Here is a 57,671-nt window from a genome sequence, read left to right as displayed (position 1 = left end):
TCGTCCGGCCGGCTGGGGGTGCTCATCGCCGTGCCGGTGATGGTCGCCGTCGTCGTGGCGGTCGCGGTGGTGCTCCTGCGTGAGGAGCCGGCGCCGCTCGTGCCGCCGCCCGCCCCGGCCTCGGTCCCCGCGGCCGCGCCGCCCGCCACGCTTGTCCTCGACGCGCCGGTGGACCAGGGGACCGCCGTCGAGCTGACCTGGCACGCCGACGGCGCGCGGTTGCAGTTCGCCGTGGTCGTCGCGGCCGAGGGCGCCGCGGCGACGACCCGCTTCACCGGCCAGGACCGCACGCTGCGGGAGCCGGTGACCCCGGGCCTCAAGTACTGCTTCCTCGTCCAGGCCACCGACGGCGTCCGCACGTTCCAGAGCGCGTCCCGCCCGATCCGCGGCGCGACCTGCAACCGCTGATCAACCCCGGCTGAACAGGGTGCGGGGATCCAGCGCCGCCCGGAACCGCGAGCCCAGGCTCCCGCCCAGACCGGCGCGGACGTCGGCGACCGCGCGCCACGCCGCCGCGGGCTCCTCGCCGACCGGCCGGCCGGTCCACAGTGCACTGTCCACAAGTGACGCCAGCGTGCGGAGCGGGGCCGGGTCCGGGACGAGCCCGGCGTAGTCCCGCACGGTCATCCCGTCGGTCACCGGGAACCGGTGGTCGCGCAGCCGGTCGCGGACCTCTTCGTACGCGCCGAGCACGCTCCCGGCGCCGGGCCGCCGCCGTCGTCGATGAGCCCGTACGGCCTTCGCGCCGGGCACCCCCGCGAGCACGAGCACGACCAGCGCCCCCAGCACGGTCAAGATCGTCCCGAGCGGGAACCGGACCCGCGACGAGCCGTCCGCGGCCGGCCCGGACCCGCCCGGGGCGGGAGGAGCGACCGGCGGGTCCCGCAGCTGTGCGGACGGTGCCAGCGACGCCCGCGCCTTCGCGGCGAGAGCGGACGCACCCGACGGCGCGCCGCTGCCGGCCGCGCCGCCGCCGGGGTCCAGCGGCACCCAGCCGACGCCGGCCACCGCGACCTCCGGCCAGGCCAGGACGTCGCCGTTCCGGACCGTGTACCCGCCGCCGGCGTCGCGGCCCGGCGGCGGCCGGTAGCCGACGACCACGCGGGACGGGATGCCGACGCTGCGCGCGAGGACGACGTAGGCCGTGGCGAACTGTTCGCTCGTGCCGCGCTTGGTGTCCAGCAGGAACTCGCGCAGCTGGGGCCAGCCGTGGCCGGTCGGCAGCTCCGGGCCGGTCGCGCGGCGGTAGTTCTCGCGGAAGAACCGCTCGAGCACGAGTGCGCTCTCCAGCGTCGGGCGCAGGCCCCGCACCGCGGTGGTGGCGAGCTCGGTGACGCCGGGCGGGATCGTGCCCAGGCTGCCGAGGCCGCCGGGCGCGGCCGGGTCCACCCGGGAGCCGGCCGCGGCGTCCGGGGCCCACCAGCTCAACGTGTAGTCCACGGCCCGGCCGGGTGCCTCGGCGAGGAGCGAGCCCTGGTGCTCTTCGACGCGCGGCGCGGTGCCGACCACGGCGGCCGGCGCGGCCTGGCTGGGCAGCCACGGGCCCTGGCCGGCACGCACGGAGAGCGTAGCGGTCTCGCGGTGCACCGGTACGGAGAGCGAACCGGGCGGCGCCAGCTCCCGCCCGAGGCTGCGGTAATCGTCACCGGAGTGCCACTCGACGCCGTCGAAGTCGTCGAGGACGGCGACCGGCCACCGGTCGGTGTTCGCCGGGCCGTGCACGTCGAAGACCGGCTCTGCGGGCCGGGCCAGCCGCGCCGGGATCTCGTCGAGCGGGCTTGCGGTCCGGACGGCGACCGCGGCCGGGCGCCGGTCCTGCAGCGACGGCGCCGGCTGCGACGGCAGGAGCGCGGCGAGCGCCGCGGCCACCAGCGCCGTGGCGCCGAGCGGGACGGCGGCGGCGAGCGCCCGGCCGGAAAGCCGGCCGCTTCCGGCGGGCAGCAGCGCGGCCGCCACGCAGGCGCCGTAGGCGAGCGCCGCGAGCAGCGCCGTCCAGCCGGCGGCCGCGGAGAACAGCTGGCTGAGCACCACGACCACGGCGCTCGGCGCCAGCGCCACGAGCGGCCGGCGCAGCCGGGTCAGCAGCTCTACCCCGGCCGTCCCGGCGAGCACGACGAGCAGCGGCACGAACAGCAGCAGTCCCGGCTCGGCCCGGGCCGGCCAGGTCGAGCTCAGCGTCTCCCGCCACGACCCGGTCGCGCCCGCGAGGAGCGCGCGCAGAGTGTCCACAGTGGGCAGTCCGGCGAGCGTGGTCCGGAAGAGCACGGTCTCGATGACGGCCAGCAGGCCCGCGACGGCGAGCAGCACCGCTTGCCAGGTGCGCAGCTCCGGGCGCCGATGACACACTTCGGCCACCAGCGCCAGCACGGCGACCGGCGCCAGTACCGGGAGCAGCAGCTCCGGCAGCCCGAACACGGGCTGGAACAACAGGCCCGCGACGGCGGTGGCGGCGAGCACGGCCAGGCGCGGGATCACGCGACCTCGTTCCACCGCGCGACCGCCTCGGCCGCGGTGCCGGCGCGCAGCACGAGCAACCCGGGGACCGAACGCGCGGTGCCGCCGGCCACGCCGAGCTCGAGCACGAACATCGCGGCGAACGCCGGTCGTAGCGCGGCCAGCGCGCCGGGGTCCGCGGCCGCGGTGACGACGGCGAGGCAACCGCCCCGGGAAGCGCCCCGCAGCAGCGAAACCGGCACCGGGCCCGCGTCCGGCGCGTCCGGCCCGAGCTCGCTCAGCTCGTCGAGCAAAACCCGCAGGGCTTCGCTCCCACCGGCGAAGGTCCGGTCCACGCCGCCGGTGGTGACCAGCCGGTTGTGCCGCCCCGCTTGCCCGGCCGCGACCAGCAGCGACGCCGTGAGGTCGACGGCTTCCTCGAACGCGGCGGGCGGGAACACCCCGCGCCGCGTGTCGAGCAGCAGCGTGAACCGGGGCTGCTCGGGGTCGGCGTAGTCGCGCACCATCAGCTGCCCGGTCCGCGCCGAGGCCTTCCAGTGGAGGTGCCGGACCTCGTCCCCGGGCTGGTAGGGGCGCACTTCGAGCAGGTCGGTCGAGCCGCGCAGCGCCTGGTCGGTGACGACGCCTTCGTGGTGGTGGCGCGGGTACCCGGCGGCGGGTGCCTTGGCCGGGTACCGGCGCGGGTGCACCCACAGCGTCGCGGTGTCCCCGGCGGGCAGCTCGTTGACGGCCAGTCCCAGCGGGTCGGCGCGGTGCAGCCGCAGCGGGCCGACCTCCTGCCGGCCGCGGACCGACGTCGGCAGCTCGTACTGCAGGGTCCGCGTCACCCCGGGCAGCGACGGCGGCACCCGGACCGTGCGGGTGAAGCGGCCCGCGCGGTCGGTGGCGAAGAAGCCGGGTTGCCGACCGCGGGACGTCGCGACCAGCCGCGCGAGCGCCGGTTCGCCGCGCGTGACCCGGTCGGGGTGGACCGACCGCGTCACCTCGACCCGCACGCGCCGGAAGGTGAAGAGCGCGGCGGCCGCCAGGGTGCCCAGGCCTGCTGCGCCGAGCCCGCGCAGCAGGTCGAAGCCGAACCATTCCCCGGCCGAGAAGGCGAGGACGGACAGGAGCAGGACGGTCCAGCCGCGCGTGGTCGGTCGTGCGTTCACCGCGTGGTGGTCAGCGGTCCGGGCGCCGGGACCGAGTCCAGCACTTCGCGGACGACGTCGGTGCCGGCCCGGCCGCCGAGCTCGGCCTCGGCCGTGAGGACCAGGCGGTGAGCGAGCACCGGCACTGCGACGTCCTTGATGTCGTCGGGGGTCACGTATGCGCGGTCGCCGGTGGCGGCGAACCCCTGCGCCGCCCGCACGAGCGCGATGCTGCCGCGCGGGCTGGCCCCGAACCGGACGGCCGGGTGCTCCCGCGTCGCCGCCGCCAGGCGGGCGGCGTATTCGCAGACGCCCCGGTCGACGTGCACCGTGCGGACCTCCGCGATCGCCGCGGCGACCGTGGCCACGTCCACGACGGCCGGCAGGTCGGCCGGGCTCACCCCGGCGGTGCTGCTCATGATCACGAGGACCTCGGTGGCGAGGTCCGGGTAGCCGACGGTCAGCCGCATCAGGAACCGGTCGAGCTGGGCCTCGGGCAGCCGGTAGGTGCCCGCCATCTCGATCGGGTTCTGCGTGGCCACGACCAGGAACGGCCGGGGCACCTCGTGGCTCACCGCGTCGACGGTGACGCGCTGTTCGGCCATCACCTCGAGCAGGGCCGACTGCGTCTTCGGCGTGCCGCGGTTGATCTCGTCGGCGACGACGATGTTCGCGAACACCCCGCCCGGGTGGAAGACGAAGTCCTCGTCCCGCTGCCGGTACACGGTCACCCCGGTGATGTCGCCGGGGAGCAGGTCCGGCGTGAACTGGATGCGGTGCCACGAACCGCCGATGCTCCGGGCGAGGCAGTGCGCGAGCGTTGTCTTGCCGACGCCGGGGACGTCCTCGAGGAGGAGGTGGCCTTCGGCGAAGAGGGCGGCGACGGTGAGGCGCACGATTTCGGTCTTCCCGCGCACGACCCGGCCGATGTTCTCGGCGAGCGCGCGGTAGACCTCGGCTGCGGAGGTGCTCACGAGACTGCTTTCCAGGTGATGGTGTTGGACTTGACGTCGTCGACGGTGACCCAGATCCGGCGGCCGACGCCGTAGTAGTAGAAGTAGTCCGCGGTGAGGGCGCCGGACGCGTCGGTCTTCCGCCGTTGCCCGTCGTTGGTGTACCCGGGGTCGCTGGAGTGCGGCATCAGCAGGTATGTCGTGTTCGGCGCGAAGCCGGTCAGCCGGATGTGCATCCACCCGCAGTCCGGGATGTCCTCCGGCTCACCGCAGTTGCGGTCCTCCCCGGTCGGGCGGGCGCCCTGCGACAGCGTGATCGCGGGGGTCGGCGCGGCCCGGGTGACCGTGGTCGACGCGGCGGCCCCGCGGCCGGCTTCGTTCTCCGCCACCACTTGCACGGTGTAGGCGGCCCCGGCGGTCAGCGTCGGGATCGTGGCTGTGCGGGCGGTGCCGGCGGTGTCGACCGCACCGGCGCCCGAGCCGTCCGCGCGGGACCACGACACGTGGTAGGCGGTCACTGCGGCGCCGTTGGCCGCGGCGGCCGACCACTGGACACGGGCCCCGGAGCCGGAGACCGTCGCGCGGAGGCCGGGTGGCGCGCCGGGCGGGGTGGCCGGCTGGGCGGTGACCGGGGGCGGCGGCGGGGTGCTCCGCGCCGTCGCGGGCGGGGCCGCCGGTTTCGTGGGCTTGGCCGGTTCGGTCCGGGTGCCCGGCGACGGGACCCGTGGCGGCGGCTGGTTTGCGGTCGGCCGATCGGGAGGCGGCTGGTCGGCGGGCGGCACCGGCGCGACCGGCCGGTCCGCACCCGGGTCTTCGCCGACCGCGACGTCCCCGACCGAGCCGTCGGGATCGACCACGACGACGTGCTTCCCGCTGTCGCCGTCGACGTAGAGCCGGTCGTCCTGGCCGCGGCTGATGCGCGTGTCACCCGGCTCGGGCGGGATCGCCCGCACGCTGCGGCCGCCGCCGTCCGGGCCGTAGGTGCGCAGGGTGTGGCTGTGCCGGTCGAGCAGCGCGACGGCGTCGCCGGTGGTGGCCGGTGTCGCGTAGTCGCCCGGCGGGACGGCGATCGTGACCGGCGGCGCGGCCGGGCGGTCGCGGGTCAGGCCCGCGGTGTCGACGAGGTGCAGGCGGCTGCCCACCGGGTCGAAGAGCGCGATGCGGCCCGCGGTGTCCGCGCCGGCCACCCGGGCCGACGGCGAAACGTCGACGCCCAGGCCGACCGCGGGCTCGAGGCCGCCGGCGCCGACCAGGCTGAAGGTGCGCGCGGTGGTGTCGACGTAGATCGCTTTTTCCCCCAGCAGGGTGAGCCCACCGGAGTGACCGGCCGGCGCGGCCGCCGGGCAGGCGAGCCGGTCCGCGCCCTTGTCCAGGTCGCAGATCGCGCCGTCGGCGGGCCGGTTCACCCACACCCGGCCGCCGCGCGCGGCGACCGGCTCACCGAGCGGACCGCCGGCCGGGACGACCGTCATCGCCGGGCCGAGCCGCACGACGGTGCCCGCGTCCCGGTAGACGAGGTAGGGCCCACCGTCCACTTCGAACACGACGGGACGCTCACCGGTGACCGGCGCCGGGACCCCGCCGGTCACCGCGAGATCGGACTTGCCGAACTCCGTGATCCTCGACGGCCCGACGACGTAGGCGCTGGAATCCCCCTGGGCCACCGGAGAACCCGGCGCCAGGTCCGGCACGGCGGCTTTCGCGTCGACCGTCCGGCCCGCGCCGTTGACGTGCGCGACCAGCCCCGAGGCCGCGTTCACGACCCAGTGCCCCGCCGGGGTGAACGACAGCCCGGCGCCCGGGCTGCCGGCTCCGGTCAGCGCGAGCGTGACGGCCACGGCGCCGCCGGCCGCGACGAGCGCGACGGGCAGCCGCGATCGCAGCCGTCGTCCGGCGACCCGCCCCCTGGCTCCCTCACCCACCCGGGCAGATTAGTCGATCGCGGTACTCCGGTGGTCCATCCGGAGTACATCGGACTCAGGCTTCCGGCGCCCCGGTCGGCAGCACCAGCTCGAAGATCGCGCCGCCTTCCCGGGCGTTGTAGACGCGCAGCTCGCCGCCGTGGGCCTGGGCGACCCAGCGGACGATCGACAGGCCGAGCCCGCTCGAGGAGCCTTCGCCGGAGAACTGGTCGAACGCGGCCTGCGCGCGTCCGGCGTCGACCCCGGGACCGTGGTCGGCCACCGTGACGCGGCCGCCGGCGACCGTGATGTGCACGATCGCGAGCGTGCCGGGTTCGTGGCCGTAGCGCAGGGCGTTGTCGAGCAGGTTCGCCACCGCCCGCTGCACGAGGACCGGGTCGGCCTCGACCTCGGTGGGCGCGGCCGTGAGCGTGACCTGGGCGTCGCCGGCCGGGGTTTCGCGGACGACGGCCGCGACGAGCTCGTCGAGCCGGACCCGCCGCAGGTCGAACTGGTCCGCGCCCGCGGACAGCCGCGCGCGGACCAGCAGGCCGTCGATGATCGCGCCCATCCGCCCGGCCAGCCGCACGGTGCGGGGCAGCAGATCCGCGCTGCGGGCGGGGTTGCGCAGCGCGGTCTCGGCCAGCGCCCGCAGCGCGGCTACCGGCGTGCGCAGGTCGTGCGCGGTCTCAGCGATCAGGATCTCCTGCTGGCGCAGGGCGTTGCCGGCCGGCCGCAGGGCCCGCCCGGCCGCGAAGTACCCGGCCGCGCCGGCGACCCCGACGAGGACGGCGCAGGCGCCGGCGAGCAGCAGCGCGCGCTGGTCGTGGGCGGCCTCCGACGGCCCGGCGTCGACGGCGGCGACCACCGCGCCGGTGAAGCGGCCGCCGGGCTCGCGGAACGGCTCCGCGTGGACGCGGACCGGGTTCCCACTGACGTCGGCCGTCGCGGTGAGCGGGGCGCCGGCCGCGGCGGCCTGCCGGGCCAGCTCGGTCAACGCTGGTTCACCGACGGCCACGCAGGTCCGCGCCGACCGGAACGGCGCGAAGCCGCCGTCCGCGGCGGGCAGCACGGCGAACTGCGGGCATTCACCGGTCAGCGGGTCGCGCGCCGCGTCGACGGTCACCGTCGCGTTGTCGTAGTGGACCAGCCGGGTCACGGTCGAGGTGACGCGCTGCAGCTGCGCGTCGAGCGCGAGGTCGCGCTGCCGCCCGTCGTCGCGGACCAGGAGCCAGCAGAAGAGGATCAGGCCGACCGCGTTGAACCCGGCGAACACCCAGACCAGCAGCCACCGGACGCGGCCGAGCCGGCTCGCCGAGGAGGCGCTCATCCGGGCAGCCCCAGGCGGTAGCCGCGACCGCGGACGGCGTGGACCAGCTCGGGCGGGCCGAGCTTCCGCCGGATCCGGCGGACGACGACGTCGACGACGTTGGACATGGGGTCGGTGCTGCCGTCCCAGCAGTGCTCGATCAGGTCCGAGCGGCTGACGGCGGCGCCGGGGTGCGCCATCAGGAACTCCAGGACCGAGAACTCGCGGGCGCCCAGCGCCAGCGGGGTCCCACCGCGGACGGCCTCGTGGCGGACGGTGTCGAGCGTCAGGTCGCCGACGCGCAGCACGCCGGGGCGCGGGGCCGGCCGCCGGCACAGCACCGAGACGCGCGCGCGCAGCTCGGCCACGGAGAACGGCTTGCCGAGGTAGTCGTCGGCGCCGTGTTCGAACCCCGCGACGCGGTCGGCGACGTCGGCGCGGCCGGTCAGGAAGACCACCGGGACGGTCCAGCCGGCCTCGCGGCGCTGCCGCACATACCCGATCGAGTCGCCGTCCGGCAGCACGCGGTCGAACACGACGCACGCGTGCGGGCGGGCGGCGAGGGCGGCGTCCGCGGTCGTGATGTCGGCGGCTTCGCCGACGTCGAAACCGGCGGCGCGCAGGTCGGTCACGACGGCCGCGCGCAGGTCGTCGTCGTCCTCCACCACGAGCACCCGGGTCATCGGGTCCCCCACCCCCTCCTCGTTCCGGCCGATCATGTCATCGAAACGTCATGGAGGGCGGAGCAAGGTGGTTCCCGGAGGCCGCGAGGGGCGGCCGGGGGCAGGAGGAACGGTGCTCTTCCAGGTGCTGGGGCCGGTGGCGGCCCGCGACGCGGACGGCCAGGCGATCGAGCTCGGCCCGGGCAAGCCCGAGCTCGTGCTGGCGAGCCTGCTGCTGCGCGCGGGCGACTGGGTGTCGGTGGACGAGCTCGTCGACACGACCTGGGCCGGGCGCCGCCCGCCGCCGTCCGCCGAAGCCAACCTGAAGACCTACATCTGGCGCCTGCGGCGGGTGCTCCCGGCGCCGGACGGCGGCAGCCGCATCGAGCACCGGCCGGGCGCCTACCGGATCCGCGTCGCGGAGTGCGAGCTGGACGCGCGGCTCGCCGCGGACCTGGCCGTCCGCGCGGGGGACGCGCTCGCCGCCGGCGACCATGCGAGTGCCGCCGCGCTGGCCACCGAGGGGCTCGCGCTGTGGCGCGGGCGGCCGTTCGAGGGGGCGACCGGGCGAGCGACGGCCGTCGCGGCCGCGCGGCTGACCGAGCTCGGCTGGTCGCTGCGGGAGACGCGGGCCCGGGCCTGGCTGGCCGCCGGCCGGCACGGTGACGCGGTCGCGGCCCTGCGCACGCTGACGGCGGAAGACCCGCTGCGCGAGGGAACCTGGGCGCTGCTGGTGGAAGCGCTCGCGTCGGCCGGACGGCGCGGGGAGGCGCTGGCGGCCTTCAGCGACGCCCGCCGGGCTCTCGTCGCGGAGCTCGGCGTCGACCCGGGCCCGGTGCTGCTGGCGGCGCACGAGCGTGCGCTGGCCGGCCCGTCGCCGGTTCCCTTCGGCCCCCGCCGCGAGCTGCCGCGGGACGTGCCCGGGTTCACCGGACGCGAGGCGGAGCTGCGGGACGCGAGCGAGGTGCTGGCCGCGCCGGTGCGCGTCGCCTTGGTCGAAGGCATGCCGCGGGTCGGGAAGTCCGCGTTCGTCGTGGCTTTGGCCCACCGGCTGGCCGGGCAGTTCCCGGACGGCCAGTTCCACGTCGACCTGCGTCATGGCGCCGCGACCCCGGCCGAGGTGCTGGACCGGCTGCTGCGCGCGACCGGCGTCGGCGCAGTGCCCGCGGACCTCGGGGAGAGCGCGGCGCTCTGGCGGTCCCGGATCGCCGGGCGGCGGATCCTGCTCGTGCTGGACGACGCGGCGGGAGAGGCGCAGGTCGCGCCGCTGCTGCCCGCCGGGTCCACCGCGCTGACCCTGATCACGACGCGGACCGGGGACTGGCACGTCCCCGGCGCGCGCCGGCTGCGGCTGGCGCCCCTGCCGGACCCGGCCGCCGAGGACCTGCTGCGCGCCGGCGCCGGCGACGACCGGCTCGATGCCGACCCCGCGACGCTGCGCGCGTTGCTCGACCTTTGCGGCGGCCTGCCCGGGCTGGTGCGGGCCGCCGCCGACCGGCTCGCCGCGCGCCCCCATTGGCGGCCCTCGGACGTCCTCGCCTGGCTCGACGGCGAAATCGGGCAGGGCACCGGGTGCGCGGCCGCGCTCGCCTCGAGCGTCCGGCGGCTGCCGGTCGCCGAACGGAGGGTGTTCGCGCTCTGCTCGAAGGGGCAGGTCGACCCGCTGCGCGTGTCGCGGCGGCTCCGGATCGGCGCGCCCGAGGCGCGGCGGCTGCTGGAACGGCTCGTCGACTGCAACCTGGTCACCGCACGCGTCGCCGGCCGGTACACCGTCCACCCGGTGCTGCGCCGGCTGGCGGCCGGGCCACCGGGCGCCCATGTCGCGTGACCGCGTTATCGTTCCCTTTGTGCGAGTGCTGGTGGTCGAGGACGACGAGGACATCCGCGTCGCCGTCGAGTTCACCTTGCGCGACGCGGGTTTTGCGGTCGACGCGGCCGCCGATCTCGCGTCGGCTGACGAGCTGCTCTTCGTCAACTCCTACGACTGCGCGGTGTTCGACCGGATGCTCCCGGACGGCGATTCGCTGCCGTTCGTGCGCGAGCGCCGGGCCGGCAGCTGGACCGTGCCCGTGCTGTTCCTCACCGCGCACGACAGCGTCGCCGACCGCGTCGCGGGCCTGACCGAAGGCGACGACTACCTCGGAAAGCCGTTCGCCGTCGCGGAACTGGTCGCGCGGGTGCGGAACCTTTGCCGCCGGACCGGCGCGGAGACCGCGCTCCCGCTGCGCCACGGCGACCTCGAGCTCGACCCCGGCCGCCACGAAGTGCGCCGCGGCGGCCGCCTGGTTTCCTTGACGGCCAAGGAGTTCGCCGTCCTGCACCGGTTGCTGACGGCCGGGGGCGCGGTGGTGTCCCGGGAGGAGCTCGTCGCGGTCGCGTGGGACGAGCTGGTCGCGCCGTCCTCCAACGTGGTCGACGCGGTGGTCGTCCGGCTGCGCCGGAAACTCGGGCCGCCCCCGGTAGTGCACGCCCGCCGCGGCGCGGGGTTCCTGCTCGCCGAAGCCTGATGTACTTGCGCTGTACCGGTGTTGGACGTGCCCGGGCGACGATCTCCCGTGGAAGCAACGGCTCGATTTCCGGGAGCAGACGATGAGCAAAGCGAACAGGGTGGGCCGGGCCGCGGTGTACGGGATCGCCGGGCTGGCCACCGCGGCGATCGGGGCCACGGCGGCCAACGCGTTCGTCACCGACAGCGGTCCGGCGCCCGCACCGGTCGCGCAGCCCGGCACCCCACCGGCGGTCAAGACGGCTCCGGCGCCGGCGGTGAAGCCGTCGACCGGGAAGACCGCGACGACGCCGAAGACCGCGACAGCGCCTAAGGCGGCGACGGTGCCCAAGGCCGTCAGCCCGGCGAAGGTGGCAACGCCGGCGAAGAAGATCCGCGTGGCAACCCCCGCGGGACACCGGCCGACGGCCGCGCCGCACCGGGTGGTCAAGGCCGCCACGGCCCAGGCGAAGCCCGAGCGCAAGCGGTTCGTGGTCCAAGCGGCGGCCAAGCCGGTTGTCCCGGCCGCCGTGGCCGGTCCGGCGGAGAGGATCCTGGCGCACGCTGAGCAGCACGTCACGGCGGCCGAGCAGGAGCTCGCGAAGATCAAGGACGACCTGGCACAGCTGAGGAAGAACCTGCGGCCGGCCACCCACCACAAGCACGACGCGCCGCACGAACAGGCCGGACACAAGAAGGCCGCGAAGCACGAGAAGGCCGCTCCCGCGCGGACGGTGCGCAAGCAGGTCGTCCCGCCGCAGCGGCCGGTGCGGGACATCGGCCCGTGCAAGACGGTCCGGACGTCTTCGCAGGGCGTGGGCGCGTCCAGCGCTTCGTCGGCCGTCGTGTGCGGCAACGGCACGGTCCGGGTGGGCTGACACGTGGGCGTCAGCATCGCCGAGCGGCCGAGGTTGTCGCTCCGCGCCGCCCGGGCGCGAGCCGGCCTGTACCGGTCGCCGCGGCTGCCGCGGTACATCGTCGTGCCGGAGTCCGTCTGGCTCGGGCAACGGGCGGTCCCGGAGGCCGACGACGAGCGCGTCGAGACCGCGCCGGTGGAGGAGTACTACTACCGGCACCCGGAGCGCCCGCCGATGAGCCTGGGCACGGTGAGCACCTTCGGCGGGGTCGTCGGGGCGATCGGGGCCGGGCTGCTGCCGGGGATGCTGATCGCCGGGCCGGGCGGCCTGGTCGCGGGGGTCGCGGCCGGCCTGTTCGGCGGCCTGATGGGCCGCGAGCTGGCGGGCGAGCTGCACGAGCGCCGCGCTGGTTGATGGGCCGGATGCCGCCGGACCGGCAACGGTTCCGGCGGCATCTTCCGGCGGTTCCGTTGCCGGTCCGGCCCCCGAGTTGCCGGTCGCCGCGCTCGAGTTGCTGGTCACCGCACTTAAGTCGTGAGCCAAGAGAGTTACTTACAGGTAATCGTCCTTCCTCGTGGGAGCTGCACCTGCTGTGCTACTTCGGTCGGCTCTGTCACAGAGGAGTGACCATGGCTGTTCGCACCCGTAAGTTCCTGCGTCCACTACTGCGGTTGAGCACGGCCCTGGGGGCCGTCGTCCTGTCCACCCTCGGCGTCACGGGCCTCGCCCAGGCCGCCGGGACCGTCTACGCCGCGCTCGGCGACTCCTACTCCTCCGGGACCGGAGCCGGGAGCTACGGCAGCTCCGGGAGCTGCTACCGCAGCTCCAACGCGTATGGGCAGCTCTGGGCCAACGCCCACAGCGGCACATCGTTCGCCTTCCTCGCCTGCTCGGGAGCGAAGACCGGCGACGTGATCAACCAGGCCAACTCGATTCCCGCGGGGGCGACGCTGGTCACCGTCACCGTCGGGGGCAACGACGCCGGGTTCACCGACGTCATCACCACCTGCACGCTGGGCAGCGACTCGGACTGCGTCAACCGGGTCAACACGGCGAAGACCTACGTCAACAACACCCTGCCGGGGCTGCTCACCAACACCTACAACGCGATCAAGGCGAAGGCGCCGGGGGCGCGTCTCGTCGTCCTGTCCTACCCGCGCTTCTACACCGTGCCCGGCTCCTGCTGGGTCGGGCTCAGCGACACCAAGCGCTCGGCGATCAACTCCGGCGCGGACACCCTGGCGTCGGTGCTCCAGCAGCGCGCTTCGGCGGCCGGGGCGACGTTCGTCGACGTCCGGCCGTCCTTCGCCGGCCACAACATCTGCTCGTCGGCGGACGACTACCTGCACAGCCTCACCTGGCCGGTGGTCGAGTCCTACCACCCGACGCCGGCCGGGCAGTCGGGCGGCTACTACGCCCCGCTGCGCGCGGCGATCGGCTGAACCTCACGTCCTGAAGGGCCTCCTCGCGGCCGGCATGTCCGCGAGGGGGCCCTTTGCCGCAATCCGGCGACTGGACACCCACGTTAGCGGTCGCTAACATCGGACCGGAGGTTAACGACCGCTAACTTCGAGGGAGCCCATGGACACGCCGGCACTGGGGACGTCTGCAGCCCCGGACAGCGAGGCTTACGCCCGCAATGCGACATCGCACGCGGAGCTGGTCGAGGACCTCCGCAAACGTTTGGCAGCCACCCGCCTGGGCGGCCCCGAGAAGTCGCGCACCCGGCACGTCGAGCGCGGCAAGCTGCTCCCGCGCGACCGCGTCGACACGCTGCTGGACCCGGGTTCGCCGTTCCTCGAGCTCTCGCCGCTGGCAGCGAACGGACTGTATGACGACGAAGCGCCGTCCGCGGGCATCATCACCGGGGTCGGGCGCGTCTCCGGCCGAGAATGCGTGGTCGTCGCGAACGACGCCACCGTCAAGGGCGGCACGTACTACCCGATGACGGTGAAGAAGCACCTGCGCGCGCAGGAGGTCGCGCTGCACAACAACCTGCCGTGCGTCTACCTGGTGGACTCCGGCGGCGCGTTCCTGCCCAGGCAGGACGAGGTCTTCCCGGATCGTGAACACTTCGGCCGGATCTTCTACAACCAGGCGACGATGTCCGCGCGCGGCATCCCGCAAATCGCCGCGGTGCTGGGCTCCTGCACCGCGGGCGGCGCGTACGTCCCGGCGATGAGCGACGAGGCCGTGATCGTCCGGAACCAGGGCACGATCTTCCTCGGCGGCCCGCCGCTGGTGAAGGCCGCGACCGGCGAGGTCGTCACGGCCGAAGAGCTCGGCGGCGGCGACGTCCACTCGCGCCAGTCCGGCGTCACCGACCACCTGGCCGACGACGACGCGCACGCGCTGCGGATCGTCCGCTCGATCGTCTCGACGCTCGGGCCGCGCACCCCACGCCCGTGGGACGTCCTGCCGACCGAAGCGCCGGCCGTCGACCCCGCGGAGCTGTACGGCGTCGTCCCGACCGACCCGCGCACGCCGTACGACGTGCGCGAGGTGATCGCGCGGATCGTCGACGGCAGCCGCTTCGGCGAGTTCAAGAAGGAGTACGGCTCGACGCTGGTCACCGGGTTCGCGCGGATCCACGGCCACCCGGTCGGCATCGTCGCGAACAACGGCGTCCTGTTCGCCGAGTCCGCGATGAAGGGCGCGCACTTCATCGAGCTGTGCGACAAGCGCTCGATCCCGCTGCTGTTCCTGCAGAACATCACCGGCTTCATGGTCGGCAAGGCGTACGAGGCCGGCGGCATCGCGAAGCACGGCGCGAAGATGGTCACCGCCGTCGCCTGTGCGCGGGTGCCGAAGTTGACGGTCGTTGTCGGCGGCTCGTTCGGCGCCGGGAACTACTCGATGTGCGGCCGGGCGTACTCGCCGCGGTTCCTCTGGATGTGGCCGAACGCGCGGATCTCCGTGATGGGCGGCGAGCAGGCGGCGTCGGTCCTCTCGACGGTCCGGCGCGACTCGATCGAGGCGCGCGGCGGCGAGTGGTCCACCGAGGACGAAGAGGCCTTCAAGGACCCGATCCGCGAGCAGTACGAGGCCCAGGGGAGCCCGTACTACTCCACCGCGCGGCTGTGGGACGACGGCGTGATCGACCCGGTGGACACCCGCACGGTGCTGGGTCTCGCGCTCTCCACCGCGGCCAACGCGCCGCTGTCCGATGTCAACTACGGCGTCTTCCGGATGTGAGCATGTTCGACTCAGTGTTGGTCGCCAACCGCGGCGAGATCGCGGTCCGGGTCATCCGCACGCTGCGGGCCCTCGGCATCCGCGCGGTCGCCGTCTACAGTGACGCGGACGCCGACGCCCGGCACGTCCGCGAGGCGGACACGGCGTTGCGCATCGGGCCCGCGGAGGCCGCCCGCAGCTACCTTTCGATCCCGGCCATCGTGGACGCCGCGGTGTCTTCCGGCGCGCAGGCCGTGCACCCGGGATACGGCTTCCTGGCGGAGAACGCCGAGTTCGCGCGGGCCTGCGAAGCCGCCGGGCTCGTGTTCATCGGGCCGCCGGTCGGCGCGATCGACGCCATGGGCGACAAGATCCGCGCCAAGGCGACGGTGTCGAAGGCCGGGGTCCCGGTCGTGCCCGGCGCGTCCGATGTGGACGGCGACATCGCCGCCGCCGCGGCCGGTGTCGGCTATCCGCTGCTGATCAAGCCGTCCGCCGGCGGTGGCGGCAAGGGCATGCGGCTGGTCCACGCTCCCGAGGAGCTGGACGCCGCCATCGAGTCGGCCCGGCGGGAGGCGAAGAGCTCCTTCGGGGACGACACGTTGCTGATCGAGCGGTTCGTCACGACCCCGCGGCACATCGAGATCCAGGTCATGGCCGACACCTACGGCCACGTCGTACACCTCGGCGAGCGCGAGTGCAGCCTGCAGCGGCGGCACCAGAAGATCATCGAGGAAGCGCCGTCGGTGCTGCTGGACGAGGCCACGCGCACGAAGATGGGCACAGCGGCGGCCGAAGCCGCGCGCTCGGTCGGGTACGTCGGCGCGGGCACGGTCGAGTTCATCATGTCGGCGCACGACCCGGACGAGTTCTTCTTCATGGAGATGAACACCCGGCTGCAGGTCGAGCACCCCGTCACGGAACTGGTCACCGGCCTCGACCTGGTCGAGTGGCAGGTCCGGGTGGCCGCCGGCGAGCACCTCTCCGTCGCGCAGGAGGACGTCGTCCTCAAGGGACACGCCGTCGAGGCCCGGGTGTACGCCGAGGATCCGGCGCGCGGGTTCATCCCGACCGGCGGGACGGTGCTGGCGGTGCACGAGCCGTCCGGCGACGGCGTCCGCGTCGACTCGTGGATGACGCGCGGCGCGGTGATCGGCTCGAACTACGACCCGATGCTCGCCAAGGTCATCGCTTGGGGCCCGGACCGCGCGGCGGCGCTGCACCGGCTCGACCGGGCGCTGGCCGACACGGCGTTGCTGGGCGTCGGCACCAACACGGCGTTCCTGCGCGGGTTGCTGGCTGACGAGGACGTCCGTGCCGGACGTCTCGACACCGAGCTCGTCGATCGCCGATTGTCCACTTTGGTCTCTTCGGACGTCCCGGCCGAGTTCTTCGTCGCCGCCGCGCTGGACCGGCTGCTGGAGCTGCAGCCGTCAGGGTCCGTTGTGGACCCGTGGGACATCCCGGACGGCTGGCGGATGGGCGGTTCCGGCGGGGTCACGTTCCGGCTGAAGTCCGGCCAGGCCACAGCCGTGGTCCGGGTGCAGGGCACGCCGTCGGCCGCGGTCGTCCAGGTCGACGACACGGCGCCGGTGGAGGTCTCCGCGCGTCGCGAGGGTGACGTCCTGGAGGTCCGGCAGGCCGGTGGGTTCCACCGCTACCGCCAGGCCTGCGGTCCGGACCGGACGGTCTGGCTCGCCCGCGACGGACTGAGCTTTCCCTTCGGGGAGCAGGAGTTCGTGCTCTCGGCGCGGGGTGAGGCCGCGGGCGCCGGGCCGGTCACCAGCCCGATGCCGGGCACGGTGCTCGTCGTCAAGGTGGCCGCGGGTGACGTCGTGAAGGCCGGGACGCCGTTGCTGGTGGTCGAAGCGATGAAGATGGAGCACACGGTCACCGCGCCGATCGACGGCGTGGTCAGCGAACTTTCCGTCCGGGCCGGCCAACAGGTCGCGCTGGACGAAACCCTTGCCGTAGTGACGCCCCAAGAGGAGCAGCAGTGATCGACTTCCGCCTGGACGAGGAGTACGAGTCCCTCCGCAAGACGGTCGAGGACTTCGCGCACGCCGAGGTCGCGCCCGTGATCGGCGAGCTGTACGAGAAAGAAGCGTTCCCGTACGAGATCGTCGCGAAGATGGGCGAGATGGGCCTGTTCGGCCTGCCGTTCCCCGAGGAGTTCGGCGGCATGGGCGGTGACTACTTCGCGCTGTGCCTGGCGCTGGAGGAGCTCGCCCGGGTCGACTCGTCGGTCGCGATCACCCTGGAGGCCGGGGTTTCGCTCGGCGCGATGCCGATCTTCCGCTTCGGAACGCAGGAGCAGAAGGAAAAGTGGCTGCCGTCGCTGTGCGAGGGCACGGCGCTGGGCGGGTTCGGCCTGACGGAACCGGGTGGCGGCTCGGACGCGGGCGCGACCCGCACGCGTGCCGCGATGGACGGCGACGAGTGGGTTGTCAACGGCAGCAAGGCGTTCATCACGAACTCGGGCACCGACATCACGAAGCTGGTCACGGTCACCGCCGTCACGGACGTGATGGAGAACGGCCGCAAGGAGATCTCGGCGATCCTCATCCCGTCCGGCACCCCGGGCTTCGAGGTCGCGCCGAAGTACTCCAAGGTCGGCTGGAACTGCTCCGACACGCACGAACTGTCCTTTTCGGACGTCCGCGTCCCGGTCGAGAACCTGGTCGGCGTGCGGGGCCGCGGGTACGCCCAGTTCCTGTCCATCTTGGACGAGGGCCGCGTCGCGATCGCCGCGCTGTCGGTCGGCCTGGCGCAGGGTTGTGTGGACGAGTGCCTGCAGTACGTGAAGGACCGCGTGGCGTTCGGCAAGCGGATCGGCGAGTACCAGGCGATCCAGTTCAAGATCGCCGACATGGAGGTCCGCACGCACACCGCGCGCCTGGCCTACTACCAGGCGGCGTCCAAGATGCTGCGCGGCGAGCCGTTCAAGAAGGAGGCGTCGATCGCGAAGCTGGTGGCGTCCAACGCGGCGATGGACAACGCGCGCGACGCGACCCAGATCTTCGGCGGCTACGGGTTCATGAACGAGTACCCGGTGAGCCGCTTCTACCGCGACGCGAAGATCCTCGAGATCGGCGAGGGCACGAGCGAGGTCCAGAAGATGCTGATCTCGCGCCACCTCGGAGTCGCCTGAAAGCGGCCCGCGCGTGCCCGCCGTCCGGTAGACAAGGGGCATGGACAACACCGTCATCCGATCGGGTGACTCTGGGGACGTCGGCACGTTGCTGCGCTTCTTCGACGAAGCCGTCGAATGGCTGGTCGCCCGGGGCAGCGCCGGGCAGTGGGGCACCGAGCCGTGGAGCGGTGTCCCGAAGCGCGTCGAGCGGGTCACGGGCATGGCCGCCGACCCCGGCCTGCGGATCGCGATGGTCGACGGCGAGCCCGCCGGCGCGCTGATCGTGTCCGAAGAGCGCGACCCGCACGTGCCCGCTGTGGACGAGCGTGAGCTGTACGTCCGGTTCCTGATCACGTCGCGGCGGTTCACGGGCCGGCGCGTCGGCGCGCGCCTCATCGAGTACGCGCTCGACGAGGCGCGGCGGCGCGGCATCGACCTCGTGCGGGTCGACTGCTGGGCGGGCGGCGACGGCGCCCTGCAGCGCTACTACGAGGGCCAGGGCTTCAAACCGACCGTCCGGTTTTCCGTGGACGAGTGGGTCGGCCAGGTGCTGGAGCAACGCGTCGGGTAGCGCGATCGGGTTTCGCGAGCGACACTGTTGGCGCGGTGCCAACAGACGAAGGAGTCGCCATGGCCGAGACGCTCGCGGACAAGGTCGTCGTCATCACCGGCGGCGGGCAGGGGATCGGCGCGGCGACCGCGTCGGCGCTGGCTCGCCTGGGCGCGCGGGTGGTGATCGGCGACCTCGACCAGGTCCGGGCCGAGAAAACCGCCGGAGAGCTGGGCGCCGAGGCGCTGCCGCTGGACGTCACCGACACCCGCGGCTTCACGGAGTTCCTCGACGAGGTCGAGCGCCGCCACGGCCGCATCGACGTGCTGGTCAACAACGCCGGGATCATGCCGCTGGGCCTGCTCGAAGAGGAGAGCGACGCGACGACCCGGCGTCAGCTCGAGATCAACCTGCACGCGGTCATCCACGGCACGCGCGAGGCGGCGAAGCGGATGCGGCCACGGCGCAGCGGGCACATCGTCAACGTCGCGTCGTTCGCGGGCAAAGCGGGCTTTCCGGGCGCGGCGACGTACTGCGCGACCAAGCATGCCGTGGTCGGGCTGTCCGAAGCGGTGCACCTGGAGCTGCACGGCACCGGCGTGCACGTCTCGTGCGTGATGCCCGCGATCGTCCGGACGGAGCTCGCGAGCGGCCTCGGCGAGGCGAAGCTGTTCAAGTCGGTGCGCGCGGAAGACGTCGCCGACGCCATCGTGGCGACGCTGCGGAAGCCCCGGTTCGACGTCTTCGTGCCCCGCTCGTTGGGTCCTATGGGCAAACTCACGGGACTGCTCCCGCGGCGAGCCGCCGAAGCGCTCGCGCGAGCCCTGAAGGCGGACCGACTTTTGGCTTCAGCGGCCCATTCCCCGGCTCGCGCGGACTACGAGGCGCGCGCCGCGGAGAGCGCTCCCGGGACGGCCCCGGAGTAACTCGGACGGCCTAGCGTCTGTCCGAATTGGACGGGGCGGGTGTTGAGTCCACCGGCCAGACCCGGCAAGATTGGCCGGAAGTGCCCGGGGGACGTCGCAGGAGGCTCGAGAAAATGGTTTCACCGCCCGCACGGCTGGCCGCCGCGGCGTCGAACGTGGTCGGCAAGGTGCTGCACGGCGGCGTTGCCGACCTGCGCCCGATGCCGCGGGTGCTGATCGACCAGGGCCCCAACCGCTCGGTGTACCGGATGACGCACAGCGGCGGCACGGTGTCCGGGCCGCCGGTGCTGCTGGTGCCGCCGTTGGCCGCGCCGGCGATCTGCTTCGACCTGCGTCGCGGCTGCAGCCTGATCGAGCACCTGGTCGAGGACGGGCGCAACGCCTACCTCGTCGACTACGGCATGGTCGCCTTCTCCGACCGGCGCCTGGGCATCGAGCACTGGATCGACGAGGTGCTGCCGCGCGCGATCCGCAAGGTCAGCGCGGACAACGGCGGGCAGGCCGTGCACCTGGTGTCGTGGTCGCTCGGCGGGATCTTCTCGCTGCTGGTGAACGCCGACCAGCCGGACCTCCCGATCGCGTCGATCACCGCGATCGGCTCGCCGGTGGACTTCACGGCGATCCCGATCGTCGCGCCGTTCCGCCCGCTGGTGGACCTCACGGGCGGCCACCTGCTGACGCCGATCTACCGGGCGTTCGGCGGTGCACCGTCCTATTTGGTCAGCCGCGTGTTCCGCGCGACGGGCATCAGCAAGGAGATCACGAAGCCGATCGCGATCCTCTCGCACCTGGACGACCGCGACTACCTCGCCCAGATCGAGGCGGTCGACCACTTCATGAGCAACATGTACGCCTACCCGGGCCGCACGTTCGGCCAGCTGTACCACCGGTTGTTCCGCACGAACGACCTGGCGGAGGGCAAGGTGGACCTCAACGGCCGCATCATCTCGCTGTCGTCGGTCCGCGTGCCGACACTGGTGGTGGCGGGCGAGAACGACACGATCGCGCCCCGGCCGTCGGTGGAGCGGGTCATGGAGCTGCTGGACAAGGCGCCCGAGGTCCGGTTCAAGACGGCTCCGGGCGGTCACCTGGGTGTCCTGACCGGTCGCAAGGCCCGCGGCACGACGTGGCGCTACCTGGACGAATTCCTCGATGACCGGATCTCAGCCGACTAGGTCGATCTCGAACGGCTCCGCCGCGCTGTAGCGGACGTCGGCCCACACCGCGCCGGGCAGCTCGTAGCGGCGGTGCGACGTCAGCTTCGCGTCGTAGCCCGCTCTCTGCGCGGGGTCGTGGCCGATGCCCGTGTGGTCCGAGCCCCACGCCAAGATGCCCGGTACCCACATCGGCCGCGCGGTGCCGTCGCCGCCCAGCCGCGGCCGGACGACCACCGCCGCTCCGGCGCCGCCGGAGAGGAAGACACGGACGATGTGCTCACCGTTGTCCGGCGGAGTGACGGTGATGCGCTCCAGGATCTCGACCTCCGCGCGTCCGACGGGCCCGGCGCCCGACGGGTTGGCGGCCCGCTCGCGGAGCCATGCGGTGTCGATGCCGACGGGGTCGATCTTGCGGCCGGGCGGAACGCAGACGTCCTTGTGACCGGCGTAGCGCTCGACGCCGCGGGACATGTACCGCAGCAGCGCGCCGACCAGCCTCGGATAGGCGTCCAGCTGCGCTTCGGTCCAGACGCCGGCGCCCGCGGACTCCGCTTCGATGCCGAGGAACTCGTCGTTGAGGTCGTAGAACCCGAGCCAGCGCGACGCACCGGCGTGGTACGCGCACCCGGCGGCGACAACGTAGATCGTCCCGCTGCGGCCGAGCCCGAGGTTGCACAACGGCCCGGCGAGATCGGGGCGGCCGTGGGTGACGATGCCGAGCGAGGGGTAGTCCCCGGGCGCGGAATCGGCGGTGGCGGTGTGGTGCCCGACCACCCCTTCGACGACGCGCATCCCGCCGTGCCCGCGCGTCTGCCACCCGGCGACCTCGACCACGGGATAGCCGGTGCTGCGAGCGGCGTCGACGAGCCACGGGACGTACAGGGCTCAGCCCTCCAGCGCGTCGTAGGCGCCGGCGTCCGCTTCGGGCGCGTCATGTGCGGCGATCCGGGCCGCGAGCGCGGCGCGGGCTTCTTCGAGATTCTTGGGCTGCTGCCGATCGGCGTCCCAGCCTTCGGCGTCCCACTCTGCGGGCGTCTTGATCGGAGTGACGTCGCCGGGCTCGTACACCATGGCGACCTGGGTCTCGACGGGTTCGGTCACGATCGGCCTCCGGACCGCGAGAGTACTGGAGGCCGACCGCCCACCGCTCATTTCAGTTCGGCGCTGGACTTCCCGAGAATGCGCCTCGCGACGATCAACTGCTGAATCTGCTGCGTCCCCTCGAAAATGTCGAGGATCTTCGCGTCCCGCGCCCACTTCTCGAGCAGCGACTCTTCGCCGTAGGCGCCGGTCAACTCGACGCACTTCAGCGCGATCTCCACCACCGAGCGGCCCGCCTTGGCCTTCGCCATCGACGCCTGCAGCGAGTTCGGCTTGCGGTTGTCCGCCATCCACGCGGACTCCAGCGTCAGCAGGTACGCCGACTCGTAGTCGGCCTCCAGGCGGAGGAACTCGGCCGCCGCCGCGTGCTGGGTGTTCGCCGGGCGGTCGTAGTCGATCGTGACGCCGGCTTCGGACAGGATGCGCCGCGTCTCCTCCAGCGCCGCCCGGGCCACGCCGATCGCCATTGCCGCCACTAGGGGGCGCGTGTTGTCGAACGTCTGCATCACGCCGGCAAAACCCTTGGCGGTGTCGATCTCCGGTGTGCCCAGCAGGTTCTCCGCCGGGACGCGGCAGTTCTCGAAACGCAGCACCGCCGTGTCGGAGGCGCGGATGCCGAGCTTGTGCTCGACGCGCACCACCTCGAACCCCGGCGTGCCCTTCTCCACCACGAACGACTTGATCGCCGCGCGGCCCTTGGTCTTGTCGAGCGTCGCCCACACGACCACCGCGTCGGCGCGCTCGCCGGAGGTCACGAAGATCTTCTCGCCGTTCAGGACGTAGTGGTCGCCGTCGAGGCGGGCCGTCGTGCCGACCGCCGCCGAGTCCGAGCCGAACGCGGGCTCGGTGATCGCCATCGCCGCCCACATGCCGGAGAAGCGCTCGAGCTGCTCGTCCGTCGCGACCGAGCCGATCGCCGCGTTGCCGAGCCCCTGGCGCGGCATCGACAGCAGCAGGCCGACGTCACCCCAGCACATCTCGATCGTGCCGAGGACGACGTTCAGGTTCGCGCCGTTGCGGTTGCCCTTTTCCTTGTCAGGACCGGACCGTCGCACGCCCGCCGCGCCCGCGCCGCCCTCGCCTGAGGAGTTGAGCCCGTCCAGCAGCGCCGCGAACATGTCCAGCTCGGCCGGGTAGGTGTGCTCCGCGCGGTCGTACTTGCGCGAGATCGGCCGGAACACCTCGGCCGCGGCCTGGTACGCCTGGTTGACCAGGGCACCGGCCTTCTTGGGAGCTTCCAGGTTGATCATCGTTAACGCCTTTCGCGAAAGCCTAGAGAAGGACGGCGCCTTCCATGACGCCGATGGCCCGCAGGTCCCGGTACCAGCGCTCGACCGGGTGCTCCTTCACGAAGCCGTGCCCGCCGAGCAGCTGCACGCCCGCGCTGCCGATCTGCATGCCCTTGTCCACGGCGAGCTTGCGTGCCAGCGCGACCTCCCGCGCGTAGGACTTGCCCTGCTCGGCCCGCGCGGCGGCGCGCAGCGTGACCAGCCGCAAACCTTCCAGTTCGATCGCGATGTCGGCGACCGAGAACGCCACCGCCTGCCGGTGGCTGATCGGCTCGCCGAACGCGACGCGCTCGTTGACGTAGGGCACGACGTAGTCGAGGACGGCCTTCGCGGTGCCGGCGGCCAGCGCCGCCCAGCCCAGCCGCGACAGCCGGACGAGGTCGGTGAAGACGTCGAGCTTGCCGCCGCCGAGCAGCGCGCCCGCGGGCAGCGACACCTTCTCCAGGTGCAGCTTGCCGGTTGCGGCGCCGCGCAGGCCCATCGCCGGCTCGGACTCGATCGTCACCCCGGCGTTCGAAGACTCGACGAGGAACAGCGCCGGTCCGCGGCCTTCGAGGTCGGCCGAGACGATGAACAGCTCGGCCTGCGCCGCGCGCGGGACCAGCGACTTCACGCCGTCGAGCTGGTAGCCCTTCGGCGTGCGACGCGCCTTCGTCGCGGGCTTGAACGGGTCGTACAGCGCTCGCTGCTCCTGCAGCGCGAGCGCCGCGGCGGGCACGTTCTCGCCGACGAACGCGGGCAGGTAGTCGGCCTGCTGCTGCTCGTCACCCCAGCTGACCAGCGCGGTGCTGACCGCGGACGGCGCGAGCACCGCCACGGCCAGGCCGAGGTCCCCGTGCGCGAGCGCTTCCGCGACAAGCGCGTTGGTGACGACGGAGCGTTCGGTGCCGACCCCGCCGAGCTCCTCGGGGATGCCGACCAGGCTGATGCCCAGCTCGGCGGCCCGGCTCAGCAGCCCTTCGGGCGCCTCGAGCTTGGCGTCGGCGTCCGCCGCGGCCGGGCGCAGCTGCTCGGCGGCGAACTCCGTCACCGTCTCGACGATGAGCTGCTGGTCCTCACTCGGCGTGAGGTCGAACAGCCCGGTGTCGGCGGCCGGCGTGAGCCGGGCGGGCTTGCCCAGCTTCTGCACCGACTTGAACGACCGGGTCGCCGCGCCGGCGACGCGGAAGCCGTTGCGCGTCCCCGCGGTGACCAGGCCTTCGATGGGCTTGCGCAGCCCCGCCCGGTCGACGACCCTGCTCCCGGCCAGCCGGGTCAGCGCGGAAAGGCCCCAGCCCATCGCGTCCCGTTTCCTTGGCGCAGCCATGTGGCCCTCCATCCCGTTACCTACTCGTGAGTAGGTTAACGCGGTATCGGGCTGCGCGCCAGTGTGGGCTCACTTACGAGTGGTCGGCGTGCACCTGCTTGCGCCATTCCGCGAACTGAAGCCGTTCGAAGGTGATGAGCCCGAGCACCACCGCGGCGACGATCAGCAGCAGCACCGCGGCCGGCACGTGTTCGAGCAGCGGCGTCGCCGCGACGAGCAGGACGCCGACGACCAGCCGCTGGTGGTTCCAGCTGCCGAGGTTGCGCTTGCGGAGGGCGCTCAGCGCGATCAGGTAGAGCGCGAGCCCGCCGGTGAGCGTCCAGATCGGCACGCCGTGGAGCGCTTCGCCGGGGGTGTGGTGCTCGGTGTCGGCGATGTAGAGGAAGGACTTCTTCAGGCCGAGGGCGACGAGCACGATCCCGGCGATCAGCGGCAGGTGCAGGAAGGTGTAGGAGTCCGTGGCGAGCTTCGCCCGTTCGACGCCGGTCGCCCGCGTCAGCCGGTGCTCGGAGACGCGCGCGACGACGTCGAAGTAGGTCCACCACATCCCGGCGGCCAGCGCGAGCCCGCACACCGCGGCCCCGGTGACCAGCCACGACATCGGCAGCGCCCCGATCCCGATCCCGATCGCGACGATCGACTCCCCGAGCGCGATGATCACGATCAGCCCGAACCGCTCGGCGAAGTGCGCGGGCGAGTTCAGCCGCCAGCCTTCGGGCCCGGCGAAGTAGACGTTGAGGTAGTCGGCCAGCAACGCGACGCCCCACAGCGCGAGCTGCCACGGCCCGCTCAGGAAGGCGGCGATCCCCAGCAGGACAACGCTCGGCAGCAGCCCGACGAACATCCGCAGCAGCACCTTGCGCAACCCGGGATCGTGCTTCGCGGCGCCGAGGTAGGCGACGAGGTGCAACAGCCGCACGAGCGCGTAGCAGACAACGAAGAGCGCGGGCGCGTACAGCCCACCGGGGAAGTCGACGAAGGCTTCGGGGATGGTGAGCGAGACGAGGAACATCACGGCCATCGCCCCGAACATCGCCAGCCGCGCGATCCCGTGGTCGACGTGGATGGTGGTCCCGAGCCAGGCATAGGAGCACCAGCACCACCACAGGACGGCGAGCATGGTCACCCCCTGCCCGACCCCGAGCGGGCTCAGGTGGTCGGCCATCAGCTGGGTGGTCTGGGTGATGGCGTAGACGAAGACCAGGTCGAAGAAGAGCTCGATGGTCGAGACGCGGTGGTCCTCATCCGCGCTCACCAGGTGCAGTCGTCTCGTGGGCACGCCGAATTATGGACGAAACAAGGACAAGGAGCCCCGCTTTCCCGGTAACGCTGCCCGCGAACATGGCCGGGCGTGCATGCGTCTGGGACAATGGGACCGGGACGTGGGGAGGTGTCGTGCCGTCAGCTGCGCTGCACCGGACGATCATGGCCGTGGACATCGCGGGCTACAACGATCCGCGGAGGACCGTTGCCCACCGGCGCGCGATGAACGACGGGTTCTGGCGGATCATGCGCACGTCGTTCGCCGACGCGGGCGTCCCGTGGGACGTCTGCTTCATGGAGAACACCGGCGACGGCGCGATGATCCAGCTGCCGGCCGAGGTGGCGAAAGCCGACCTGGTCGGCTTGCTGCCGGATCGCCTGCTCGCGGAGTTGCGCCGCTACAACGAGATCCACGCCGACCCCGCCACCATGCGCCTGCGCGTGGCGCTCCACGCGGGCGAGGTCTACCAGACGAGCAACGGCACGGTCAGCGACGCGACGAGCTTCACGTTCCGGCTGCTCGAAGCGCCGGTGGTGAAGGAGGCGCTGGCGAAGTCGAGTGGGCCGCTGGCACTGGTCGTCTCCGAGACGATCTTCCGTGACGTGGTCTGCGCGGACCCGGCCGCCGACGCCGGCTCATACCGCCGCGTCTCCGTGGCGGTGAAGGAGACGAAGGCCGACGCCTGGCTGCGTCTGCCGGGTGTGACGGTGAACGGGTTCGCCGGACTGGTGCCCAAGGGCGACTTCCCGGCGCTGGTCAAGGCGCTGCTCGCCGTACCTTGCGTGCGGAACGTCGAAGGCCGCCGGCTGGTGCTGGAACTGCTCCCACGGCGAGAGATCGCCGAGATCGTGCCGTACCACTCCGAAGACCGGTTGCACGTCATCGCGCTGGCTCGCACCTGCCAGCGGTTCGACGGCGGGTTGCCGGACCTGCTCACCGCGGTGCGCACCCTGGAACCCGACTCGCCGCAGGTGCGCGAACTCGCCAAGATCATCGAGAGCCTGCCCGCCGGACCCGGATGATCGTTGTCCAGGATTTGCCCTTTTGCCGGGCCGGTGAATAGGTAAACTCACGATCTTCGGGGCGCTTCGCGGGGGCGGGAGGTGGTTCGTCAGGTGTCTTCGCGGCGACGCCGGGTCAATCTGGCGGCACGGAAAGCGCTGGTGGACGTGTTGGCCGCCGCCGGTTTCGCCCACGACAAAGCACGTCGTGCGCTCCTGGTCGGGGAACTCGAGACCGTCCTGGAATGCCAGTTCACCTTTTCGGACCAGCTCGCCCCGCGGGACGAGCTGCTCGAGCTCGTCAACGCGTGCGGCCGGTTCGACGACGGGATGGACGTCCTGGCGGACGTGTTCGAGCTGATGCGCCCGGGAACTCCCGAATGCGCCGAGCTTCGCCGGCTGGTGTCCTCCCTCTGGCTGCGGGACGTCATCCCGGTGACGGAGCAGCACCGGATCCGCGGTCAGCTCACCGGGCTCGCACCTCCCGGGCTCGCCGCGGCGGTCCGGAGAGCCGCCCGTGACGCAGCCGTGCCGCCGCCCAGGTATGAAGACGCCTGGACGGCGTTCTCCGATCTTGCGGACTTCAACGCGGCGCCCGGCGAGCTGCCGCCCGCCCTGGTCTTCGTCGAGCTGATCGGCGCTGAGTGCGGCGACCGGCTGGGCGCCGAGCTCATGGAGTGGACGACCGGGCAGGCCCGGCGGCTCCGGCTGGACGCCGCATTGCGACGGCTGCGGTCTGAGCACCGAGCTGCCGGGGAGGTGGAAAGACTGCACCTGGTCATCGCGATCGAACCGGACGGCATCGAGGCGGGCCGGTACCAGATTTCCCCGTGGCGGCAGGACGACCCCGAGGAGTGGCCCCCGCCGCAGGGGGAGAGCCGGTTGGTCCGTGCGGACGAGCTGGAAGCGGAGGTCGGAGACCTCGTCGGCGCGGCCGAAAAGTACTGGTCGGGGCTGGCCGCGCAGGTGGCCATCGAGTTCGTGCTGCCGCGGACGTTGCTCAATCTGCCCGTGCATTCTTGGTCGACTGACCGCCGTTCGGGTGATCCCAGTCCGCTGTTCATCAGCTACCCGATCGTGATTCGTTCACTTGAACGCTTGGAAACCCGTCAGTGGCATCGGCGGTGGCGTTTGCGCTGGCGGGTGCTCGAGGCGGACCCGTCCGTCGATCGGGTGTATTTCTGTCATGAGAAGGACACGGAGGAGCCGCACCGGCTGGACGCCATCCTGAGTGACGAACACTGGGTGATGATGGTGCTGACCGAGTCTCCGCCGGTCAGCCCGGTGCCGGGGCAAGATCAGCTCTTCGCTGCATTGCGCGCAGGATTGCCGATTCTCGTCTGGCACCCGACTGCCGGTGTGGAAGACTTGCGCGAGGTGGTATCGTGGATCGTCGGTGCTAATGGCCTGAGAGAATTGCCTTACCGGACGCAACAATCGCGTCAAGCAATTTTCTCGGAGCAGGAAGTACCGTTCGACACTGACATTCTCCGTGATCTGGTGGTGTTGTGGGACGACCCGGGACGACTGGTCGGCGACGCGTCCGATCGTCCTGCGCGGGCGTGAGTCGCCGGTGACAGGGGTGGAAAACCACGACGGAGCGGCGTGGTGCATCTATCGCGGCACGGGCCATCCGCTGCAGGACATCGGGCTCGCCGAACTGCTTCCGCCTGCGCCGCCGTGGCGCACTTTCGACGGCGGCCCGCTGCCGGAAACCGACGTCGTGCCCGAGGACGAAGGGGAGACCGACCGGCGTCTCGGCCGCAAAGAGCGGTCGGCGTTGCACGTCGACCCGCACGAGATCGAAATGGTCAACGCGGCGATCCACCTGCGTCGGCCGTTGCTGGTCACGGGCAGGCCGGGCAGCGGCAAGTCCAGCCTGGCGTACCGGATCAGCCGTGAACTCCGCCTCGGCCGGGTGCTCCGGTGGCCGATCACGTCGAACACCACGCTCAAGTCAGGGCTCTACGACTACGACGCCATCGGTCGCGCGCAGGCGGCGAGCACCCGGGTGGTGGGACAGGCGTCGTCCGGTGGCCCTTCCGAAGAGCCGCCGATCGGGGACTTCCTGCGCTTGGGCATGCTGGGCACGGCTTTCTTGCCGCGCCGGTTGCCCCGGGTCCTCCTCATCGACGAACTGGACAAGTCGGACTCCGATCTGCCGCACGACCTGCTCAGCCTGTTCGAGGACGGTGAGTTCACCGTTCCCGAACTGGCTCGCGCCGCGCGCCGGACGCCGGTTGTCGACGTCTTCACGGCCGACCAGGACCAGACCGCCGAGGTGGCGGGCGGGCGGGTTCGCTGTGCCGCGTTTCCGATCGTCGTCATCACCAGCAACGGCGAGCGCGAATTCCCGCCGGCTTTCCTGCGGCGCTGCCTCACCTACAAGACGAAGGCCCCGACCGCCGAGCAGCTGGCAGCGATGGCCGTCGCGCACGCCCTCGATCCCGAGAACGAGTACCGGTCCACGCTGATCGAGGAGTTCGTGGAGGTGAGCAAGGCCAAGGGGGCACCACCGGCGGACAAGCTGCTTGATGCCGTTTACCTGGCGACGTCGGGCGCGTACCAGAAGGACGGTGAGTCTTGGCGACGCGTGGTGGGCGCCCTTTGGCAGCAGCTCGCGTCGCCGGAGTCCTGACATGGTGGGTGGATCGGCCGGCGTTCCGGATGCCCCAGAGCTGACCTCCCGGGAGCTCGCGGACGCACTCTGGCTCGCCGCCGTGATGCAGGGCGCCGTCGCGCACCGCGGCCCGGGAGAGGAATCCGTAGCCGAGCGCCCGCCGGACCGCACCCACGACGCACTCGCCCGGCCGTCGGAGCGTGCCGGATCCGGTTCTCCGCAGTCGACGGCCGACCCGGGTGGGAAACCCGAGCCGCCGGGCGACGAAGCCCGTCGGCCCGACGTCGTGGTGGAAGGCGTCGAGCCGGGAGACGAGCCGTCCGACGCCGAGCCGGACGGCCCCGCGTCGGACAAAGCGCCCTTCTCCTGGAGACCCATCGCCTTCGGGCAGCCGCGGCGAGACACGTCGGCCGCGGTGGGAGCCGGTGCGTCTGCATTGCCTGGCGCGGAGGAGTTCCTGCGCTCCTTGCGGCCCCTCAAACGGCTCGTCAAGTCTCGGCGCCCCGACGACGTCGAACTCGACGAGGATCGAACGGCCGAGCAGGCGGCGGAAACCGGACGTTGGTGGCCGGTCACCCGGCCGGGGCGGCGGAAATGGCTCGATCTGACGCTCGTGATCGACGCTGCGCCGTCTCTGGCCTTGTGGAAGCCGACGGTGAACGCCTTTGTCGGCCTGCTGGAGCGGCTGGGGGCGTTCCGCTCGATCCAGGTCCGGATGCTCGACACCGGGAAGACGGGGGTAGCCGAGGACGGCGCGGTCCTCGAGCCGGAACTGCACGGGGGCACGCTCGACACGCCGGTGCGCGGTCCCGCGGAGGTGCTGGACCCGTCGGGACGGCGGCTGATGCTGGTGCTGACCGACGGTGTGTCCGACGCGTGGCGGCTCGGTCTCGTTTCGCCGATATTGGCCGACTGGGCCCGCGCGATGCCCGTGGCCGTCCTGCACCTGCTGCCGCAACGGCTTTGGCCGCGGAGCGGGCTCGACGTGCACCGCGCGGTCCTGGCGACGTCCGGTCCGTTGCGTGCCAACCGGCACTACCGGTGGGAGCTCCCGGACGGCTGGGTCGACCCGGAGCTGTCGGCCGAGCTGGTCGCGGATTCGGTGCCGGTGCCGGTGCTGGAGCTCAAGCCGCGGTGGCTGCGCTGGTGGGTCGGAACGCTCACCGGAAATGGCGAAGAACCGCGTACGGCCAAGGTCCTGCTTGCCCGCAAGCGGTCGGCCCCGGTGCGCGATCCGAGACCGGAAACCGATCCGGAAACGAAAACGGAAACAAGACCCCGTGAGCCGTCGCCGCGGGATCAGGTGAAACGCTTTCACAGTCAGGCGTCTCCATCGGCGTACCGGCTGGCGACGCTCTTGGCCGCGGTACCCGTGACGGTCGGTGTCGCGCGGACACTGCAGGCCGAACTCGTGCCGGACTCCGAGCCGGCCCACCTGGCCGAAGTCTTCACGAGCGGCTTGCTGGAGCGCATCGGCGACGACGGTCCGTGGGACACCGTGGGCTGGGACTTCCCTCAGCAGGTCCGCGAGGTCCTGCTGAGCGGCGCGCGTCGATCGGAAACCGTGCGTGCCGTGCTGACGGCACGGCGGAGCATCGGTCCCGCAGGGGGATTTCTCACCCGTTTGCGTGACGCGCTGGAGGATCCTGACAGCACATCCGACCCCTTGCCCGCACCGGGGACCGCCGACGAGGTCGCCCTCGAGCGAGTCGTCATGGCCGCACTTTCCGGGCCGTATCTTTCGCGCGCAGCGAGGCTTGACACTATCGAAGCAGAAGCGGGCACGGAACAGCAAGGCCCTGCCCGTGTATCCACATTAGACTCTAATATCGAACCGGTGAGTGACACGATGTCCCAGGCGCCTGACCGGCTCGCCGGTCCTCAGAGCGATCCCGCTGCTCCTGCCCCGATCAGCCCACCCGAGCCGGACGGCCTGCCGGATCCCGGCGCGGCGGGGAGCTCGGTGAGCCCTGCCCGTGCCGTGTCCAGCGTGGCGTCGACGATCCGGCACGAACGGCCGTCCAGTGACGAAAACCCGCCGGTCTGGGGAAGGATCCCGGCGAAGAACCTGAACTTCACCGGGCGTGACGAGCTGCTCGACCAGCTCGGCGAGCGCCTGGGCGCAGGGACGACCGCGGTCCTGCCGGCCGCGCTGCACGGCATGGGCGGCATCGGCAAGACTCAGATGGCGGTCGAGTACATCTACCGGCACCTGCAGGACTACGACCTCGTCTGGTGGATCCAGGCCACCGAGGAGACCCAGGTCCGGTCGTCGTTGACCGAGCTGGCCCAGCACCTGCGCCTGCCCGGCTGCGACGAAGCGATCACCGCGGTGCCGGCGGTCCGGGAAGCGCTCCGGCTCGGCCGCCCCTACCGGCGATGGCTGCTGGTCTTCGACTCGGCCGAGAACCCGGACATGGTGCGCCGGTTCTTCCCCGTGAACGGCCCCGGCGAAATCCTGGTCACGTCGAGGAACCCGGACTGGGCCGGTATCGCGCGGCCGCTCGAGGTGGCCGTCTTCGAACGCGCGGAAAGCCGGGAACTGCTGAGGCGACGTGGTCCGGCGATCTCCGACGGAGAAGCCGACCTCCTCTCGGAGAAGCTCGGTGACCTCCCCCTCGCCATCGCCCAGGCCGCGGCCTGGCGGGCGGAAACGGGGATGCCCGTGCACGAATACCTGCGCTTGTTCGACGAAAAAGTCACCGAAGTCCTCAGCACCTCGGCACCGGCGGACTACGAGGTTTCGGTGGCGGCGGCGTGGAACGTCTCGTTCGACGAGCTCAGTCGGCGCAATCCGGCGGCCCACCAGCTCCTCCAGGTGTGCGCGTTCTTCGCACCCGAGCCGATCGCCCGCAGCCTCTTCACCGGTGTGCGCGGCGTGGAGATCTCGGCCGAGCTCGACGAAGCACTGCGCGACCCGATGGAGCTCGGACGCGCGGTCCGCGACATCAACCGGTTCGGCCTGGCGAAGATCGACCACGGCAACGACACCATCGTGCTGCACCGGCTCGTCCAGCTGGTGCTGCGCAACCGGTTGACCCGGCAGGACCGGGCGCACATGCGGCACGGCGCGCACATGCTCCTCGCCAACCTGGACCCCCGCGACCCGGCGTCGCCGAAGCACTGGGCCCGGTACCAGATCCTGTTGCCGCACGTCTACTCCGCCGAACTCATCGACTGCCGTGACCGCTGGGTCCGGGAGCTGGTGCTCAACCTGCTGAAGTTCCTGTACCACTGGGGTGACCACGACGGCGCGCTCGCGCTTGCGGAGCAGACCGTACGCGCGTGGTCGGCATCGGACGCCGACGCGGAAGGCCGGCCCGAGGCCGATCCCCAGGTGCTGCAGGCCTCCGAGCGGCTCGGGTTCTACTACTGGGTCGTCGGACGGTATGCCGAAGCAGCCGACGTCGCGCAGCGGACAGTCGACCTGTACCAGGAGACCCTGGGCGCGAACACCGAACAGACGATCAACGCCGAGCTGACGGTGGCCCTGGTGTTGAAGGCCAACGGCGACTTCGCGGCCGCGCGGGCCCTTGGCGACCGGACCTACGTGAAGACACGCGGGCTGTTCGGTGAGGACGACCCCATCACGCTGAACGCCGCGCACGACTTCGTCGTTTCCCTGCTGCTGACCGGGGAATACGAGGAGGCGCGCCGGCTCGCCCAGGAAACCTACGACCGCCGGGCGCAGATCCTCGGGTACGACCACGACGCGACCATCTCCACCCAGGTGCTGCTGGTCATCGCCCGACGCGAGCTGGGTGAGTACCCGTGGGCGCGGATCGAGCAGGAGCGCATTGCCGAACGAGCGCTCAAACTGTACGGCGAGGACAGCATCGGGACCCTGCGACGCCGGTACCACCAGGCGGTCGCGGTCCGGAAGGACGGCGACCACTCCGGCGCGCTGGCGCTGTCGGACGCCGCGCTCAAGGGGTTCCGGGAACGCTACGGTGACAAGCACCCGAACGCGCTGGCCTGTGCACTCGGGCACTCGATCGACCTCCGGCACGACAAGGAGTTCGCCAAGGCGCGCGCCCTCGGCGAGCAGGTGTTCAACCTGTACCGGGAAAGCCTGGGCGAGCAGCACCCGCACACGCTGTCGGCCGCGCTCGACCTCGGCGTGACCCTGCGGCTGGGAGGTGACCCGGCGAGTGCGCGCGCGATCGACGAACGGTCGCTCGAACAGCTGCGGACGGTGCTCGGGGCCGACCACCCGCATTCCATCGTGTGCGCGATCGACGTCGCGAGTGACTTGTTCGCACTCGGCCGGTTCGAGGAGGCCGCGGCGATCGACGACGAGATGCTGACGCGGTCCCGCCGGATCCTCGGCAAGGACCACCCGACGACGCTGGCCGCCCAGCTCAACCGGTCGCTCGACCTCCGGGAGCTCGGCGACGAACACGAAGCGGACGTGCTCTACCAGGACGTGATGGAGCGGTACCGGGCCGTTCTCGGCGAGACCCACCCGGGCACGCTGAGCGCGTCGCGCGGTGTCCGGGCCGACTGTGACATCGACCCGATGCCGCTGTAGGGGACAGCCGAACGAGCTTCAGTGCGTGAACCGGCCGATCCACGCGGCCACCGTCTGCGGTGACGGCGCATCGCCGGGTTCGGACCGGAGCCGGCGGTGCACCGCCCGGACGAGCTCCGGGCGGTGCGTCAAAGCCCTGGCTGCCGGGCCGGTGCCCCGCGCGGAGAGGGCGAGGCCGAGGCCGACGAGCGCAGACGGGCTGTCGGGCTGGTCGGCCAGTTCGGCGCGGTAGCCGTCGATCGCGGCTTCGGTCCGACCGGCGGCGTAGTGGAAGTCCGCAACGCTTGCACCGCTGACGGACGTCCAGTTCGCGGCCAGCCGATGGGCGCCGTCCGGCCCCAGCCGCAGACGCACCAGATCCGCGCGCGCGTCGGGCCAGGTCCCGTCCGGCACGGGGGTGGGGTTCTCGGATTCCAGCAGCTTCGCCGCGTTCGGCCGGGTATGGCCGGACTGCCAGGCGCGGACGAGCTCCGAGACCGCGCCCGGGACAGGTCGCAGGTGCCGGACTCTCCAGCCCGCGTAGTGATCGGTCGCAACGGCGGCCGCCCACGTCGCCGGCCCGGACGCAACCGGTTCCTGCTGCCAGGGACCGAGCCGCTCGGCGACACCGCCGAGAAAACGGCGTCCGGCCTCGGTGAGGGCGGCGTCCGGGGCGACGATCCGGAGCGTGCGCCAAGCCGCCTCCCGCCACAGGGCGAACTCGAACGCGGCCAGGTCGTTGTCCGGTTCGGCTGCGACCAGCCGCCGCCAGAACCCGGTAACGCCGAAGAACGCGTAGATGCCGTGCAAGACACCGGCGATCGGCCGTGGGTCGTCGCGCCAGGGCGCGTACAACCGTTCCCGAGGATCGGGCTCCGTGAAGTGGGTGAGGTGCTGGAGGCCGCCCAGCCGGATGTGGTGGAACTCGTGGACCAGCGCCGCCGCGAGTGATGCCGGGTCCTCGGAATGCGCGATGATCGCACTGCCGAACGCTTCCCCGCTGGAGGCGCTCGGCTGCCTGAACGGCACCGCGGGGGCGGGAACGAGGGAGTCGAGACCGTCCGGCAGGGCGTCGGCGACTTCTGGCAGGTGCCGCACGAGCAGGGTCCAGGCCTCGCCCAGTACGGTGCGCCACGACTCGGCTTCCGGGCCGGAGAGTCGCCGGGGGGCGACCGGTTCGTAAAGACCGCGGTACGGGTCGAGATCGTCGAGCCGGACGGACAGGCTGCGGCCATCGGCCACCACCGTGGCGTCGCGGATCCCGGACCACCCGGGCACGTCGGCCGATCGGTCCGCCGGCAGCAGGACCCGTGAATACCAGTTCTCGACCGTGACTTCGCCCTCGCGACCGTGGACTTCCGCGACCGAGAAGGGTTCGTCGGTGGTCAGGTGGGCCATCCCGAGCGTCGGCAGCGCCACGTTGCCCTGCCACACCGGGACGTCGATGTCGAACCGCAGCCCGGCACGCACGGCCGCGGCTGCCGCGAGGCAGTGCACATGCCCGACGTGGACCCAGATCGGGCAGACGCCGGTGACCTTTTGGTGGAAGAGCCGTGTCGTGTAGCCCGCCCAGGTGCCCGTGTAAGGGTGCGCGAGCGCCAATTCCAGAGCGTCGGGGTCGGCGTTCTGCACCCGGGCGAGCAATTCCCAGGCCGATTCCGGCGAAGACAGGGGGCCGAAGCGGTCGTGGGTCTTGCTCGCGATGTCGATCAGGCCGCGCAGCAGGAGCAACCGTCTGCTGCGCTCGGCCGCGCGCAGTTTCCGGACGGGGCCGGGGCCGCCTTCACCGCGGGCGAGCGCATCGAAATCGGACCATGGCAGGTGGTGCGGAGCCAGTTCGGGTTTTTGTTCCTGTTCGGGATCTTCGATGAGCACTGCAGACCTCGTCAATCGAGCCGTTTCGCCCCTTGGCTTCCGCTCGCGGTCACCTGAATGTGGGCCACCCGTTCCACCGCGTGTCGTAACGCTTTACGCATCCGGTTGCCGTCAAGGGTGCGCAACCGGGTCAGCGACACGGCGCCGAGGTCGACGAGTTCCGATTCGATTCCCGTGTCCCCGTCGGTCCGCGGTGACTGCATCGCGATTTCCCCTTTCGCAGGGAGAACGGACCCCGTCGGCCCGATAACATCATCCCGCATTTCTCGCGGTTGCGACAGGGACGGACGCACTGCGCCGATCAGGCGATGCCCAGCACCCTGTGCAGCAGTGTCGTGAGTTCCGCTTCGAAGTTCGGCCGGGCCGCCACTCGCCGGGTCCGGGCCAGGTCGTTAGCGATCGTTAACGCCGCGTGCACGGTGATCTTCGCTTCGCGCGGGGGTAGTGCAGGGCGCACCTCCGACAGCAGCGTCACCCACTGGGCCACGTAGTCCCGCTGCACCCGCAGCAGGTCCGCCTTGTCGCGGTCCGGCATCGTCACGCGGTCCGCAGAGAAGGACACCAGCAGTTCCGGCGTGTGCAGAATCGTGTGCACGTACGACGCCGCCAGGCGGCGCAGGGCTGTGTGCTCGTCCGGGGCCTGCAGTGCCCGCTCGGCCGCCAACGCCAACCTGTCTGCCGCGCGATGTCCGATTGCGACCATCAGGGCCGCCTTGCTCGGGAAGTGGCGGTACACGCTGGGGCCCGCGATGCCGGCCGCCGCTCCGATGTCCTCCATGCTCACGTCGTGGAAGCCGCGCTGGGCGAACAGCGTTGTCGCCTCCGCCAGGACCTGCTCGCGGCGGGACGGGGTGCCGAGGCGCGACAACGGTGGCTCCGGCACCGCAGGCGGCGGGAGTGTGGTGTCGAGCACACCCAGGGCCAGTTCGACGAGCAACTGGGCGAAGCGGCGGCGCGCCACCGACGTGTGGTGGACCGACACGCTGCCGAACACGGACAGTGCCGCCCAGCAGAGCAGCTCCGCGTCCTCGCTCGGCAGATCGGGGCGCCGGACCTGCAGTGCCTTTGCCCACGCCGTCAGCGCGAGCGTCGACCGGCGGGCGATCTCCCGCTGGTCCTCCTTCGGGAGATGACGCCCTTCCCAGCGCCACAGCGCGGCGATCTCGCGCCGTTCGACGGCCTGCGTCGCGAGCCGGCCCAGGAGTGATTCCAGCTGGTCAGCGGGCGAAACGGAGTCCGACAGCGCCTCCGCCGTCACCGCCTCCAGGTCTTCAAACCCGCTGAGGACGACGTACGCCAGGATCGCCTGCTTGTCCGCGAAGTGGCGGTACAACGCCGGCCCGGTGACGCCCGCCGCGTCCGCTATGTCCTTGATGCCGACTCCGGGGAAGCCGCGGGCGCGGAACAGCTCCGCCGCCACCGCGGCCAGCTGGGCCTTGCGGTCGCGGGGGCGCGCGTTGCGGACTTCGGTCATGGTGAGTGAACGATAGCGGCTAACGGCACACCTGCAACCCATTGACACCATGGGGTTATCCAGCGATATGTTAATGGCCATTAGCGCTACTGGCCGGTATCGTCGACGGCGATACGGCTAGGCACGAAGACGTCCCACCCGCTCGCGAGGAGTTGTTCTGTGAGTAGCGAGGCCTACATCTACGAGGCGATCCGCACGCCTCGCGGCAAGAACAAGGGCGGTGCCCTCCACGGCACCAAGCCGGTCGACCTGGTGGTCGGCCTGATCGAAGAGCTCAAGGTCCGCCACCCGAACCTCGACCCCGCGGTGATCGACGACGTCGTGCTCGGCGTCGTCTCCCCGGTCGGCGAGCAGGGCGCGGTCATCGCGCGCACCGCCGCGCTGAACGCCGGCCTCCCCGAGACCGTCGCCGGCGTGCAGCTCAACCGCTTCTGCGCCTCCGGCCTCGAAGCCACCAACACCGCCGCGCAGAAGGTCCGCTCCGGCTGGGACAACCTGATCATCGCGGGCGGCGTCGAGTCGATGTCGCGCGTGCCGATGGGCTCTGACGGCGGCGCGCTCTTCATGGACCCGGCCACCGCGTACGACAACTACATCGTCCCGCAGGGCACCGGCGCCGACCTGATCGCGACCATCGAGGGCTTCTCGCGCGAGGACGTCGACGCGTGGGCCGTGCGCTCGCAGAAGAAGGCCGAGGCGGCCTGGTCCGGCGGCTACTTCGCCAAGTCCGTCGTCCCGGTCAAGGACATCAACGGCGTCACGGTCCTGGACCACGACGAGCACCGCCGTCCCGGCTCCACCGTCGAGGGTCTCGGCAAGCTCAAGCCGGCCTTCTCGATGATCGGTGAGATGGGCGGTTTCGACGCCGTCGCGCTGCAGAAGTACCACTCGGTCGAGAAGATCAACCACGTCCACACCGGCGGTAACTCCTCCGGCATCGTCGACGGCGCCGCGCTGGTGCTCGTCGGCTCCGAGCAGATCGGCAAGACCTTCGGGCTGACGCCGCGCGCCCGGATCGTGGCGACCGCGTCGATCGGCTCCGAGCCGACGATCATGCTCACCGGCCCGACCCCGGCCACCGAGAAGGTCCTGAAGACCGCGGGCCTCAAGCCCGAGGACATCGACCTGTGGGAGCTCAACGAGGCGTTCGCGTCCGTCGTGCTCAAGTGGATCAAGGACCTGCACCTCGACGAGGAGAAGGTCAACGTCAACGGCGGCGCGATCGCCATGGGCCACCCGCTCGGCGCCACCGGCGCGATGCTGGTCGGCACCGTGGTCGACGAGCTCGAACGCCGCCAGGCGCGCCGCGCCCTGGTGACCCTGTGCATCGGCGGCGGCATGGGCGTCGCCACCATCATCGAGCGGGTGTGAGGACACTAATGGCCGAGAGCAAGACCATCCGCTGGGAGCAGGACTCCGACGGCATCGTCACCCTGACCCTGGACGACCCGAAGCAGTCGGCGAACACGATGAACTCCGACTTCCGCGAGTCGCTGGGCGTCACGGTCGACCGTCTGGAGGCCGAGAAGGACTCCATCACCGGCGTTGTCATCACGTCCGCCAAGAAGACGTTCTTCGCCGGCGGCGACCTGAACGACCTCATCCAGGCGAAGCCCGAGAACGCGGTCGAGTTCACCGAGTCGTCCGGCCTGATGAAGGGCCAGATGCGGCGGATCGAGCAGCTCGGCAAGCCGGTCGTCGCGGCGATCAACGGCGCCGCGCTCGGCGGTGGCCTGGAGATCGCGCTGGCGACGCACCACCGCATCGCCGCGGACGTCAAGGGCAGCCAGATCGGCCTTCCGGAAGTGACGCTGGGCCTGCTGCCCGGCGGCGGTGGCGTTGTGCGCACTGTCCGATTGCTGGGTATCCAGAGCGCGCTGCTGAACGTGCTTCTGCAGGGTCAGCGGCACCGTCCGGCCAAGGCGCTGGAGCTCGGCCTGGTGCACGAGCTCGTCGGCACGGTCGAGGAGCTTGTCCCCGCCGCGAAGGCGTGGATCAAGGCGAACCCCGAGGGCGGCGTCCAGCCCTGGGATGTCAAGGGCTACAAGATCCCGGGCGGCACGCCGTCGAACCCGAGCTTCGCGGCCAACCTCCCGGCGTTCCCGGCGAACCTGCGCAAGCAGATCAAGGGCGCGAACATGCCGGCGCCGCGGGCGATCCTGGCCGCCGCGATCGAGGGCGCGCAGGTCGACTTCGACACCGCGATCCTGATCGAGACGCGCTATTTCATCAGCCTCGCCACCGGCCAGGTCTCGAAGAACATGACAAAGGCGTTCTTCTTCGACCTGCAGACGATCAACTCCGGCGGCTCGCGGCCGGACGGCTTCGAGAAGTACACCGCTCGCAAGGTGGGTGTCCTCGGCGCCGGGATGATGGGCGCCGCGATCGCTTACGTGTCGGCGAAGGCCGGCATCGACGTCGTCCTCAAGGACGTCTCGCAGGAGGCGGCCGAGAAGGGCAAGGGTTACGCGGCCAAGCTCGAGCAGAAGGCCCTCTCGCGCGGCAAGACCACGCAAGAGAAGTCGGACGCGCTGCTGGCGAAGATCAAGCCGACCGCCGACCCGGCCGACTTCGCGGGTGTCGACTTCGTCATCGAGGCCGTGTTCGAGAGCGTCGAGCTGAAGCACAAGGTGTTCGGCGAGATCGAGAGCGTCGTCAACGCCGACGCGGTGCTGGGCTCCAACACCTCGACGCTGCCGATCACCACGCTCGCCGAGGGCGTGCAGCGGACCGAGGACTTCATCGGAATCCACTTCTTCTCGCCGGTGGACAAGATGCCGCTGATCGAGATCATCTGCGGCGAGAAGACGTCGCCGGCGACGCTGGCGAAGGTCTTCGACTACACGCTGCAGATCAAGAAGACCCCGATCGTCGTCAACGACAGCCGCGGCTTCTTCACTTCGCGCGTGATCGGCACGTTCATCAACGAGGCCGTCGCCGCGCTGGGCGAGGGCGTCGAGCCGGCGTCGATCGAGCAGGCGGGTTCGCAGGCCGGCTACCCGGCACCGCCGCTGCAGCTGATGGACGAGCTGACGCTGACCCTCCCGCGCAAGATCCGCAAGGAGACGCGCGAGGCGATCGAGGCGGCTGGCGGCACGTGGAAGGCGCACGCGTCGGAGGGCGTCATCGACCGGATGGTCGACGAGTTCGACCGCAAGGGCCGTTCGACAGGCGCGGGCTTCTATTCCTATGGCGAGGACGGCAAGCGCACCGGGTTGTGGTCGGGGCTGCGCGACGCGTTCAAGTCCGGCTCGGTCGAGGTGCCGTTCGAGGACCTCAAGGAGCGGATGCTGTTCGCCGAGGCGCTCGAGACGGTGAAGTGCTTCGACGAGGGCGTGCTGACGTCGGTGGCGGACGCCAACATCGGCTCGATCTTCGGCATCGGCTTCCCGGCGTGGACCGGCGGTGTCATCCAGTACATCAACCAGTACGACGGTGGCCTGCAGGGCTTCGTCGACCGGTCTCGTGAGCTGGCCGCCCGCTACGGCGACCACTTCGAGCCGCCGGCTTCGCTCGTGGAGAAGGCCGCCAAGGGCGAGATCTACGAATAGGGCTTCAACGACGAAGGCCGTCACTTCGGTGGCGGCCTTCGTCATTTCACGACGAGGTTGACCTCCTTGGCGGCTTCGGCCTCGGTCTTCCAGACGGTGGCGCGGGTGTTGTCCCCGGCATGGAAGCCGTAGCGCGCTGCGCCCTTCTCGATCCCGGTGAAGGTGAACGTGAACGTCCGGTTGTAGAGGTCCAGAGCTGCCAGGTCTGGGTCGTCGAGCTTCACCAGCTTGAGAGTGGTGACGCCGATGATCTCGTTCTTCTCGTTCGCGACGGTGACCTGGGCGCCGTCGTCGATTTCGTCGTGGTCCGACAGCCCGCACGGGTAGCAGTTGTAGCTCACGCTGCCTTTGACGTCGAAGGTCTGAGGCTTGGCGGTGGCGACCGAGACGGCGACCACGATGGCGATGGCCAGTACGGTGCCCAGGACAAAAACGAGGACGGGCTTATGCGTCAGGAGCCGGGCGGCTTCGGGTTCGGACATGGGGCGGCCTCCGTGGTCGAATGGTGATGAGGTCGCGGCGCCGCGCTCAGGTGTTGCCGGGGTGATCGACTTGTTACTGCGTCGGGGCACCGGCGCGAAGTGCGTGTCCGCCTGTTTGTCCGCTCCAGTTCGCCCGAAGGCCATCGAACGCGGGTTAGTCTCCGCCCATGCGCCGTCCCGTCACGGTGGCACTGGCCGCCGCCCTGTTCGCCTCCGCGTTGACAACGATGTCGGCCGCCGCCGACTTGAGCCCTGCCGACTTCGTCGATCCGCTGATCGGCTCCGCCGGCGACGGCAACACCTATCCCGGCGCTACCGCGCCCTTCGGGATGCTCGCTTGGAGCCCGACCAGCACCCGCGGCGATCAGACATCCACCGGTGCTGCCAACGGCTACCAGTACGACACCACCCGGATCCGCGGCTTTGCGTTAACGCGCGTTAACGGAGCGGGCTGCAACCCCGGCGCCGCCGGGGACGTGCCGATCCTGCCGTTCGCCGGCGACGTCACCTCCTCGCCAACCGCCGACACCACCGACGCGATCTACGCGAGCAACTTCAACCACGCGGACGAGGGAGCGTCGCCGGGACGGTACCGTCTCGGCCTGGCCAACGCCGTGACGACCGATGTCGCCGCCACCGAACGGACCGCGATCGGCACTCTGCAGTACCCCGGGCAGAAGCCGGCCAGCCTGCTCTTCCGCACCTCGAACTCACTCAACGGCAGCGAGGACGCCGAGACCCACATCGACGCGGCGAACCGCAAGGTCACCGGGTCCGTGCTCACCGGCGCCTTCTGCGGCCGCCGCGCGAACGGCGGCGTCAACAACCGCAAGTCCTACTATCGCCTCTACTTCACCGCGCAGTTCGACCAGCCGGTCATCGGCACCGGGACCTGGAAGGACGCGACCCTGCAGCCCGGCGGCACCGACCAGACCGGCGGCGAGGGGTACGCGACCGGCAACGACCGCGCCGGGCGCGGCTCCGGTGGCTACGTCACCTTTGCGCCGGGCAGCAAGGTCACCATGCGGATCGGGATCTCCTACGTCTCCCTCGACGGTGCCGAACGCAACCTGCAGGCCGAGCAGCCCAGGAAGTCCACGGTCGACACGATCGCGGAGCGCACCAAGCGAGCCTGGAACACCGAGCTGAGCCGCGTCGACGTCGGCGGCGGCAGCGCCAACCAACGGATCGTCTTCACCACCGCGCTCTACCACAGCCTGCAGCAGCCGAACCTCGTCAGCGACGTCGACGGCCGGTACCTCGGGATGGACGGAAAGCTCCACCGCGTCGAACGCGGGCAGGACGCGCAGTACTCGAACTTCTCCGGCTGGGACCAGTACCGCGCGCAGATCCAGCTGCTCGCGCTGCTGGAACCGCGCGTCGCCGGGAACTTCGCGCAGTCGCTCTACAACTACGCGAAGCAGAACGACGGTGTCTGGGACCGCTGGGTGCATATCAACGGCGCGACCCACGTGATGACCGGCGACCCGTCGGCCGCCACGGTCGCGACGTTCTACGCCATGGGTGTCCGCAACTTCGACTACCGCGGCGCGTTCGACTCGCTGTACAAGCAGGCGACCGTCCCGAGGCCGGAAGGTCTGCAGGACGGCGGCTGCCCGGGCCAGTGTGTCGGCCAGCGCCCGAACCTCGCGCAGTACTTGGCCTCCCACTACGCGCCGAACGACGTCTGCCACTGCTGGGGAGGCGCCGCCGAGACGCTCGAAGACGCCGTCGCGGACTCCGCAATCGGACATTTCGCAGAGCTGCTGGGCCGCACCCGCGAAGCTGCAGAGCTGCAGGCGCGCGGGGAGTACTGGCGCAACGTCTTCAACCCGGCCACCGGTTACACACAGGCGCGCAACGTCGACGGCGGCTGGGTGACGCCGTTCGACCCGGCGAGCGACCGCGGTTTCGCGCAGGGCAGCGCGGCGGCCTACACCTGGATGGTCCCGCAGGACGTCTCCGGGCTCGCCGACGCGATGGGCGGCAAGACCACCGCCGTCACCCGGCTCGACGGCTTCTTCCACGACGCGAACGGCAACTGGCAGCTCAAGGGCGGCGGTCCGCTGAAGTACGACCCGACGAACGAGCCCGACATCCACGCGCCGTGGCTGTACAACGAGCTCGGGCAGCCCTGGAAGACGCAGGAAACCGTGCGGCAGCTGGTCAGCTCCGTCTACACCACCGGGCCGTCCGGCCTGCCCGGCAACGACGACCTCGGCACGATGTCCGCCTGGTACGTCTTCGCCGCGCTCGGCCTCTACCCGCGGACGCCCGGCTCCGCGGAGCTGCTGCTCTCGAGCCCGCTGTTCCCGAGCGCCGTGATCCGGCCGGCGGGCGGCGCGCCGATCCGGATCACGACGTCGGGCAACGGCAAGTACGTCCAGGACGTCCGCCGCGGCGGACGGCCGCAGCGGGACTGGAAGCTCGACGCGTCCTTCCAGCGCGCCGGCGGCACGCTGGACTTCCGCCTGTCCGAGACGCCGACGAACTGGGGGAGTTAGGGCTCCAGCGCGACGTGCGGGAGCCGGCGGTCCAGCCACCGCGGCAGCCACCAGGCCCGTTCGCCGAGCAGGCGCATGATCGCCGGGACGAGCAGGCAGCGGATCACCAGCGCGTCCAGCAGCACCGCGACCGCCAGGCCGAGGCCGAACTGCGCCAGCATCCGCGACGGGTCGAGCAGGAACGCGCCGAACACCAGCACCATGATCGCGCCGGCCGCGGTGATCACGCCGCCGGTCGACGCGAGACCTTCGCGCACCGCCAGCCGTGCGTCGCCGGTGCGGCGCCATTCCTCGTGCATGCGCGAGACCAGGAAGACCTCGTAGTCCATCGACAGCCCGAACACGATCGCGAAGATCATCACCGGCACGAACGCCTCGATCGGGCCGGGCTGCGCGCCGAACCAGCCGTCGCCGAACACCAGCGTCATGACGCCGAGCGAGGCGCCGATGCTCAGCAGGTTCAGCAGCGCGGCCTTGAGCGGGATGAGGATCGACCGGAACACGACCATCAGCAGCAGCGCCGACAACCCGACGACGACCAGCACGAACAGCGGCAACCGGTCGGCGACGGCGTCGGCGAAGTCCGTCGCGGCCGCGACCGAACCGCCCACGAGGTAGTGGCCGGGCAGCGTCGGCAGGACGTCGGTACGGAGGCGTGTCACCAGCTCGGCCGTCGCTTCGTCCTGGGGTGACGTCGTCGGGAAGACCAGGACGGTCGGGCCCGTCGGCGGCAGCACCCGCGCGATGCCCGGGGTCGACGCGAGCCGTTGCTGCAGCGCGCCGGGGTCGCCGTCTTCGGTGACGATCGCGAGCGGGCCGCTGAAGCCCGGCCCGAAGCCCTCGGCCAGGAGGTCGTACGCCTGGCGCGTCGTCGATCCGGCCGGGTCGGTGCTCGAGTCGGCGAAGCCGAGCCGCATGCCCGCGGCCGGAAGGGACAGGCCGATGAGGACGGCCAGCCCGAGGGCGAGCGGAGCCAGCGGACGCCGCTGGACGCCGTCGGCGAGCCGGCGCCACGCCTTCCCGTGGTCGCGCTTCGCGGCGTGACGGCGGATGCCGCGTTCGAGCCGGTTGCCGAACAGCGACAGCAGCGCGGGGAGCAGCGTCACCGACGCGAGCATCGTCATCAGGACAGTCAGCGCGACGGCCACCGCCACCCCCCGCAGCCCGCCGAGCCCGAGCGCGAGCAGGCCGAGCAGCGCGATGATGACCGTCGTCCCGGCGAACAGCACCGAGCGGCCGGCGGTGTCGAGGGCTCGCCGCGCCGCGCTGTCGCGGTCGTGTCCGGCGAGGATCTCGCCGCGGTAGCGCGAGAAGATCAGCAGCGCGTAGTCGACGCCGACACCGAACCCGACCAGCATCATCAGCGGCGCGGTGTAGCTCGCGATGTCGACGTAGTGCGAGACGAGCGTGATCACGCCCAGCGTGCTGCCGACGGCGAACACCGCGGTGATCACCGGCAGGCCGGCGGCGAGCAGTGAGCGGAACAGGAAGACGAGGACGACCAGCGCGGCCAGCAGCCCGACGCCCTCCGCGGGGCCGCCGCCTCCCGAGACCCGCTCGACCGGATCGCCGGCGAGCGCGACCTGCACGGCGCCGGTCTGCTTCGCGACGTCTGCGAACTTCACGAGGTCGTCGTACGGGAGGTCGGCCGACGCCGCGTCGAAGGTGACGGTCGCGTAGCCGATCCGGCCGTCGGGCGACAGCGTCTCGAACGGCTCGGTCACTGCCCTCACGTGCGGCTGCAATCGGACATTTCCCAGAACTGCATCGACTGCAGCGCGCTGACCTGCGAGCCCGTTCTCGGCTTTGAAGACGATCTGCGCGCTCGCGCCCGATTGCGCGGTGTGCTGCAGCAGGTCGACGACCTGCTGGGATTCGGTGCCCGGAAGCGAGTTGTCGTCGTGGTAGGAGTCGCCGGCCAGACGGGAGGTGAACGTGACGCCGATGAGAACCAGCGCCCAGAGCGCGACGGCGAGCCACCGGTGACGCTGCGCCCAGCCGGCCAAGCGCGCCAGCCGTCCCCCGGTGGTGCGAGTGATGGTGTCCATGGGCGACAAGGATTCGCCGGTGAGGCCCTACTCCGCGTCGCGCGGCGGAGGACACTTGACGTGCTCCCGGCGGTGTCCCTTAAGGCGTTTCCCGTACCCCCGCGGGAGTACGGCTAGGGGGTGAGCCAGCGCGGCGTCACCGCGCCGGACTCGTAGGCGAGGACGACGAGCTGTGCGCGGTCGCGTGTGCCGGTCTTGGTCATGATCCGGCTGACGTGCGTCTTCGCCGTCGCGGGGCTGAGCGTGAGCTCCCGCGCGATCTCGTCGTTCGACAGACCCGCCGCGACCAGGGAGAGCACTTCGCGTTCGCGGTCGGTGAGCCGGTCGAGCGCCGGAGCTGCAGCCGGGCGCGTGACCCGCGCGGCGAACTCGGAGATCAGCCGCCGGGTGATCGACGGCGCCAGCAGCGCGTCGCCGCGGGACACCACGCGCACCGCGTGGATCAGCTCTTCGGGCTCGGTGTCCTTCACCAGGAACCCGCTCGCGCCCGCGCGCAAAGCGCCGTAGACGTCCTCGTCGAGGTCGAACGTCGTGAGGATGACGACCTTCGTCCCGGCGAGCGCCGGGTCCGCGAGGAGGTGCCGGGTGGCGGCGAGGCCGTCGAGCACCGGCATTCGGATGTCCATCAGGACGACGTCCGGGTGGTGGTCGTGGGCGGCCTGCAGCGCTTCGCGTCCGTCGGCGGCTTCGGCAACGACATCGATGTCGGCCTCGCCGTCCAAAATGGAGCGGAAACCGGCCCGGACGAGGCGCTGGTCGTCGACGAGCAGGACCCGGATCATCGGCCCATCATCGCACCGGCAGCCGGGCGCGCACCCGGAAACCGCCGCTTTCGAGCGGCGCCGCCGTCACTTCGCCGCCAAGAGCGCGGGCGCGTTCGGCCATGCCGCGGATGCCGTTGCCCGGCGGGGCCGTGCCGCCGCGGCCGTCGTCGTCGACCTGCACGGACAGCTCGTCGGCGCCGTAACCGAGCCGGACGACGACGGTCTTCGCGGCAGCGTGCTTCGCGACGTTGGTCAGCGCTTCCTGCACCACGCGGAACGCGGCGTGCTCGACGTCCGGCGGCAGGTCGCGGGCGACACCGTCGATCTCCGTGCGGACGGTCAGCCCGGATGCGCCCACCGACTCGGCCAGCTCGGCGACCCGCGAGAGACCCGGTCGGCCGGTTTGGCGGAGCATGCCGAGCGTCGCGCGCAGCTCCTGGAGCGCGGTCTTGCTCGCGTCCTTGATGGTTCCGAGCGCTTCTTCGGACTGCGCGGGGTCACGCCGGTGCAGCGCCGCACCGGCCTGGACGTTGATCAGCGCGAGGTGGTGGCCCAGGACGTCGTGCAGCTCGCGCGCGATGCGCAGGCGTTCGTCGGTGGCGCGCGCCCGGGCTTCGGCCTCCTTCGTGCGCTCGGCTTCCGCGCGGTAGTGCGTGACGGCGCCGCCGGCGACCAGGGCCACGAACCAGCCGGTCATCAGGAAGAACGCGAAGTTGTCCACGTGCCGCCCGGTCCGCGAGCTGATCTCGCCGACCACGACCCCCGCCATCGCCGCGACGACGAGCAGCGCGGCGCCGCGGATCCGCCCGGCCGCCGCGGCTGCGTACAGCGAGTACGCGAAGGCCAGCAGCACCAGGCCGTCGGGATCGGTCAGCGGGTAGTAGAGCGCACAGCAGAGGAGCGCGAACCCGGCTACGCCGAGCGGGTGGCGGCGCCGGAAGAACAGCGCGGCACAGCAGAGAACGGTGAGCACCCAGCCCAGAACGGCGTGGTGGCCCGGCTCGTCGTGGTCGCTGAGCACGGCGAAGAGCGTGCCCACGAGCACCGCGACGGTGACCGCGAGCTCGGGTAGGTAGCGCCGCATACGCCGAGTTTAGGGCGCTTCGCGCAGCTTGCGGCCGGGGCCGTGCGCGAAGGACGGGACTTGCTCACAGCGTAATCGCCGTCCACGAACAGGATTTTCGTGTGTAACAAAGGGTTTCCCGCCACCGACCAGTCGGCATTGATTCGCGTGGCCAAGGAGTGCGAGTGAGCAAGAAACTGGGGTTGGTCCTGGCGGCAGGCCTGCTGGTCGCGGGCTGTGGTGTCGGTTCGGTGCCGCCAAAGGACGTCGGAAACGTCGGTGTCCTCGAAACGCCGACATCGACGTATTCGACATCGACGTATTCGACGCCGACGTATTCCGTTCCGGTCACGACCGAAGCGCCCGCCACCACTTCCGAAGCGCCGGTTGCGACCACACCGCAAGCGGTCGCGCCGGTGCCGAAGACGACCGCGACCAAGCCGAAGGCCCCGAAGACCACCGCGCAGGCCGCGCCGAAACCCGCCGAATGCGGCGCCGACTACTACGTGAACTCGAGCGGCAACTGCGTCCACCGGCCCAGCGACAACCCGGCCGGCGCGACGGCTCTCTGCAAGGACGGCAGCTACAGCTACAGCCAGCACCGCTCGGGCACCTGCTCCGGACACGGAGGCGTGCGCACCTGGCTGTGACGAGAGCACCAATCGAGACGAAACCCGCCATCCCGTAGGTACAGTGCATGAAGTTGCATGATGTGTACTAACTACACACCGGGGGTGTGCTGGTGTCCCGTCCCGGGCGGTCCGCGCGCGCGATCGTCGTGGTGCTCGCTTCGTGCGGGCTGGTCGCGTCGTTCATGCAGACGCTGGTGGTGCCGCTGATCCCGGTGTTCCCGCGGCTGCTGAACGCCTCCGCCGCCGACGCGTCCTGGGTGGTCACCGTGACGCTGCTCGCGGCGTCGGTCATCACCCCGGTCAGCGGCCGGCTCGGCGACCTCTACGGCAAACGGCGGATGATCCTCGTCAGCCTCGCGCTGCTCATCGCCGGTTCGGTCGTTTCCGCGACGTCGAGCGAGCTGGCGCTGCACATCCTCGGCCGCGGGCTGCAGGGCTGCGCGATGGGCGTGATCCCGCTCGGCATCAGCATCATGCGCGACGAGCTCCCGCCCGAACGTGTCGGCGGCGCGATCTCGCTGATGAGCGCGACGCTCGGGGTCGGCGGCGCGATCGGGCTGCCGGTCGCGGCGATCGTCGCCGAGAACGCCGACTGGCACGTGCTGTTCTGGATGGCTGCGGGACTCGGGCTCTTCTTCGTGCTGCTGATCGTCAAGTTCGTGCCGGAGTCGCCGGTGCGCACGCCGGCGCCGTTCGACTACTTCGGCGCGTTCGGGCTGGCCGCCGGTCTGCTCTGCCTGCTGCTGCCGGTGGTCAAGGGCGCCACCTGGGGCTGGACGAGCGCGCCGACGCTCGGGCTCGCCGCGGCGGCCGTGGTCATCCTGCTCGGCTGGGGCGCTTACCAGCTGCGTCGCCGCGACCCGCTGGTCGACCTGCGGGTGTCCTCGCGCCGGCCGGTGCTGTTCACGAACCTGGCGTCGATCATGGTCGGGTTCTCGATGTACGCGATGGCGTTGTCGTTCCCGCAGCTGCTGCAGGCGTCGGCGTCGACCGGGTACGGGCTCGGCCAGACGATGGTGGAGTCCGGGCTGTCACTGGCGCCGAACGGCCTGGTGATGATGCTGCTGTCGCCGGTGTCGGCGCGGCTGATCACGCGGCTGGGCCCGCGCCCGACGCTGATGAGCGGCGCGCTGGTGATCGCGGTCGGGTACCTGTTTGCGATCGTGCTGATGGACAACGCGCTGGAGCTCATCACGGCGTCGGTGATCATCGGCGCCGGGGTCGGCATCGCGTACGCGGCGATGCCCGCGCTGATCATGGGCTCGGTGCCGGTCACCGAAACGGCGTCGGCGAACGGCCTGAACTCCCTGATGCGCTCGGTCGGCACGGCGATTTCGAGCGCGGTGATGGCGGCGATGCTGGCCCAGCTGACGATCAGCGTCGGCGGGCTCTCGGTGCCGTCCCTGTTCGGCTTCCGCGCGACCTTCGCCGTGGCCGCGTTCGCCGCGCTTACCGGAGTGGTGCTGGCCGCGCTGGTGCCGAAGACGCGGGTGGCGCCGGAGCTGGTCGGCGTCGCTTAGTTCTTGCGTGCCACCAACGCCAAGCCGCCGCATTCCGCCGGGTTGACCGGCACGTCCGCGGGCGCGTCCGGCCGCCATTCCGGGATGAACACTACGCCGGGGTCGACGATCTCGAAGCCGTCGGCCAGCGCCCGGAGCTCGTCGGCCGAGCGCGGGATGACCGGGTTCGAGCTCTTCTGGTACATCGCGACGGCGCGCGCGGTGCCGTCGCTCTGGAGCTCGTGCGTCGCGGAGGAAAGCGCCAGGTAACTGCCGGGCGCGAGCGCGTCGCGGTAGGTGCCGAGCAGCCGGGCGGGGTCGCGCTCGTCCGGGATGAAGTGCACGAACAACGCCATCACGATCATCACCGGCTGGTCCAGGTCCAGCATCATCTCGGTGGTTTCGTGCTCGAGGACGTCGTCCGGGAACTCGGCGTCGGCGAACACCATGGCCGCGTTTTCGTTGTCTTCCAGCACGATCTCGCTGTGCGCGACGGCGACCGGCTCGTTGTCGACGTACACGACGCGCGACCGCGGGTCGATCGCCTGGGCCACCTCGTGCACGTGCCCGACGGTCGGCATGCCGGAGCCGATGTCGAGGAACTGCCGGATGCCGTTGTCCATCCCGAACCGGATGGCGCGCCGCAGCCACTGCCGGTTGAGCTGCGCCCGCTCGCGCGCGTTCGGCTGGGCGGTCAGGACCTGCTCCGCGAACATCCGGTCGACGGCGTAGTTGAGCTCGCCCCCGAGGATGTAGTCGTACACGCGTGCGGCGTTCGGCTTCTCGAGGTCGATGCCGCGCCGCATGAGCTCGTCTTCGGTCATCCGCCACTCCAGGGCTCGGGGGATGACGCGAGAATAGCCGGACACGCAGGGCAGTGAGCTGATCACCGGCCCTCGGTCAGGTGGCCGGTGTCGTTCAGCGTGTGCAGCGTGCGGTTGTGGAAGTAGTCGTCTTCGTGGAGCACCGTGATGCCGCCGGGGCTCGAGCGGAACGACACGTGCGCGCACGCCGAGAGCGGCAGGCCCAGCCACGCCGCGACGACCCAGCTCAGCGACCCGCCGTGGGTGACGACCACCTGGTGCTCGCCGCCGGACCGGAGGACGCGGTCCATCGCGCGGTACACGCGGGTGACCCACTCGAGCTTGGTTTCGGCGCCTTCGATGCCCTCGTTGTGGTCGAGCCGCTCGCCGGTCGCCGGCGGCGGGACGAAGCGTTCGTCGAGCCAGGACTGCGGCCGTCCGCCCGCGAGACCGTAGGACTTCTCGCGGAGGTCGCGCACGAACACGGGTTCGACGCCGAAGAGACTCGCGATCGGCTCCACGGTCTCGACGGTTCGCCGCAGGTCGGAGCTGTACAGCTCGATCGGCGCGGCTGCCGGGATCAGCTCGCGCAGCCGCGCCGCGATCGCTACCGCGTCGACGCGGCCGCGGGTGGTCAGTGCCGAGTCGAACCAGCCGCCGACCCGGCCCTCCACGTGATGCGTCGCCTCGGGATGCGTGACGACGTAGAGCCGATTCAGTTCTTCCGCCCCACCAGAGCCAGCTGGCTGGCCAGCTCCGGGTGCTCACCCACTTCGTCGGGGTCGTCCGGCCGCCACTCGGGCGTGAACACGATCCCCGGCGGCAGGATCTCGAACCCGTCCACCAGCGCGCGCAGCTCTTCGCGCGAGCGTGCGAAGACGTTCGTGCCGCTCTGCTGGTAGAGCTGCGCCGCGCGGCGCACCTCCTCGCCCTGCCCCTCGAACGTGCCCGACGACAGCGCCAGGTAGCTGCCCGGGACGAGCGGCTAGTCGAAGTCCAGCAGTCGCTCGGTGGTCTCGTGCTCGAGGACATCGGCCGGCATTTCGGCGTCGGCCTGCACCATCTCCGCGTTGTCGTTGCCCTTCAGCACGATCTCGCTGTGCGCGACGGCGACCGGCTCGTTGTCCACGTAGACCACCCGTGACGCGGGGTCGATCGCCCGGACGACCTCGTGCACGTGCCCGACGGTCGGCATGCCGGAGCCGATGTCCAGGAACTGCCGGATGCCCTGCTCCGCGCCGAACCGCACGGCCCGCCGCAGCCACCGCCGGTTCAGCAGCGCCAGGTCCCGGGACTCCGGCCGCACCGCGAGGATCTGCTCGGCGAACATCCGGTCGATGGCGTAGTTGAGCTTGCCGCCGATCAGGTAGTCGTAGACGCGCACCGCGTTCGGCTTGTCGAAGTCGATCCCGCGTTTCGTGTGCTCGTCGGTCACCGACGCGCCACCAGGGAGAGGCCGCCCGACAGCGCCGGCGGGTCCTCGAGGGGTTCGTCGGGACGCCATTCCGGCGTGAACACCACACCCGGCGGCAGGATTTCGAAGCCCTTCACGAGCGCGCGCATCTCGTCGGGGGAGCGCAGGGTCAACGGCGTGCCGCTCTTCTCGTAGAGCGCGACGGAGCGCCGCGACTCCTCGCCCTGTCCTTCCCACGTGCCCGACGACAACGCCAGGTAGCTGCCCGGCGCGAACGCGTCGAAGTAGCTCGAGATCAGGCCGGCGGGGTCGCAGGAGTCGGGGATGAAGTGCACGAACGCGGCCATGACGACCATGACCGGCTGGTCGAAGTCCAGCATCGCCTCGGTGGTCGGGTGCTCCAGCACGTCGTCGACGTACTCGGCGTCGGCCTGCACCATCGCCGCGTTGTCGTTACCCTCGAGCACGATCTCGCTGTGCGCGACGGCGATCGGCTCGTTGTCGACGTAGACGACCTGCGACTCCGGGTCGATCGCCTGGACGACCTCGTGCACGTGCCCGACCGTCGGCATGCCGGAGCCGATGTCCAGGAACTGCCGGATGCCCTGCTCCGCGCCGAACCGCACGGCCCGCCGCAGCCACGCCCGGTTGACCAGGGCCATGTGCCGCGCGTTCGGCAGCACACCGATGATCTGGTCGGCGAACATGCGGTCGACGGCGTAGTTGAGCTTGCCGCCGATCATGTAGTCGTACACGCGCGCCGCGTTCGGTCTCTCGAGATCGATACCGCGCTTCGCGTGTTCGTCTTCGCTCATCGCCACTCCTCGCCCTCGGTGTGACGGGAGAATAGTCCGGTTCAGAGCAGTGGCGGCACCACGGCGTCGATCAGGTGCGGACCGGGTTCGGCGAACGCGCGCTGCAGCTGCTCGGCGAGCTCTTCGGCGGTGGTCGCGCGCGTCGCGGGGACGCCCATGCCTTCCGCGATCTTCACGAAGTCCATGTCCGGCCGCGACAGGTCGAGCAGGTCGTTCGCCTTCGGCCCGCCCGACGCCGCGCCGACGCGCTGCAGCTCCAGCCGCAGGATCGCGTACGCGCGGTTGTTGAGCAGCACCGTCGTGACGTTCAAGTTTTCCCGCGCCTGCGTCCACAGCGCGGAGATGGTGTACAGCGCGCTACCGTCCGACTGCAGGTTCAGGACGGGACGGTCCCGTCCCGCCACAGCCGCGCCGGTCGCGACCGGCATGCCGTAGCCGATCGCGCCGCCGGTGAGCGTCAGCACGTCGTGCCGCGGCGCGCCGGCCGTCGCCGCCGGCAGCAGCAGGCCGGACGTGTTCGCCTCGTCGGCGATGATCGCGTTCTCCGGGAGCAGGGCGCCGATGACGTCGACCCAGTTCTGCGGGGTCAGCGGACCGCTCGGCAACACGGGCCGGGACGCCTGCTGCAGCACCGGCTCGGTGTCCGCGGCGACGAGGTCGGCGACCTCGTTCAGCGCCCGCGTGACGTCCTGGCCGACGGACGCAAGCGTGTGCACCTGCGCGCCTTCAGGCACCAGGTCGCTCGGCTTGCCGGGATAGGCGAAGAACGACACCGGCGCTTTCGTGCCCGCGACGACGAGGTGCTTGACGCCGTCGAGCTGGTAGGTGACCTGCTCGGCGAGGTACCCGAGCCGCTCGATCGCCGGCAGTCCCGCGCCACGCTCGAGACGAGACGGGAACGTCTCGACGAAAACCTTCGCGCCGGTCGCCGCGGCGATCCGGCTGGCCGCGCGCAGACCTTCCTCGCGGCACGCGCTGCCGCCGACGAGCAGCGCCACCGGCTCACCGGCGCCGAACACCGCGGCGACGTCCTTGACGGTCGTCGCGTCCACGGCCTGCGGCACGCGCGGCGGGATCGGCGCGCACGTCTCGCCGCCTTCGCCCCACGAGGCGTCGGCGGGCAGGATCAGCGTGGCGACGCGGCCGGGCGCGTCCTGCGCGGCGGCGACCGCGGCGGCGGCGTCGGCCCCGACGTCCTTGGTGTGCTCAGAGCGGCGCACCCAGCCTTCCAGCGAGCCCGCGACGGCCTCGATGTCCGATTCCAGCGGCGCGTCGTACTGCTTGTGGTAGGTCGCGTGGTCGCCGACGATGTTGACGATCGGCGTGTGCGCACGACGCGCGTTGTGCAGGTTCGCGAGGCCGTTGCCCAGGCCGGGGCCGAGGTGCAGCAACGTCGCGGCGGGCTTGCCGGCGATGCGCGCGTAACCGTCGGCAGCACCGGTGACCACACCTTCGAACAGCGCGAGCACCCCGCGCATCTCCGGAACGGAGTCGAGTGCGGCGACGAAGTGCATCTCCGACGTGCCGGGGTTCGCGAAGCACACGTCGACGTCGGCGTCGACCAGGGTGCGGATCAGGGACTGGGCGCCGTTCATCTCGCTCATGCGGTTCCTTCGGGGAAGAGAACGCCGGGGTTGAGGATCCCGGCGGGGTCGAAGCTCTGCTTGATCCGGCGCATCAGCTCGATCTTCGCCGGATCCTCGAGTGCCTGGTGGTAGCCCGCCTTGGTGCGGCCGAGGCCGTGCTCGCCGGAGATCGCGCCGCCCAGCTCCATGGCGTAGGAGAAGATATCGGTGAGCAGCTGCTTCCGCCGGTCCGCGTCTTTGCAGAAGATCCCGAGGTGGACGTTGCCGTCGCCGGCGTGCCCGCAGCCGAGCGCGCCGCCGCCCGCGGCCATCGCGAGCTCCCGCGCCTTGGCGATGAACTGCGGCATGGCGGTTCGCGGGACGACGACGTCGATCACGTCGTCGGCGCCGACCGCCTTCGCGGTCCAGAAGGCCTTCTCGCGGGCCTCGATGAGTTTGCGCGCGGCGCTGCCGTCCAGGACATAGACGTCGACCGCGCCCAGTTCGCCGAGCAGCTCTCCGACTGTTTCGACGTCCTCGTCGAGACGCCCACCCTCGCGGTTCTCCAGCGCCACGACCAGGTATGCGTCGCATGTCTCGCGGATCTTGTCCGGGACGCCGAGCTCGAGCTTCTCGTTGTAGACGATGGCGGCCATCGTCATGTTGTCGATGTACTCGAGGATGTGCGGCGCGAGCCCGCTGGAGACGATCGCCGGCACGGCGGCCATGACCTGGTCGAAGTCGCCGAAGGGGGCGAGCACGGTGGCGCCGTGGGTGAGCCGCGGATGCAGTTTGACGGTGATCTCCGTGGCCAGCGCGAGGGTGCCCTCGGAGCCGATGACCAGCTGCGTGAGGTCGTAGCCGGTGGAGATCTTCGACGTCTTGCCGCCGGTCCGGATGATCTCGCCGGTCGGCAGCACGGCCTGCAGGCCGAGCACGTTGTTGCGCGTGACGCCGTACTTGACCGCGCGCATCCCGCCGGCGTTGGTGCCGACGTTCCCGCCGACGCTCGCGCTGAGCTCACCGGGATAGACGGTGTAGCTGAGCCCGGCTTCGGCGGTCTTGACGTCGAGCTCGGCGAGCGTGACCCCGGGCTGCACAACGGCGACGTGGTTCCCGGTGTCGACTTCCAGGACTGCGTTCATGCGCTCGAAGGAGATCAGCAGGCCGTCCGCGCGGGGACGTGCAGCTCCGGACAAGCCGCTTCCGGAGCCGCGCGCGGTCACGGGCACGTTGTGCTCCGAAGCGGCTTTCAGGAGCTCCGCGACTTCTTCGGCGGTTGCCGGCTTCGCGACGTACGCGGGCTTCTGCGGCTCCGCCGTCAATGCTTCGTCGTGCGCGTAGTCTTCGGAGATCGCGTCGCCGGTCAGCAGGTTCTTGTCCCCGACGACCTCGGCCAGCCGTGCTGCCACGTCGCCCATCGACAGTCTCTCCTCCGCGCCGTTGCTGTGGTTACCGCAGCGTAGTACGTACCGCCGGTACGCCGCTATGAAGAATTTTCATGTTCTTCGGGGCGCGGACGTTGATGAGGCCGGGCGGGCGCCGGGGTCGGCGCCCGCCCGGAGAAGCGACTCAGCCGATCGGCCAGGGCGGCCGGCAGTCCTGGCGCGGCAGCTCGATCGACGAGTTCGTGTAGACCCCGTCGGCGAGGGTGTCGGCCATGATCGGGCGTTCGACGTAGCACCAGTGCTGGGCGAAGTAGCCGCCCGGCGCCTCGGGCGTGTTGAAGTGGCAGACGCCGTCGGCCTGGATGCAGTAGCGGATGTACGGGATGCCGCCGAAGTCCGTTCGGCCCGGGCCGAACGAGACGTACCCGCCGAACGGCGACGGCGCGCCCGCGCCGGCCGGGATCACCGCGCTGATGCCGAGCCCGGGCGGGCCGATCGGCTGCATCGGGTCGGCGTACAGCTTCGCGTTGAAGTGGCCGCGGTCGACGTTCACGACGCCGTCCGCGATGTCGTTCAGCAGGAAGTTCGCGACGATCGCGCCCTGCGAGTACCCGACGACGGTGAACTCGCCGCCCGGGTCCTCGTTGAACGAATCCTGGGCGACGCGCTTCGCCTCCTCACGGCCGATGGCGACGCTCTGGTCCATCGGTGTCGCGCCGCACGGTCCCGGCAGTCCGGACGCGCCGGCCGGGTAGTTCACGACCTTGCGGATCCCGCCGCGCAGCCACGGTTCCTGGTACTGGTCCGCGTTCCCGTTGCAGGTCCCGCCGATCAGGATGTAGTAGTGCGCGCCTTCGGCGTGCGCGGCCGGTGTGGTGACGAATCCGGTGACGAGCGCCGCCACTGCGGCGCCGATCAGCGAAAGCCGTTTCAACCTCTTCACTTCGCAGTCCCCTCCGTCAGTTGATCACTGCCGCGGCGGACGTTAGGGAGGGGTGATGAAATCCGGATGAAACCGGTGATCAGCCGATTACAGACGAGGATTTAGTCCTGACTAAATCCCTGGTGGGTGACTGGGCGCCGGGGGATGCTTCCCGGCATGACATCGACGCACACCTTCGAAGACGGCTTTTCCGTGCGACGGCTGGGTTTCGGCGCCATGCGGCTCACGGAATGGGACCACGTGCCCGACGGCGCCGCTGCCGTCGCGCGCCGCGCGGCCGAGCTCGGCGTGACCTTCTTCGACACCGCCGACGCCTATGACCTGGGGCTGAACGAAGAACTGCTCGCCGACGCCCTCCATCCCTATCCGGGACTGCTCGTGGCGACGAAGTGCGGCCACGCGCGCCCGAGCCGGGGTGAGTGGGTGCCGCTCGGCCGGCCCGAGTACCTGCGGCAGCAGGCGGAACTCTCGCTGCGGCGGCTGCGCGTCGAACGGCTCGAGCTGCTGCAGCTGCACCGCGTCGACCCGCAGGTGCCGCTCGCCGACCAGGTCGGGGCGCTCGCCCGGCTGCGGACGGAGGGCAAGGTCGCCCGGATCGGGTTGTCGGAGGTCAGCGTGGCGCAGCTGGCCGAAGCGCGGGCCATCGCGCCCATCGCGAGCGTGCAGAACCGCTACAACCTGACGGACCGCGCGTCGGACGACGTCCTTGCGTACTGCGAGCGCGAGGGGATCGCGTTCGTCCCGTGGCTGCCGATCGCGCGGGGTGACCATGCGACGGCGGGTGGGGTGCTCGGAAAGGTCGCGGCCGGCCTCGGCGCGACACCCGCTCAGGTGTCCCTCGCCTGGCTGCTGCGCCGTTCGCCGGTGGTGGTTCCCATTCCTGGGACGTCTTCGATTCCGCACCTCGAAGAAAACTGCACCGCCGCCGAAATCACGCTTTCCGACGACGATTTCCAGCGCTTGGACGCGCTGGCGTGAAAGCGGCCCGGGGGGGGGGGGGGTGGGGGGGGGGGGGGGGGTGGGGGTGGGGGGGGGGGGGGGGGAGGGGAGGGGGGGGAGGGGGGGACGG

The 57,671-nt window shown here is 71.3% G+C and carries 46 protein-coding genes and 1 pseudogene (1 of these 47 only partly in view); 22 read left to right on the top strand and 25 right to left on the bottom strand.

Going from position 1 to position 57,671, the window contains the following annotated elements:
- Window positions 1–408 carry the 3' end of a protein kinase domain-containing protein gene (locus tag ACZ61C_RS38330; RefSeq protein WP_465312816.1) on the top strand. 861 nt of this gene lie to the left of the window's left edge, so 408 of the gene's 1,269 nt are visible here — the last part of the coding sequence; its start codon lies beyond the left edge, outside the window; it ends in the stop codon at window positions 406–408.
- On the opposite strand, the gene ACZ61C_RS38325 is transcribed toward ACZ61C_RS38330, so the two are convergent.
- Genes ACZ61C_RS38325 through ACZ61C_RS38300 form a run of 6 tightly spaced genes read right to left on the bottom strand, consistent with a single transcriptional unit; the run spans window position 409 to window position 8,466 of the window.
- Window positions 409–2,475: a transglutaminase TgpA family protein gene (locus tag ACZ61C_RS38325; RefSeq protein WP_465312815.1), complete on the bottom strand. Its 2,067-nt coding sequence runs from the start codon at window positions 2,473–2,475 to the stop codon at window positions 409–411.
- The gene (locus ACZ61C_RS38320; RefSeq protein ID WP_465312814.1) at window positions 2,472–3,605 is read right to left on the bottom strand and encodes a DUF58 domain-containing protein; all 1,134 of its coding nucleotides are present in this window, start codon (window positions 3,603–3,605) and stop codon (window positions 2,472–2,474) included. The genes ACZ61C_RS38325 and ACZ61C_RS38320 overlap by 4 nt, the downstream gene beginning before the upstream one ends.
- Window positions 3,602–4,558 (bottom strand): AAA family ATPase, encoded by a 957-nt coding sequence (locus ACZ61C_RS38315; RefSeq protein ID WP_465312813.1) that lies wholly within the window; start codon window positions 4,556–4,558, stop codon window positions 3,602–3,604. The genes ACZ61C_RS38320 and ACZ61C_RS38315 overlap by 4 nt, the downstream gene beginning before the upstream one ends.
- The gene (locus ACZ61C_RS38310; RefSeq protein WP_465312812.1) at window positions 4,555–6,459 is read right to left on the bottom strand and encodes a fibronectin type III domain-containing protein; all 1,905 of its coding nucleotides are present in this window, start codon (window positions 6,457–6,459) and stop codon (window positions 4,555–4,557) included. Before ACZ61C_RS38310 ends, ACZ61C_RS38315 begins: the two co-directional genes overlap by 4 nt.
- Before the next feature lie 55 nt (window positions 6,460–6,514).
- The gene (locus ACZ61C_RS38305) at window positions 6,515–7,768 is read right to left on the bottom strand and encodes a sensor histidine kinase (RefSeq protein ID WP_465312811.1); all 1,254 of its coding nucleotides are present in this window, start codon (window positions 7,766–7,768) and stop codon (window positions 6,515–6,517) included.
- On the bottom strand, window positions 7,765–8,466 hold the full coding sequence (locus ACZ61C_RS38300; RefSeq protein ID WP_465312810.1) for a winged helix-turn-helix domain-containing protein: 702 nt from the start codon (window positions 8,464–8,466) through the stop codon (window positions 7,765–7,767). Before ACZ61C_RS38300 ends, ACZ61C_RS38305 begins: the two co-directional genes overlap by 4 nt.
- Before the next feature lie 76 nt (window positions 8,467–8,542).
- Between ACZ61C_RS38300 and ACZ61C_RS38295 the strand changes: the two genes are divergently transcribed.
- The 11 genes from ACZ61C_RS38295 to ACZ61C_RS38245 all read left to right on the top strand — a co-directional run bounded on the left by ACZ61C_RS38295 (window position 8,543) and on the right by ACZ61C_RS38245 (window position 20,709).
- Window positions 8,543–10,237: an AfsR/SARP family transcriptional regulator gene (locus ACZ61C_RS38295; RefSeq protein WP_465312809.1), complete on the top strand. Its 1,695-nt coding sequence runs from the start codon at window positions 8,543–8,545 to the stop codon at window positions 10,235–10,237.
- 19 nt (window positions 10,238–10,256) lie between these two features.
- Entirely contained in the window at window positions 10,257–10,916 is a 660-nt protein-coding gene (locus ACZ61C_RS38290) for a response regulator transcription factor (protein ID WP_465312808.1), read from the top strand.
- An 82-nt stretch (window positions 10,917–10,998) separates the two neighbouring features.
- Window positions 10,999–11,772, top strand: coding sequence for a hypothetical protein (locus tag ACZ61C_RS38285; protein WP_465312807.1), 774 nt, complete (start codon window positions 10,999–11,001; stop codon window positions 11,770–11,772).
- A 3-nt stretch (window positions 11,773–11,775) separates the two neighbouring features.
- Window positions 11,776–12,165 (top strand): hypothetical protein, encoded by a 390-nt coding sequence (locus tag ACZ61C_RS38280; RefSeq protein WP_465312806.1) that lies wholly within the window; start codon window positions 11,776–11,778, stop codon window positions 12,163–12,165.
- 215 nt (window positions 12,166–12,380) lie between these two features.
- Complete coding sequence (locus ACZ61C_RS38275; protein ID WP_465312805.1) at window positions 12,381–13,193, top strand: SGNH/GDSL hydrolase family protein; 813 nt, start codon at window positions 12,381–12,383, stop codon at window positions 13,191–13,193.
- A gap of 139 nt (window positions 13,194–13,332) precedes the next feature.
- Window positions 13,333–14,946 (top strand): carboxyl transferase domain-containing protein, encoded by a 1,614-nt coding sequence (locus ACZ61C_RS38270; RefSeq protein ID WP_465312803.1) that lies wholly within the window; start codon window positions 13,333–13,335, stop codon window positions 14,944–14,946.
- Window positions 14,947–14,948: 2 nt separating this feature from the next.
- On the top strand, window positions 14,949–16,925 hold the full coding sequence (locus ACZ61C_RS38265) for an acetyl-CoA carboxylase biotin carboxylase subunit (protein ID WP_465312802.1): 1,977 nt from the start codon (window positions 14,949–14,951) through the stop codon (window positions 16,923–16,925).
- A complete protein-coding gene (locus tag ACZ61C_RS38260; protein WP_465312801.1) occupies window positions 16,922–18,076 on the top strand; it encodes an acyl-CoA dehydrogenase family protein in 1,155 nt (384 codons plus the stop codon). The genes ACZ61C_RS38265 and ACZ61C_RS38260 overlap by 4 nt, the downstream gene beginning before the upstream one ends.
- 40 nt (window positions 18,077–18,116) lie before the next feature.
- The gene (locus ACZ61C_RS38255; protein ID WP_465312800.1) at window positions 18,117–18,629 is read left to right on the top strand and encodes a GNAT family N-acetyltransferase; all 513 of its coding nucleotides are present in this window, start codon (window positions 18,117–18,119) and stop codon (window positions 18,627–18,629) included.
- A gap of 59 nt (window positions 18,630–18,688) precedes the next feature.
- On the top strand, window positions 18,689–19,534 hold the full coding sequence (locus ACZ61C_RS38250) for an SDR family oxidoreductase (RefSeq protein WP_465312799.1): 846 nt from the start codon (window positions 18,689–18,691) through the stop codon (window positions 19,532–19,534).
- Between the two features lie 113 nt (window positions 19,535–19,647).
- On the top strand, window positions 19,648–20,709 hold the full coding sequence (locus tag ACZ61C_RS38245) for an alpha/beta fold hydrolase (RefSeq protein ID WP_465312798.1): 1,062 nt from the start codon (window positions 19,648–19,650) through the stop codon (window positions 20,707–20,709).
- Here the strand turns inward: ACZ61C_RS38245 and ACZ61C_RS38240 are convergent.
- From ACZ61C_RS38240 to ACZ61C_RS38220, 5 genes are all read right to left on the bottom strand, one after another.
- A complete protein-coding gene (locus tag ACZ61C_RS38240) occupies window positions 20,698–21,525 on the bottom strand; it encodes an N-acetylmuramoyl-L-alanine amidase (RefSeq protein ID WP_465312797.1) in 828 nt (275 codons plus the stop codon). The two genes, ACZ61C_RS38245 and ACZ61C_RS38240, sit on opposite strands and share 12 nt — an antisense overlap.
- Before the next feature lie 51 nt (window positions 21,526–21,576).
- Window positions 21,577–21,792 (bottom strand): hypothetical protein, encoded by a 216-nt coding sequence (locus ACZ61C_RS38235; protein WP_465312796.1) that lies wholly within the window; start codon window positions 21,790–21,792, stop codon window positions 21,577–21,579.
- 47 nt (window positions 21,793–21,839) lie between these two features.
- Complete coding sequence (locus ACZ61C_RS38230) at window positions 21,840–23,042, bottom strand: acyl-CoA dehydrogenase family protein (RefSeq protein WP_465312795.1); 1,203 nt, start codon at window positions 23,040–23,042, stop codon at window positions 21,840–21,842.
- Between the two features lie 22 nt (window positions 23,043–23,064).
- Complete coding sequence (locus ACZ61C_RS38225; protein WP_465312886.1) at window positions 23,065–24,360, bottom strand: acyl-CoA dehydrogenase family protein; 1,296 nt, start codon at window positions 24,358–24,360, stop codon at window positions 23,065–23,067.
- A gap of 100 nt (window positions 24,361–24,460) precedes the next feature.
- On the bottom strand, window positions 24,461–25,666 hold the full coding sequence (locus ACZ61C_RS38220; RefSeq protein ID WP_465312794.1) for a low temperature requirement protein A: 1,206 nt from the start codon (window positions 25,664–25,666) through the stop codon (window positions 24,461–24,463).
- 116 nt (window positions 25,667–25,782) lie between these two features.
- Here ACZ61C_RS38220 and ACZ61C_RS38215 point away from each other — a divergent pair, with 116 nt between their 5' ends.
- The 4 genes from ACZ61C_RS38215 (at window position 25,783) to fxsT (ending at window position 33,803) form a co-directional block, all read left to right on the top strand.
- Complete coding sequence (locus tag ACZ61C_RS38215) at window positions 25,783–26,673, top strand: effector-associated domain 2-containing protein (protein WP_465312793.1); 891 nt, start codon at window positions 25,783–25,785, stop codon at window positions 26,671–26,673.
- A gap of 141 nt (window positions 26,674–26,814) precedes the next feature.
- Window positions 26,815–28,218 (top strand): VMAP-C domain-containing protein, encoded by a 1,404-nt coding sequence (locus ACZ61C_RS38210; protein WP_465312792.1) that lies wholly within the window; start codon window positions 26,815–26,817, stop codon window positions 28,216–28,218.
- A gap of 16 nt (window positions 28,219–28,234) precedes the next feature.
- Window positions 28,235–29,290, top strand: coding sequence for an AAA family ATPase (locus ACZ61C_RS38205; protein ID WP_465312791.1), 1,056 nt, complete (start codon window positions 28,235–28,237; stop codon window positions 29,288–29,290).
- 1 nt (window position 29,291) lies between these two features.
- Window positions 29,292–33,803: an FxSxx-COOH system tetratricopeptide repeat protein gene (fxsT, locus tag ACZ61C_RS38200; protein ID WP_465312790.1), complete on the top strand. Its 4,512-nt coding sequence runs from the start codon at window positions 29,292–29,294 to the stop codon at window positions 33,801–33,803.
- Between the two features lie 18 nt (window positions 33,804–33,821).
- Here the strand turns inward: fxsT and ACZ61C_RS38195 are convergent, their stop codons facing one another.
- The 3 genes from ACZ61C_RS38195 to ACZ61C_RS38185 all read right to left on the bottom strand — a co-directional run bounded on the left by ACZ61C_RS38195 (window position 33,822) and on the right by ACZ61C_RS38185 (window position 37,131).
- Complete coding sequence (locus ACZ61C_RS38195) at window positions 33,822–35,657, bottom strand: HEXXH motif domain-containing protein (protein ID WP_465312789.1); 1,836 nt, start codon at window positions 35,655–35,657, stop codon at window positions 33,822–33,824.
- A gap of 11 nt (window positions 35,658–35,668) precedes the next feature.
- The gene (locus ACZ61C_RS38190) at window positions 35,669–35,860 is read right to left on the bottom strand and encodes a hypothetical protein (protein ID WP_465312788.1); all 192 of its coding nucleotides are present in this window, start codon (window positions 35,858–35,860) and stop codon (window positions 35,669–35,671) included.
- Window positions 35,861–35,958: 98 nt separating this feature from the next.
- Window positions 35,959–37,131: a TetR/AcrR family transcriptional regulator gene (locus tag ACZ61C_RS38185; RefSeq protein WP_465312787.1), complete on the bottom strand. Its 1,173-nt coding sequence runs from the start codon at window positions 37,129–37,131 to the stop codon at window positions 35,959–35,961.
- Window positions 37,132–37,290: 159 nt separating this feature from the next.
- On the opposite strand from ACZ61C_RS38185, the gene ACZ61C_RS38180 reads away from it, so the two are divergent.
- Together ACZ61C_RS38180 and ACZ61C_RS38175 are read left to right on the top strand one after the other, a co-directional pair.
- The gene (locus ACZ61C_RS38180; protein ID WP_465312786.1) at window positions 37,291–38,502 is read left to right on the top strand and encodes an acetyl-CoA C-acetyltransferase; all 1,212 of its coding nucleotides are present in this window, start codon (window positions 37,291–37,293) and stop codon (window positions 38,500–38,502) included.
- 8 nt (window positions 38,503–38,510) lie between these two features.
- Window positions 38,511–40,682: a 3-hydroxyacyl-CoA dehydrogenase NAD-binding domain-containing protein gene (locus ACZ61C_RS38175; RefSeq protein WP_465312785.1), complete on the top strand. Its 2,172-nt coding sequence runs from the start codon at window positions 38,511–38,513 to the stop codon at window positions 40,680–40,682.
- 41 nt (window positions 40,683–40,723) lie between these two features.
- Here ACZ61C_RS38175 and ACZ61C_RS38170 read toward each other — a convergent pair whose 3' ends face one another.
- The gene (locus ACZ61C_RS38170; protein ID WP_465312784.1) at window positions 40,724–41,308 is read right to left on the bottom strand and encodes a hypothetical protein; all 585 of its coding nucleotides are present in this window, start codon (window positions 41,306–41,308) and stop codon (window positions 40,724–40,726) included.
- A gap of 23 nt (window positions 41,309–41,331) precedes the next feature.
- On the opposite strand from ACZ61C_RS38170, the gene ACZ61C_RS38165 reads away from it, so the two are divergent.
- Window positions 41,332–43,668: a GH92 family glycosyl hydrolase gene (locus ACZ61C_RS38165; protein ID WP_465312783.1), complete on the top strand. Its 2,337-nt coding sequence runs from the start codon at window positions 41,332–41,334 to the stop codon at window positions 43,666–43,668.
- Here the strand turns inward: ACZ61C_RS38165 and ACZ61C_RS38160 are convergent.
- The 3 genes from ACZ61C_RS38160 to ACZ61C_RS38150 all read right to left on the bottom strand — a co-directional run bounded on the left by ACZ61C_RS38160 (window position 43,665) and on the right by ACZ61C_RS38150 (window position 47,564).
- The gene (locus ACZ61C_RS38160; RefSeq protein WP_465312782.1) at window positions 43,665–45,716 is read right to left on the bottom strand and encodes an MMPL family transporter; all 2,052 of its coding nucleotides are present in this window, start codon (window positions 45,714–45,716) and stop codon (window positions 43,665–43,667) included. The two genes, ACZ61C_RS38165 and ACZ61C_RS38160, sit on opposite strands and share 4 nt — an antisense overlap.
- 113 nt (window positions 45,717–45,829) lie before the next feature.
- Window positions 45,830–46,498, bottom strand: a complete 669-nt coding sequence (locus ACZ61C_RS38155; RefSeq protein WP_465312781.1) for a response regulator — start codon at window positions 46,496–46,498, stop codon at window positions 45,830–45,832.
- A gap of 7 nt (window positions 46,499–46,505) precedes the next feature.
- Entirely contained in the window at window positions 46,506–47,564 is a 1,059-nt protein-coding gene (locus ACZ61C_RS38150; protein WP_465312780.1) for a sensor histidine kinase, read from the bottom strand.
- Window positions 47,565–47,728: 164 nt separating this feature from the next.
- On the opposite strand from ACZ61C_RS38150, the gene ACZ61C_RS38145 reads away from it, so the two are divergent.
- Entirely contained in the window at window positions 47,729–48,193 is a 465-nt protein-coding gene (locus tag ACZ61C_RS38145; protein WP_465312779.1) for a DUF3761 domain-containing protein, read from the top strand.
- Window positions 48,194–48,279: 86 nt separating this feature from the next.
- Complete coding sequence (locus ACZ61C_RS38140) at window positions 48,280–49,695, top strand: MFS transporter (protein WP_465312778.1); 1,416 nt, start codon at window positions 48,280–48,282, stop codon at window positions 49,693–49,695.
- On the opposite strand, the gene ACZ61C_RS38135 is transcribed toward ACZ61C_RS38140, so the two are convergent.
- The 7 genes and pseudogenes from ACZ61C_RS38135 to ACZ61C_RS38105 all read right to left on the bottom strand — a co-directional run bounded on the left by ACZ61C_RS38135 (window position 49,692) and on the right by ACZ61C_RS38105 (window position 56,602).
- Window positions 49,692–50,498 (bottom strand): SAM-dependent methyltransferase, encoded by an 807-nt coding sequence (locus ACZ61C_RS38135; protein WP_465312777.1) that lies wholly within the window; start codon window positions 50,496–50,498, stop codon window positions 49,692–49,694. The two genes, ACZ61C_RS38140 and ACZ61C_RS38135, sit on opposite strands and share 4 nt — an antisense overlap.
- 62 nt (window positions 50,499–50,560) lie before the next feature.
- Window positions 50,561–51,196: a histidine phosphatase family protein gene (locus ACZ61C_RS38130; RefSeq protein ID WP_465312885.1), complete on the bottom strand. Its 636-nt coding sequence runs from the start codon at window positions 51,194–51,196 to the stop codon at window positions 50,561–50,563.
- Window positions 51,193–51,912, bottom strand: a pseudogene (locus ACZ61C_RS38125) (SAM-dependent methyltransferase). The gene ACZ61C_RS38130 and the pseudogene ACZ61C_RS38125 overlap by 4 nt, the downstream one beginning before the upstream one ends.
- Window positions 51,909–52,706 carry an SAM-dependent methyltransferase gene (locus ACZ61C_RS38120; RefSeq protein WP_465312776.1) on the bottom strand — a complete coding sequence of 266 codons (798 nt, stop codon included), beginning with the start codon at window positions 52,704–52,706 and terminating at the stop codon, window positions 51,909–51,911. Before ACZ61C_RS38120 ends, ACZ61C_RS38125 begins: the two are co-directional and overlap by 4 nt.
- 41 nt (window positions 52,707–52,747) lie before the next feature.
- On the bottom strand, window positions 52,748–54,301 hold the full coding sequence (locus ACZ61C_RS38115; protein ID WP_465312884.1) for an acetolactate synthase large subunit: 1,554 nt from the start codon (window positions 54,299–54,301) through the stop codon (window positions 52,748–52,750).
- A 5-nt stretch (window positions 54,302–54,306) separates the two neighbouring features.
- Window positions 54,307–55,692 (bottom strand): FAD-binding oxidoreductase, encoded by a 1,386-nt coding sequence (locus tag ACZ61C_RS38110; RefSeq protein WP_465312775.1) that lies wholly within the window; start codon window positions 55,690–55,692, stop codon window positions 54,307–54,309.
- Window positions 55,693–55,843: 151 nt separating this feature from the next.
- A complete protein-coding gene (locus ACZ61C_RS38105) occupies window positions 55,844–56,602 on the bottom strand; it encodes a PE-PPE domain-containing protein (RefSeq protein ID WP_465312774.1) in 759 nt (252 codons plus the stop codon).
- A 156-nt stretch (window positions 56,603–56,758) separates the two neighbouring features.
- Between ACZ61C_RS38105 and ACZ61C_RS38100 the strand changes: the two genes are divergently transcribed.
- Complete coding sequence (locus ACZ61C_RS38100; protein WP_465312773.1) at window positions 56,759–57,580, top strand: aldo/keto reductase; 822 nt, start codon at window positions 56,759–56,761, stop codon at window positions 57,578–57,580.
- Window positions 57,581–57,671 lie beyond the last annotated feature (91 nt).

This window comes from Amycolatopsis sp. NPDC104587 (assembly GCF_055583645.1).
Note: the sequence above shows the minus strand (reverse complement) of the source record. Positions and strands in the feature narration are given on the sequence as shown.

Coding starts and splice junctions, on each gene's coding strand:
- ACZ61C_RS38285 (WP_465312807.1), top strand. CDS start 10,999: ATGAGCAAAGCGAACAGGGTGGGCCGGGCCGCGGTGTACGGGATCGCC.
- ACZ61C_RS38115 (WP_465312884.1), bottom strand. CDS start 54,301: ATGAACGGCGCCCAGTCCCTGATCCGCACCCTGGTCGACGCCGACGTC.
- ACZ61C_RS38275 (WP_465312805.1), top strand. CDS start 12,381: ATGGCTGTTCGCACCCGTAAGTTCCTGCGTCCACTACTGCGGTTGAGC.
- ACZ61C_RS38165 (WP_465312783.1), top strand. CDS start 41,332: ATGCGCCGTCCCGTCACGGTGGCACTGGCCGCCGCCCTGTTCGCCTCC.
- ACZ61C_RS38135 (WP_465312777.1), bottom strand. CDS start 50,498: ATGACCGAAGACGAGCTCATGCGGCGCGGCATCGACCTCGAGAAGCCG.
- ACZ61C_RS38100 (WP_465312773.1), top strand. CDS start 56,759: ATGACATCGACGCACACCTTCGAAGACGGCTTTTCCGTGCGACGGCTG.
- ACZ61C_RS38155 (WP_465312781.1), bottom strand. CDS start 46,498: ATGATCCGGGTCCTGCTCGTCGACGACCAGCGCCTCGTCCGGGCCGGT.
- ACZ61C_RS38150 (WP_465312780.1), bottom strand. CDS start 47,564: ATGCGGCGCTACCTACCCGAGCTCGCGGTCACCGTCGCGGTGCTCGTG.
- ACZ61C_RS38230 (WP_465312795.1), bottom strand. CDS start 23,042: ATGATCAACCTGGAAGCTCCCAAGAAGGCCGGTGCCCTGGTCAACCAG.
- ACZ61C_RS38190 (WP_465312788.1), bottom strand. CDS start 35,860: ATGCAGTCACCGCGGACCGACGGGGACACGGGAATCGAATCGGAACTC.
- ACZ61C_RS38185 (WP_465312787.1), bottom strand. CDS start 37,131: ATGACCGAAGTCCGCAACGCGCGCCCCCGCGACCGCAAGGCCCAGCTG.
- ACZ61C_RS38110 (WP_465312775.1), bottom strand. CDS start 55,692: ATGGGCGACGTGGCAGCACGGCTGGCCGAGGTCGTCGGGGACAAGAAC.
- ACZ61C_RS38160 (WP_465312782.1), bottom strand. CDS start 45,716: ATGGACACCATCACTCGCACCACCGGGGGACGGCTGGCGCGCTTGGCC.
- ACZ61C_RS38250 (WP_465312799.1), top strand. CDS start 18,689: ATGGCCGAGACGCTCGCGGACAAGGTCGTCGTCATCACCGGCGGCGGG.
- ACZ61C_RS38255 (WP_465312800.1), top strand. CDS start 18,117: ATGGACAACACCGTCATCCGATCGGGTGACTCTGGGGACGTCGGCACG.
- fxsT (WP_465312790.1), top strand. CDS start 29,292: ATGGTGGGTGGATCGGCCGGCGTTCCGGATGCCCCAGAGCTGACCTCC.
- ACZ61C_RS38270 (WP_465312803.1), top strand. CDS start 13,333: ATGGACACGCCGGCACTGGGGACGTCTGCAGCCCCGGACAGCGAGGCT.
- ACZ61C_RS38300 (WP_465312810.1), bottom strand. CDS start 8,466: ATGATCGGCCGGAACGAGGAGGGGGTGGGGGACCCGATGACCCGGGTG.
- ACZ61C_RS38225 (WP_465312886.1), bottom strand. CDS start 24,360: ATGGGCTGGGGCCTTTCCGCGCTGACCCGGCTGGCCGGGAGCAGGGTC.
- ACZ61C_RS38170 (WP_465312784.1), bottom strand. CDS start 41,308: ATGGCCTTCGGGCGAACTGGAGCGGACAAACAGGCGGACACGCACTTC.
- ACZ61C_RS38265 (WP_465312802.1), top strand. CDS start 14,949: ATGTTCGACTCAGTGTTGGTCGCCAACCGCGGCGAGATCGCGGTCCGG.
- ACZ61C_RS38305 (WP_465312811.1), bottom strand. CDS start 7,768: ATGAGCGCCTCCTCGGCGAGCCGGCTCGGCCGCGTCCGGTGGCTGCTG.
- ACZ61C_RS38120 (WP_465312776.1), bottom strand. CDS start 52,706: ATGAGCGAAGACGAACACGCGAAGCGCGGTATCGATCTCGAGAGACCG.
- ACZ61C_RS38175 (WP_465312785.1), top strand. CDS start 38,511: ATGGCCGAGAGCAAGACCATCCGCTGGGAGCAGGACTCCGACGGCATC.
- ACZ61C_RS38245 (WP_465312798.1), top strand. CDS start 19,648: ATGGTTTCACCGCCCGCACGGCTGGCCGCCGCGGCGTCGAACGTGGTC.